General features: G+C 64.3%; 42 protein-coding genes (1 of these 42 running past the window's edge). 28 read left to right on the top strand and 14 right to left on the bottom strand.

The features are described from left to right. The 4 genes from recF to dnaA form a co-directional block, all read right to left on the bottom strand. Positions 1-54 carry the start of a DNA replication/repair protein RecF gene (recF, locus tag J2X98_RS05035; protein WP_307305022.1) on the bottom strand. 1152 nt of this gene lie to the left of the window's left edge, so only the first 54 of its 1206 coding nucleotides appear in the window; its start codon is at positions 52-54; its stop codon lies off the left edge, out of view. 45 nt (positions 55-99) lie between these two features. Further along, positions 100-984: a phosphogluconate dehydrogenase (NAD(+)-dependent, decarboxylating) gene (gnd, locus tag J2X98_RS05030; RefSeq protein ID WP_307305019.1), complete on the bottom strand. Its 885-nt coding sequence runs from the start codon at positions 982-984 to the stop codon at positions 100-102. A 117-nt stretch (positions 985-1101) separates the two neighbouring features. Then, a complete protein-coding gene (dnaN, locus tag J2X98_RS05025; RefSeq protein ID WP_307305015.1) occupies positions 1102-2226 on the bottom strand; it encodes a DNA polymerase III subunit beta in 1125 nt (374 codons plus the stop codon). A gap of 537 nt (positions 2227-2763) precedes the next feature. Then, positions 2764-4185: a chromosomal replication initiator protein DnaA gene (gene dnaA / locus J2X98_RS05020; RefSeq protein WP_307305012.1), complete on the bottom strand. Its 1422-nt coding sequence runs from the start codon at positions 4183-4185 to the stop codon at positions 2764-2766. A 467-nt stretch (positions 4186-4652) separates the two neighbouring features. On the opposite strand from dnaA, the gene rpmH reads away from it, so the two are divergent. From rpmH to J2X98_RS04980, 8 genes are all read left to right on the top strand, one after another. Continuing rightward, a complete protein-coding gene (gene rpmH, locus J2X98_RS05015; RefSeq protein ID WP_003800212.1) occupies positions 4653-4790 on the top strand; it encodes a 50S ribosomal protein L34 in 138 nt (45 codons plus the stop codon). Positions 4791-4830: 40 nt separating this feature from the next. Then, the gene (rnpA, locus tag J2X98_RS05010) at positions 4831-5241 is read left to right on the top strand and encodes a ribonuclease P protein component (protein ID WP_141944813.1); all 411 of its coding nucleotides are present in this window, start codon (positions 4831-4833) and stop codon (positions 5239-5241) included. Beyond that, positions 5234-5626, top strand: a complete 393-nt coding sequence (gene yidD, locus J2X98_RS05005; RefSeq protein WP_174237556.1) for a membrane protein insertion efficiency factor YidD — start codon at positions 5234-5236, stop codon at positions 5624-5626. The genes rnpA and yidD overlap by 8 nt, the downstream gene beginning before the upstream one ends. Positions 5627-5641: 15 nt before the next feature. After that, entirely contained in the window at positions 5642-6607 is a 966-nt protein-coding gene (gene yidC, locus J2X98_RS05000) for a membrane protein insertase YidC (RefSeq protein WP_141944815.1), read from the top strand. Beyond that, entirely contained in the window at positions 6607-7170 is a 564-nt protein-coding gene (locus J2X98_RS04995; RefSeq protein WP_307305002.1) for a Jag family protein, read from the top strand. Before yidC ends, J2X98_RS04995 begins: the two co-directional genes overlap by 1 nt. 16 nt (positions 7171-7186) lie before the next feature. Then, entirely contained in the window at positions 7187-7837 is a 651-nt protein-coding gene (gene rsmG / locus J2X98_RS04990; RefSeq protein ID WP_141944819.1) for a 16S rRNA (guanine(527)-N(7))-methyltransferase RsmG, read from the top strand. 89 nt (positions 7838-7926) lie between these two features. Further along, on the top strand, positions 7927-9009 hold the full coding sequence (locus J2X98_RS04985) for a ParA family protein (RefSeq protein ID WP_307304994.1): 1083 nt from the start codon (positions 7927-7929) through the stop codon (positions 9007-9009). 66 nt (positions 9010-9075) lie between these two features. Then, positions 9076-10377: a ParB/RepB/Spo0J family partition protein gene (locus J2X98_RS04980; protein ID WP_307304987.1), complete on the top strand. Its 1302-nt coding sequence runs from the start codon at positions 9076-9078 to the stop codon at positions 10375-10377. A 4102-nt stretch (positions 10378-14479) separates the two neighbouring features. On the opposite strand, the gene trxA is transcribed toward J2X98_RS04980, so the two are convergent. The 5 genes from trxA to J2X98_RS04955 all read right to left on the bottom strand — a co-directional run bounded on the left by trxA (position 14480) and on the right by J2X98_RS04955 (position 20597). Next, on the bottom strand, positions 14480-14806 hold the full coding sequence (gene trxA / locus J2X98_RS04975; protein WP_141944823.1) for a thioredoxin: 327 nt from the start codon (positions 14804-14806) through the stop codon (positions 14480-14482). Between the two features lie 40 nt (positions 14807-14846). Next, on the bottom strand, positions 14847-15803 hold the full coding sequence (gene trxB / locus J2X98_RS04970) for a thioredoxin-disulfide reductase (RefSeq protein ID WP_307304982.1): 957 nt from the start codon (positions 15801-15803) through the stop codon (positions 14847-14849). A gap of 225 nt (positions 15804-16028) precedes the next feature. Further along, complete coding sequence (locus J2X98_RS04965; protein WP_307304979.1) at positions 16029-17741, bottom strand: discoidin domain-containing protein; 1713 nt, start codon at positions 17739-17741, stop codon at positions 16029-16031. Positions 17742-17894: 153 nt separating this feature from the next. Further along, positions 17895-20036, bottom strand: coding sequence for a murein biosynthesis integral membrane protein MurJ (gene murJ / locus J2X98_RS04960; protein WP_307304976.1), 2142 nt, complete (start codon positions 20034-20036; stop codon positions 17895-17897). Between the two features lie 60 nt (positions 20037-20096). Then, positions 20097-20597 carry an NUDIX hydrolase gene (locus tag J2X98_RS04955; protein ID WP_307305460.1) on the bottom strand — a complete coding sequence of 167 codons (501 nt, stop codon included), beginning with the start codon at positions 20595-20597 and terminating at the stop codon, positions 20097-20099. Positions 20598-20805: 208 nt separating this feature from the next. On the opposite strand from J2X98_RS04955, the gene J2X98_RS04950 reads away from it, so the two are divergent. The 13 genes from J2X98_RS04950 to J2X98_RS04890 all read left to right on the top strand — a co-directional run bounded on the left by J2X98_RS04950 (position 20806) and on the right by J2X98_RS04890 (position 38935). Beyond that, entirely contained in the window at positions 20806-22314 is a 1509-nt protein-coding gene (locus J2X98_RS04950) for a CCA tRNA nucleotidyltransferase (RefSeq protein WP_307304973.1), read from the top strand. Next, positions 22311-22895, top strand: coding sequence for a histidine phosphatase family protein (locus tag J2X98_RS04945; RefSeq protein WP_141944834.1), 585 nt, complete (start codon positions 22311-22313; stop codon positions 22893-22895). Before J2X98_RS04950 ends, J2X98_RS04945 begins: the two co-directional genes overlap by 4 nt. An 832-nt stretch (positions 22896-23727) precedes the next feature. Continuing rightward, a complete protein-coding gene (locus J2X98_RS04940) occupies positions 23728-25191 on the top strand; it encodes a glycosyltransferase family 87 protein (protein ID WP_307304968.1) in 1464 nt (487 codons plus the stop codon). Beyond that, positions 25184-26626, top strand: a complete 1443-nt coding sequence (locus J2X98_RS04935; RefSeq protein ID WP_307304965.1) for a phytoene desaturase family protein — start codon at positions 25184-25186, stop codon at positions 26624-26626. The genes J2X98_RS04940 and J2X98_RS04935 overlap by 8 nt, the downstream gene beginning before the upstream one ends. Positions 26627-26692: 66 nt before the next feature. Further along, a complete protein-coding gene (locus J2X98_RS04930) occupies positions 26693-28681 on the top strand; it encodes a penicillin-binding transpeptidase domain-containing protein (RefSeq protein WP_307304963.1) in 1989 nt (662 codons plus the stop codon). Between the two features lie 25 nt (positions 28682-28706). Next, positions 28707-30389: an ABC-F family ATP-binding cassette domain-containing protein gene (locus J2X98_RS04925; protein ID WP_307304960.1), complete on the top strand. Its 1683-nt coding sequence runs from the start codon at positions 28707-28709 to the stop codon at positions 30387-30389. A 55-nt stretch (positions 30390-30444) separates the two neighbouring features. After that, entirely contained in the window at positions 30445-31218 is a 774-nt protein-coding gene (locus J2X98_RS04920; RefSeq protein WP_307304958.1) for a DeoR/GlpR family DNA-binding transcription regulator, read from the top strand. Next, complete coding sequence (locus J2X98_RS04915; RefSeq protein WP_307304955.1) at positions 31215-32444, top strand: MFS transporter; 1230 nt, start codon at positions 31215-31217, stop codon at positions 32442-32444. Before J2X98_RS04920 ends, J2X98_RS04915 begins: the two co-directional genes overlap by 4 nt. 22 nt (positions 32445-32466) lie before the next feature. Further along, positions 32467-33969: a bifunctional phosphatase PAP2/diacylglycerol kinase family protein gene (locus J2X98_RS04910; protein WP_307304951.1), complete on the top strand. Its 1503-nt coding sequence runs from the start codon at positions 32467-32469 to the stop codon at positions 33967-33969. A 141-nt stretch (positions 33970-34110) separates the two neighbouring features. Then, complete coding sequence (locus tag J2X98_RS04905; RefSeq protein ID WP_307304949.1) at positions 34111-35034, top strand: ABC transporter ATP-binding protein; 924 nt, start codon at positions 34111-34113, stop codon at positions 35032-35034. Next, a complete protein-coding gene (locus J2X98_RS04900) occupies positions 35034-35927 on the top strand; it encodes an ABC transporter permease (RefSeq protein WP_307304945.1) in 894 nt (297 codons plus the stop codon). The genes J2X98_RS04905 and J2X98_RS04900 overlap by 1 nt, the downstream gene beginning before the upstream one ends. A gap of 277 nt (positions 35928-36204) precedes the next feature. Then, positions 36205-37608 carry an amino acid permease gene (locus J2X98_RS04895; protein ID WP_141944856.1) on the top strand — a complete coding sequence of 468 codons (1404 nt, stop codon included), beginning with the start codon at positions 36205-36207 and terminating at the stop codon, positions 37606-37608. A gap of 22 nt (positions 37609-37630) precedes the next feature. Continuing rightward, on the top strand, positions 37631-38935 hold the full coding sequence (locus tag J2X98_RS04890) for a M18 family aminopeptidase (RefSeq protein ID WP_307304940.1): 1305 nt from the start codon (positions 37631-37633) through the stop codon (positions 38933-38935). Positions 38936-38985: 50 nt separating this feature from the next. Here the strand turns inward: J2X98_RS04890 and J2X98_RS04885 are convergent, their stop codons facing one another. From J2X98_RS04885 to J2X98_RS04875, 3 genes are all read right to left on the bottom strand, one after another. Further along, the gene (locus J2X98_RS04885) at positions 38986-39645 is read right to left on the bottom strand and encodes a NeuD/PglB/VioB family sugar acetyltransferase (RefSeq protein ID WP_307304937.1); all 660 of its coding nucleotides are present in this window, start codon (positions 39643-39645) and stop codon (positions 38986-38988) included. 170 nt (positions 39646-39815) lie between these two features. Continuing rightward, positions 39816-42503 (bottom strand): helix-turn-helix transcriptional regulator, encoded by a 2688-nt coding sequence (locus tag J2X98_RS04880; protein ID WP_307304934.1) that lies wholly within the window; start codon positions 42501-42503, stop codon positions 39816-39818. Positions 42504-42796: 293 nt separating this feature from the next. After that, positions 42797-45037, bottom strand: a complete 2241-nt coding sequence (locus J2X98_RS04875; protein WP_307304932.1) for a PKD domain-containing protein — start codon at positions 45035-45037, stop codon at positions 42797-42799. Positions 45038-45554: 517 nt separating this feature from the next. On the opposite strand from J2X98_RS04875, the gene J2X98_RS04870 reads away from it, so the two are divergent. The 7 genes from J2X98_RS04870 (at position 45555) to J2X98_RS04840 (ending at position 54800) form a co-directional block, all read left to right on the top strand. After that, entirely contained in the window at positions 45555-46373 is an 819-nt protein-coding gene (locus J2X98_RS04870) for a glycosyltransferase family 2 protein (RefSeq protein WP_373460831.1), read from the top strand. Then, on the top strand, positions 46366-47370 hold the full coding sequence (locus J2X98_RS04865; RefSeq protein ID WP_307304926.1) for a glycosyltransferase family 2 protein: 1005 nt from the start codon (positions 46366-46368) through the stop codon (positions 47368-47370). The genes J2X98_RS04870 and J2X98_RS04865 overlap by 8 nt, the downstream gene beginning before the upstream one ends. Next, positions 47367-48665, top strand: coding sequence for a glycosyltransferase family 2 protein (locus J2X98_RS04860; protein WP_307304923.1), 1299 nt, complete (start codon positions 47367-47369; stop codon positions 48663-48665). Before J2X98_RS04865 ends, J2X98_RS04860 begins: the two co-directional genes overlap by 4 nt. A gap of 76 nt (positions 48666-48741) precedes the next feature. Then, complete coding sequence (locus J2X98_RS04855) at positions 48742-50955, top strand: hypothetical protein (RefSeq protein ID WP_307304920.1); 2214 nt, start codon at positions 48742-48744, stop codon at positions 50953-50955. Between the two features lie 7 nt (positions 50956-50962). After that, positions 50963-51766 (top strand): glycoside hydrolase family 16 protein, encoded by an 804-nt coding sequence (locus J2X98_RS04850; protein WP_307304917.1) that lies wholly within the window; start codon positions 50963-50965, stop codon positions 51764-51766. Between the two features lie 50 nt (positions 51767-51816). Next, positions 51817-53790, top strand: a complete 1974-nt coding sequence (locus J2X98_RS04845; RefSeq protein ID WP_307304914.1) for a dTMP kinase — start codon at positions 51817-51819, stop codon at positions 53788-53790. Beyond that, positions 53787-54800, top strand: a complete 1014-nt coding sequence (locus J2X98_RS04840; RefSeq protein WP_307304911.1) for an aminoglycoside phosphotransferase family protein — start codon at positions 53787-53789, stop codon at positions 54798-54800. The genes J2X98_RS04845 and J2X98_RS04840 overlap by 4 nt, the downstream gene beginning before the upstream one ends. Before the next feature lie 26 nt (positions 54801-54826). Here the strand turns inward: J2X98_RS04840 and J2X98_RS04835 are convergent, their stop codons facing one another. Further along, complete coding sequence (locus J2X98_RS04835; protein ID WP_307304908.1) at positions 54827-56410, bottom strand: lipopolysaccharide biosynthesis protein; 1584 nt, start codon at positions 56408-56410, stop codon at positions 54827-54829. Next, on the bottom strand, positions 56311-57504 hold the full coding sequence (locus J2X98_RS04830; RefSeq protein ID WP_307304905.1) for a glycosyltransferase: 1194 nt from the start codon (positions 57502-57504) through the stop codon (positions 56311-56313). Before J2X98_RS04830 ends, J2X98_RS04835 begins: the two co-directional genes overlap by 100 nt. Positions 57505-57671: the final 167 nt, after the last annotated feature.

Here is a 57671-nt window from a genome sequence, read left to right as displayed (position 1 = left end):
GTCGACCTGGGCGTAACTGCGGAAGTCGGTCAGTGAAAGGTGTTCCAGATACACGCGGTTTTCGGCAATTCCGGGAACGCTGCCGGTTCCCTGTGGGTGCTACTTGGAAGGGCGGGTTGCGTGGCCACCGAACTGGTGGCGCAGCGCGGAAACCATTTTCATGGCAGGCGACGTGTCTTCCCTCGATGCAAAGCGGGCGAACAGTGCAGCCGTGATGGCCGGTGCGGGCACGGCGTTGGCAATGGCCTCTTCCACGGTCCACCGGCCCTCGCCGGAGTCCTCCACGTAATCATCGATCGAAGCCAGGCCGGGATCCTCGTCGAGCGCCTTGACCATGAGGTCAAGGAGCCAGGAACGGACCACTGTCCCCTTCTGCCAAGCCCGGAACGTACCCGGCAGGTCGGTGACAATGTCCTTGGCGGCGAGTAGTTCGTAACCCTCGGCGTACGCCTGCATCAGGCCGTATTCGATTCCGTTGTGCACCATCTTGGCGTAATGGCCGGCGCCAATGCCGCCAACGTGGACAAAGCTATCCGCCCTTTCGCCTTCCGGCCGCAGCGCATCAAAGACGGGCAGTGCCCGCTCGATATCTGCGGCATCGCCGCCGGCCATCAGTCCGTAACCGTTCTGCAGCCCCCAGACTCCACCGGACACGCCGCAGTCAGCGAAGCGGATGCCCTTGGCGGCGAGCAGTTCGCCATGTTTCTGGTCTTCCGTGAAGCGGGAGTTGCCGCCGTCGATGACAAGGTCTCCTGGCTGCAGCTTTTCGCTCAGGTCAGTGATCACGGCGTCCGTGATGGGTCCGGAGGGAACCATCACCCAGATGATCCTCGGGACGGGGACGGCGGCGATAAGGTCATCCACCGTGGTGACGTCGGTGACATCAGGATTGCGGTCGTACCCGGTAACCTCCAGGCCTCCCTTGCGCAGCCGCTCACGCATGTTGAATCCCATTTTGCCGAGGCCGATCAGTCCAATGTGCATGGTGGAACTCTTTTCTGCGCTAGAGGGAGGAACGGGGTTGGCGGTGGGAGCCGATGGGTGGGCCCACGCCGCCCGGGTTCCCTGGCCGAGCTTGCGAGGCAAGGGAGGCGGCGGGGACTAGTTGGGAAGGCGGACCGGCATGACCAGGTAGCGGTAGTCGTCCTGGTCCTCGCCGTCGGCGTCTGCCTGCGCGGTGATCATGGCGGGCTTGGGTGCCGTGGTGAAGGAAAACCGGACAAATTTGGTCTCGATGACGCTCAGCCCCTCGATGAGGTAATGCGGGTTGAATGCGACCGTGATGTCGTCGCCTGAAAGCTGCGCCTCCAGCTCCTCTGACGCCTGCGCATCCTCACCGGTACCCGCGTCCAGGTTGAGCAGGCCAGCAGTGAAGGCAAGGCGGACGGGTGTGTTGCGCTCGGCCACCAGTGAAACACGCCGCACGGCCTCGACCAGTTCCTGTGTCTGGACTGTGGCGTGGATGGGGGTTGATTCGGGGAACAGCGAGCGGATCTTGGGGTAATCGCCATCCACCAGCAGGGAGGTGGTGGTGCGCCCCCCGCTTTCGAAACCAATGAGCCTGCTGTCGTCGTCCGACAAAGCCAGGTTGATGTCCCCGCTGTTGCCCAGGGTTTTTGCTACCTCGTTGAGGGTTTTGGCCTTGACCAGGGCACTGGTGGAGATGCCCGGGGCGACCGGCTTCCACGGCACTTCGCGCATGGCAAGCCGGTAGCGGTCCGTAGCCAGGAGCGTGATCAGGTCGTCTTCGATCTCCATGCGCACGCCGGTAAGGATGGGCAACGTGTCGTCCTTGCTGGCGGCGATGATGACCTGGGAGACAGCCTGGGCGAAAGCGTCTCCTGGGACAGTTCCACTGATGGCCGGCAACGCCGGCAAGGGAGGATATTCAGCTTCCGGCATGGTGGCCAGGTGGAAGCTGCTTCGGCGGCAGGTGAGGGTGACCTTGTTGCCATCGGTTTCAACGTCAACCGGCGCGGAAGGCAGGCTGCGGCAGATGTCGGCAAGCAAGCGGCCCGAGACCAGGATGGTGCCCTCGTCCCTGATGTCGGCGGTGATCTCAAGTCGCGCCGAGGTCTCGTAGTCAAAGCTGGAGAGGCTCACGGTTCCAGCTTCGGCCTTCAGGAGAAGGCCGGAGAGAACGGGTACCGGCGGCCGCGGAGACAAGGACCGGGCTGTCCAGGTAACGGCTTCTGCCAGGACGTCCCGATCAACTCTGAACTTCACGGAAGGGTGCCGCCTTTCATTGCTGCTGCCATGTAAACCCGGGAATTTCGCGGGGAAACTCCGGAAGAAGTTGGGCGCACCCCGGCTGGTGCATGGTCCATGAAGACGGAAACCACACGAAAACCCAGGGATGGGAGCGCTGCTGACAGCTTAGCCGGAAGAACGGGGATTAACCCATCCCCCAGGAACAGGCCCGTCCCTTCCTGGGGCCGGCAGGCCCCCTCGACGAACGTGCGGATCGATCTTGTTGTTTGAGGGATTTCAATTTTTTGGGATTCGTAGTGTTAATAACTGCTGTGGAAACTGTGGATAACCCGATCCTGCCCCACGGATCCGCGGTTAAGCCCTGTTCACGGTGTGTGCGTTACCTGGGTTTTAAACAGGGTGTGGATGGGGACAACGCAAAACGGCATTTTTAACGATCCACAGACGGCTTAAGGGTTTTAAGCCCATTAACCGCGCTTGTCCCCTTAAGTATCCACAGGCTTATCCACATACCCCTGTTAATAAGGTATAGAGTGCCGGGCCCGCTGTGGATCAGGAGTCCCGCTGCTGCTGTTTGATCCGGTTGGTCAGTTCCGTAACCTGGTTGTAAATCACACGGCGCTCCGCCATGAGTTCCCGGATCTTCCGGTCGGCGTGGATCACGGTGGTGTGGTCACGGCCACCGAGCTCCTGGCCGATCTTGGGAAGCGACATGTCAGTGAGCTCCCGGCAGAGGTACATTGCGATCTGACGCGCCGTGACCAGGGTGCGGGTACGGGACTTGCTGCAAAGCTCTTCCATGCTGAGCTTGAAGTAGTCAGCCGTCTGCTGGAGGATCTGGGCCGACGTGATCTCCTGCGCACCGTCGTCGGTGATCAGGTCCTTCAACACCATCTCGGCCAAGGCCACGTCCACGGGCTGGCGGTTCAGGCTGGCGAAAGCGGTGACCCGGATCAGTGCGCCCTCGAGTTCACGGATGTTGCTGGAGATTTTGGACGCGATGTATTCCAGGGCGTCATCCGGTGCCGAGAGGCCCTCGCTCAGTGCCTTCTTCCGGAGGATGGCGATCCGGGTTTCAAGCTCCGGCGGCTGGATGTCGGTCAGCAGGCCCCACTCGAAGCGGGACTTCATGCGGTCCTCGAACCCTGCCAACAGCTTGGGCGGCTGGTCCGAGGTGATGACCACCTGCTTGTTGTTGTTGTGCAGGGAATTGAACGTGTGGAAGAACTCCTCCAGCGTCCGGTCCTTGCCGGCCAGGAACTGGATGTCATCGATCAGCAGGACATCGACATTGCGGTACGTGGTCTTGAAGCTGGCGCCCTCATCGTCCCGGATGGAGTTGATGAAGTCGTTGGTGAATTCCTCTGAGTTGACGTACCGCACCCGGATGCCGCTATAGAGGCGCCGGGCGTAATGCCCAATGGCGTGCAGGAGGTGGGTCTTGCCCAGCCCGGAGTCTCCGTAAATGAACAGCGGGTTGTATGCCTTGGCCGGAGCTTCAGCAACGGCGACTGCAGCGGCGTGGGCAAACCGGTTGGAGGAACCGATCACGAAAGTATCGAAGACGTACTTGGGGTTCAGCCGGCCGAATTCGTGCGAAGTGCTGGGCAGCATGGGCTGCGGCTTCTGCTCGATCAACTGGTCAGGCGCGTACGCCGGTTCAACGACGGGCTCCGGCTCCTCGTGGACGGGAACCAGATCCGTGTCGACATCGATGGCACAGCGGATGTCCTCGGAGAACACGTTGTGCAGGGCATCATCGAGCGCATCCTTGACCTGGGTCTGCAGCACTTCACGCGTCAGCTCGTTGGGGACAGCCACCAGGAGGGTTGAGCCAATGAGCCCCTGCGCTTGGGCAAGAATGACAAAGCCCCGCTGACGTGGGGAAACGCGGTGGTCCTGTTCCAGCAGGCTGACAACCCGACGCCAGGAACTTCCGACAGTATTGGCGTGGTTGGCTTCGTCTACTGTCATCAATCGGTTCCCTCAAAACTTGCCGTGCCTGCGTTGTTTGCAGCCCAAGTCCGGAACCAGGTCCTGGCCCAACTTCATCCACAGGGTTATGCACAGCCCGTGGATAATCGGCTACTGGGACACTCTAGGTGATGAAAAGCCTAGAAGATAGCTGGCTATCCGGCTGTGGATAATTACACGGGTGTGGTTCGTAAGACAGCCTTGTGAGCCACTTCATCCACAGGCTGTTGGGGATACTTAGGCACAGCTGGGGACATCCGGCCGCGGCTTCTCCGGTTTGACTCCGCCTATCGGATTGCCCTAACGTTGTGAAGTCCTTTGTGTCCGCTTTTCGGCCCCATTTGAACTTTCCAAGTGCAGTGCGCCTGGGGAGCCGGGGTAAGCGTGCACATACAAAACTTAGCGTCGGCCAGTTCTTCCCCATACTGATCGGGTGGGCGCACCTTTGATCCACTGGAGTAACTAACGTGAGCAAGCGGACTTTTCAGCCGAATAACCGCCGTCGAGCCAAGAAGCACGGCTTCCGCCTTCGTATGCGTACCCGTGCCGGCCGCGCCATCCTGGCAGCCCGTCGTGGCAAGGGCCGCACCGAACTGTCGGCCTAAATAACTGGCTTGTCGGTAGACATCCCATTGCGAGTTTAAGGTGCTGGCCGCCCGCAACCGCTTGAGGACCTCAACCGATTTTTCAACAACTGTACGTTCCGGTGTCCGCAATGGGCGCCGGAACGTAGTGTTATATGCGGCAGCCATTGCTGCCGACGAACCGAGCCGGATCGGATTCATTGTTTCCAAGAGTGTAGGGAACGCTGTTGTCAGGAACCTCGTTAAGAGGAGACTGAGGGAAGCAGCTGCCGCCTCGCTGAGCGAGCACGGCACGGGACTCGCTGTCGTGGTGCGGGCACTTCCTGCGTCCGCCAATGCCAGCTGGGACCAGCTGCTGTCGGACTACAACGCTGCACTGGGCTCTACGCTGACCCGGCTGGCCGGCCGCCCTTCACGGGCTGCCGCCACAGGTTCGGCCGGTACAACACAGGAGGGGACAACGCGTGCCTAACGCCACCGCCGTCGTCGCCCGTTTCCGAAAGGTGCTGGCCGCCGTCGGAAGATTCCTCTGGAACCTGCCCCGGAATATCCTCATTCTTCTGCTGATGGCCTACCGCAAGGTGGTTTCTCCCTTGTATGGCCCGGTTTGCCGGTTTTTCCCTTCATGCTCGGCGTACGCCCTTGAAGCGGTCACCGTCCATGGTGCCGTCAAGGGAAGCTGGCTGGCAGTCCGGCGCCTTGGCCACTGCCACCCATGGAATCCCGGCGGAGTGGACCACGTCCCCGCCGGGCACCGGGAATGGCCCGAGGGCCGGACCCCCACAATTGTTGTGCTGAACAATCCGGACAGGTACCTGGTTGTTCGGACTGATGAAGAAGGCCGCAGTGCGGCCTGACGAATAGGGATAAGTATGGACATCTTTGGGACAATAATCGCCCCGTTCAAGTGGCTGGTTTCGTTCATCATGGTGGCGTTCCACGACGGGCTTAGCAGCATTGGCATGCCCGCTGCGAACGGCTGGACCTGGACGCTGGCCATCATCGGGCTGGTGTTGGTTATCCGTGCCGCGCTGATTCCGGTATTCGTCAAGCAGATCAAGGCCCAGCGCGGCATGCAACTGCTGCAGCCGGACCTGAAGAAGCTTCAGGAAAAGTACAAGGGCAAGACCGACCAGCTGTCCCGCCAGGCCATGGCCCAGGAACAGATGGCAATGTACAAGAAGCACGGGACCAACCCGTTCTCCGCCTGCCTGCCCATGCTGATCCAGATGCCCTTCTTCTTCGCACTGTTCCAGGTGCTCTCGGGCATCTCGCAGGCCAAGGACCAGGGTGCCGGCATCGGGGCCATGAGCCACGAGCAGGTTGTCGAGTTCGACGCGTCAAGCATCTTCGGGGCCCCGCTGTCCGCAGCCCTGCTGCACGGCGGCGCCGGCAACGTTGCCGTCGTGGTGCTCTCGATCGTGATGATCCTGGCCATGACGGCCTCCCAGTTCATCACCCAGAAGCAGATCATGGCGAAGAACATGTCTGAAGAAGCCATGGCCAGCCCCTTCATGCGGCAGCAGAAGATGATGCTCTACATCCTGCCCCTAGTGTTCGGTGTCGGCGGCATCAACTTCCCTATCGGCGTCCTGATCTACTGGACCACCACCAACCTCTGGACCATGGGCCAGCAGTTCTTCGTCATCCGCCGCATGCCGACGCCTGGTTCCCCGGCAGCCAGGGCCCTCGCCGAACGCCGTGCCGCCAAGGGCCTGCCGGCGCTGTCCGTCCTGAGCGGCAAGCGGGATGAGGCATCCGACGCCGCCGCGGCTGCCGCAGTTGAGATCAAGGGACAGCGCGTCCAGCCCCAGCGCAAGAACAGGAAGAAGAAGTAATGTCTGCCGAGAGCACCGAGCACGCCCTTTCTGAAGAGATCGAAGATCAGGATGCTTCCGTGAACCAGGACGCTTCCGCCGCCAAAGTTTCCGCCGTCAGCCGCCTCGAGGAAGAGGGGGACGTTGCTGCCGACTACCTGGAAGAACTGCTGGACATTGCCGATATCGATGGTGACATCGACATCGAGGTCCGCAACGGCCGCACGTATATTTCCATCGTCGCCGACGAGGAAGCGGAAGGACTGGAAGGTTTGGTTGGAGAGGACGGTGAGGTCCTTGAAGCCCTCCAGGAACTGACGCGGCTTGCAGTCCTGTCTGCTACAGAGAACCGATCCCGCCTGGTCCTGGACATCAACGGCTACCGGCAGGAGCGTACCGGGCATCTGCAAAAGATCGCCGAGGACGCCGCAGCCTCCGTCAAGGAAACCGGCAAGTCCGTCGCGCTGGAACCGATGAGTGCCTACGAACGCAAGATTGTGCATGACGCCATTGCCGATCTCGGACTGGTGAGTGAGTCCGAGGGCGAAGGCGCCGGACGCCATATTGTTGTTTCCGCAGACTAGGGAATGCTTGCCCATAATGGTTGACATCACGGCAGCAGAGCTGCGCGCCGCCGAGAAAATCTTCGGCGACCGCCTGGACCTGGCAAAGCGCTACGTCGAGCATTTGGCCACGTCGGGGACTGAACGGGGCCTGATTGGCCCGCGCGAGGTGCCCAGATTGTGGAGCCGCCACGTGCTCAACTGTGCAGTCATCGAAAGTGAGATCCCGCAGGGAAGCCACGTTGCCGATGTCGGAAGCGGCGCTGGACTGCCGGGCCTTTGCCTGGCCATCGCACGGCCCGATCTTGAACTCACCCTTATCGAGCCGCTGGAGCGCAGGGTGATCTGGCTTCAGGAAGTAGTGGACGATCTTGGCCTGGACAACGTCACGGTGATGCGTACGCGCGCAGAGCTTGCTGTGGGCCACGTGGACGCTGACGTGGTGACGGCCAGGGCCGTCTCGGCCCTGACCAACCTTGCCGGCCTCACCATTCCGCTGCTCGGTGGCCGCGGCGAAGTCGTGGCCATCAAGGGTCGCAGCGCCGGTGAGGAAATCGAAAAGGCAGCCAAAACCATCCGCAAACTGGGTGGCGTGGAGACGTCCGTGCTCACTGTAGGCGACAACCTCCTGGAGGAACCCACCACAGTGGTCCGCATCGTGGTGGACAAGCCGCAAAAGAAGTCCTGATGCGGGCCTGCTGACGGCTGTCAGCAGGCTGGAGCAGTTAGGCTAGATAACGGCAGCAAAATTGGCTGAACGAGAGTGAGTGTGCCCCAGTGACCAGTAGTGAAGCCTCCGCACAACGGATCCCGCCGTTTGTGTCCTTGGGGTCGGCACGTTCTGTCGCTGGGTCCGGCCTCGCAGGGACCGGTATGGCCCCTGGCAGGGGTGGGAATCACCCTAAAGCGGTTTCTTCCTCCTCCCCAAGTAACGCAGTTTCACGTGAAACAACCTCTGCTGGTCGATCCAATGTCATCGACGCGATCGACGATTCCAGCCCGATTGCCAGGGAGCTTGCGCACGAGACCAAGCGCCGTGAGCGGCTGATGGGACGCCAGCTCCCTCGCCCTGAGGAAACCCGCATCTTCACGGTGTCAAACCAAAAGGGCGGGGTTGGGAAAACCACCACCACCGTAAACATCGCGGCCGCCCTGGCAGCCGCGGGCTTGAACGTCATGGTTATTGACATTGATCCCCAGGGCAACGCCTCCACCGCTTTGGGTATCGAACACCATGCGGACGTTGACAGCATCTATGATGTTTTGATCAACGACGTCCCCCTTGCTGATGTGGTGGCTCCATGCCCCGATATCGGCAAGCTGATTTGCGCGCCCGCTACGATCCACCTTGCGGGTGCGGAGATTGAGCTCGTGTCCCTGGTGGCCCGCGAGCAGCGCCTGCGCCGCGCCATTGACGTCTATGCGAAGACGCGGGAGAAGAACGGTGAGGAGCGTCTGGACTACGTCTTCATCGACTGTCCCCCCAGCCTGGGCCTGTTGACGGTCAACGCTTTCTGCGCGGCAAGTGAAGTGCTGATCCCCATTCAGTGCGAGTACTACGCTCTTGAGGGTCTTAGCCAGCTCCTCAAGAACATCGAGATGATCCAGAAGCACCTCAACGCTGACCTTGTCGTTTCGACCATCCTGCTCACCATGTATGACGGGCGCACCAATCTAGCTGCCCAGGTCGCGGCGGAAGTACGCCAGCATTTCCCCGATCAGGTGCTGTCGGCCGTCGTCCCGCGGTCTGTGCGGATTTCCGAAGCTCCGAGCTACCAACAGACGGTCATGACTTACGACCCCTCGTCGAGTGGGGCCCTGTCCTATTTGGAAGCCGCCGCTGAAATAGCGGAACGCTAGAATCTTCAATACCGCAACGCATCGGAGCCGGGCTGTACCCGGCTCTACCACTGGAGGGATTTACCCATGAGCGAAAAGCGACGGGGCCTAGGCCGCGGTCTTGGCGCACTGATTCCAAGTTCCGCCGCGTCCAATGGTTCCGGGAACAGTGGGGCGGTATCGCGGCCTGTGGATTTGTTCTTCCCGGAAGGCCGTCGAAAGACGGACCCGTCAGAGCAGGTGCCGGCAGACACTGAGGATGCAGCAGTAAAGGCGCCGGACAGGGAAGCGGACGTTCCCGCTGCCCGTTCGTCTTCAGCCAAGTCTGCCGACTCAAAGTCAGTCCCAGGAAAGGGCAGTGACGAGAAGAAGCCCGCTTCCACTGCTCCGGTGAAGAAGACAGCTGCGCGAGAGTCCTCGCCGGCCAGCCCGGTCGGCCCCAAATCACCTGTTGAAGCGGACCCGGCCACAGAGGTTTCCGCTGTTGCGCAGCCTTCGGATGTTCCGAGCCCTTCCGAGCCGATCGTTGAGGAAGGGAGGTCCGGTGACTCGGGCGTTGAGCTTGTTGAAGTTCCCGGTGCACGGTTCGCTGAGATCCCCGTGGCCGACATCCACCCGAACCGGAAACAGCCCCGGAATGTCTTCGATGAGGATGACATGGCTGAGTTGGTGCACTCGGTCCGCGAAATTGGGGTGCTGCAGCCAATTGTTGTCCGCACTTCAACCGAATCCGGTAGTGAATCCTATGAACTTGTCATGGGTGAACGCCGGTGGCGCGCTGTCCAGGCTGCAGGGCTCGACACCATCCCGGCGATTATCCGTGACACCACCGATGACGACCTCCTCCGCGACGCGCTGCTGGAGAACCTCCACCGCAGCCAGCTGAATCCCCTGGAAGAGGCTGCAGCGTACCAGCAGCTCCTCGAGGACTTCGGTACAACCCACGAACAACTGGCGGACCGTATCGGCCGTTCACGGCCGCAGGTGTCCAACACACTGCGTCTCTTGAAACTTCCCCCGCTTGTGCAGCGGCGGGTTGCAGCGGGAGTGTTGTCCGCGGGCCACGCCCGTTCACTTCTTTCGCTCCCTGATGCCGCCGCAATGGAGCGACTGGCCCAACGGATTGTGGCGGAAGGCATGTCCGTGCGTGCCACCGAGGAAGCCGTGACGCTTTACCAGGATCCCGCCAAGCCGGCCAAGAACAACATCCCACGTCCGGGTGCGCGGCACGAACGCCTGGACTACCTCGCGTCCTCGCTGTCAGACCGGCTTGATACCAACGTGAAGATCTCGCTCGGAGTCCGTAAGGGCAAGGTCAGCATTGAATTTGCCAGCGTAGAGGACCTTAACCGCATCATGGACGTTCTAGCGCCTGGTTCTACAAACTAGTACCTCTCCTGAGGCCCCGTTCACGACGAGCGGGGCCTCAGGTGTTTCTGCTGCCATTCTCAGAGTTTCCCGTTCATGGGTTCGAGTGGCCACAGACTTGTGGCTGGGTTGTCTGTGGCAGTCACGTCGGCTTTGCTGATGCATGCTTTATGGGCGTCTTCCTGCGAATGCTGTCGAATCGACGTCGCGAGATGGTGCGCATGTTTTTGTCTGCACTTTAGAGCGCCGACACGATTGGCGGGGACTTGCCGCTCCCCTCACTCCTGAGACAGCTTTCGTGGGAAAGCGAGTGTTTTTCTGCTTGAATATCACTAGTAGCGAGTGTCGCACTGCGGTTTTTCGCACGTGGAGGCTCAGTCGGGCTCGGCCGCATTCCGGTGCGGGTGAAATGTGCAACTGACTGTCCCCGTCCCGTCCAGGTACGTTTCACGTGAAACGCTTCGTGAGCCGCGGTACAACAAAGAGGTTTTGCCCTGGGTAGGGCGGCGCAGCCCATCGAGTCACACTTCCTACGCGATTCTCACTCCTTCGGCTGCTGCTGCTGCGTTTTATGGCCCTCCTAGGCAAATTCTGGCTTTCGACGGGGATAGATCCCTTCAGCAGCCAAAGCGGAACTAATTGAGGGCCTGCCTGCGATACCTGGCGATCTGCTGTACCTCCCGGATCGAATACTAGGACGATGGTTTGGCCATATTATGGGCCGCCGCCTCCAACCGGTGGTGAGGTGAGTAGTCGCCAAGGGCTTCCTTATGCCTATTGCCCTTCAACCACATCAGAAGAGATCGATCGTGGAGCTTCCCCGTTTGGGGGCATGTGATTCCGGACGGGACGTTGCGGCTAGCGCCAAGTTGTGGGTCGATTAGTGCGTGTCAACAGTGTTTGAATGGTACCGGTGCCGATGTCTTGCCGCGCGGTGGTCGAGTCTACTCCGGAAATCCGCCACACACCGTGTGCGGCTACCGCGCAGCCGTCCACATAAAGCATGGTGGGTCCTCGCGGTGTAGGGTTTCGTCATCCTGATAACAGTTATCCCCTGCCTATCCCGTGGGCGGGATATTTGCGGTGGGGTTTATCCTCCTGAGGGGCATGCCGGATTCGCAGCCCTGAAAGTGGAGTGTTTCACGTGAAACGTTAGCTCGCGATGGGGGTACCAGGGGAGCTCCTTTCACGGGCAGACTCCTCCGCCGGCTTCTCAGCGGGTCATGCCGCAGACAGCGACGATGCTCCGCGGTTTCGCGTGAAACAGGCTATCCGGCCGATCGCCCCGGGCCAGGTGCGATGAAAGTTGAGGCGACTGTGAGACTCCCCTTAGTCTTGGTTCTGGTAATTCCCGTTGGACCGTGACTTCCGGGCACGTTCGACCCCTAAATTCCGCCGCGACGTAGCCAAGCTCTTTGGTAGTTGGCGGGGACGAATGTCTGAGGTGGGGAAAGACAATACTCGCAGAGGCAAACGGCAGCGCCGCATGTGGTAGCCACGTGTGCACCTGAAGTGAGATGCCCGTGACTCCCCCTGTTTGGGATTGTGCGATGGGAATTCCCAAGCGGCCGTAGTACGGCAGTCTTCGCAATGGAGGCCAGAATTCTCGATGTAGAGTCGAGCACGTACGGCGGCGGGAGTGGGTGATCCGGGCGCAGAGGCTGCTCCCCCGGGCGCTCCTGATCACAAATGAACTTTATGGCCCTGGGCCCGGAACAGCCACTCTGGCGACGGACGTCATCGATTCGTCGAGGAACGATCGCCTGCCTTTCGCGGCACTACTCCCACGTGCAATAAGGCCGACGCGAGCTCGCATACGGAAGGGACGACCGACCACGCGATGGTGGATTACGCTGCAGCGCCCGTGTTGATCCGTGGGCGTGCCTGCAGGAGCCTCAGCGACATGCAAGCCCGGCGCCCCCCATTGGAGGGCTGAACATGAGGTGGATAACCCTGTGGATAACCCTGTGGATATTCAGGTGGAGCGTCTGTGGATTTTCCGCCCGCCGGGCATCAGGGGCCGACGCTGTTCGGCGTTTGCCTTTCGCAGTCGCCCTGTGCTTGCAGCTTCGGCTGCTGGGTTTCACGTGAAACATTCGCCCCTAGTCGGCCGGCGCTGTCAGATACGGCTGGCTCTGGCGCGGTTGTCACCTGTAAATGGATGAACGCCCGCTAATTTGGTGCTCAAACGAGCACGCGGACGACATAGGCGCGCGCAGGAGGAGCGTAGCGAGGTGTAACTTGAACTGGTCAGTATGCTTTCGCGACGCAGGCCGCTCTGCATGTTAGGGGGTTTGGCGGCGCGAAGGCTTGTGGATAACGGTGTGGATATCTCGGTAAGCATCTGTGGATAAAAGTGTGGATAGAAGTCGCCCGGATTGGATGGCCAAATTGAGGTCGGTTGGCGTTATCGCCTGGATTTCAAAGAAACCTCGGGTCCCACTGTGGCTGCGAGTTCCTCCGGCGATTGCGCTCCCTGCCCCGCCTTCCCCGGAGCTGTGTCCTCTTCGGGTGTGCTGCGTTCGCTTGGGCGCGACCGGGTGGCCGGCTTGGCGGCCAACAAAGTGGGAGCCAAGTGCGTCGGTTCGATCGCTGGGTGGCAGCGCCAATGCCCACCATTCCCATGTCTTGCCCCTTGCCGTCGCAGCGCGGTGGCGCACCCCTTCCACGCTGTACCGCGAAAGGTATGGCGATCGTTAATGACGTCGCAGCGCAGCTTGATGCAAGGTCGGACAATGCTTTAGTGGCTGCCACAGCAACTATGGTCCCGCGGTCCCGATTTTGGTCCAAGTTGGATATGACGGGCACTCGCTCCCAGAACCCCAGGAGATGTTGGATAGGGCCGGCTCCCCCGATGCCCCTTTGTCCGGGGTCCAGACACACCGCGAATGTTTCACGTGAAACATGATCTTCTCTCGGGGACAGTGCGCACTCGATAATTTGCCAGTTGGTCATCGCCCGGGATAGACCGGCCCACATGCAAACGGATGGGGTTCGCCGTGGGTACGTAGCAGCAGGCGGTCACTAAATTCAGCAGCCGCCCTTCCCCTAGTGACGGCCGCCCGATAGTAGATCTTCGAGCTATGTCAGGACCAAGTCCTGGTGAGCATCTGCTTGTGTACCTGTTTGGTTTACGGTGCTATCCGGCATTGCCTACATTCGGGGCTGAGAGTGCGTAGGTTTTGATGAGGGCAACGTGGCCGCCCTCATTTGTCGCCGGCTTCCTTACATTCGATGCAACAAACCTGACGGCCGGTGCTACCTACTGGCTTATCCTGGAGCCATGGGCACAGGCGGCGGCACTGCTGCACCCGCGGACACTATGCCATTTTCACCAATGCAGTTGTTGAAGATCGCAGGAGACAGCCCACTTATCTGCAGAGGTCTGGTGTTCCGCGGCCCCCTGATGTGGGCGGGTATTTCAAGGGCAGCTTCCTCGCCGGGATAATCCCAGAGAAAGGACTTTCATCGAGTATGTAGAAGACGGTAAACCGTGCGGTACCGGGAGTTTCGCGGATGACCACAGCGGGGTACAGCTGCATTGTCTAGCGTCTACTTAAGCTCTTTAGGTGATGTTTCACACTGTTCACTTCAAGAAGGGGCCCAATCCATGCAAAATGCCGCCTTGGCAGTTGGGTGTTCTGCTGCTTAGCGCAGGCTGCAGAACTCGGCTCAAATTGTAGCTGTTTCACGTGAAACAGGATCACCCGAGTGAACGTTGGGATTACCAGAGTCCTCGATACTTCGTGCGAAGCGGGGCGAATCCATGGTCTCTCACTTCGCGGTTCTACGCGTTGGAGGTTTGTGCGACCAACGTTTGACTGGGGCTGCGCGGGAGATGTCGTGGATCGGTCCTTTATTGATCCACAGGGGTTGCGCCGGATGATCGTCGTCTCCAGATCTCAGCTGGACAGCAGTTTGGCCAGACGCGCCCAACCTCTGTTTCACGTGAAACAGATCTGAACATCGCGTGACGCGCACGGCACCCCTCCCCATATCGGGCCGGCGCGAGTTGTCCAAGGAAGGGCACGTACAGACATAGCAAAGAGGCGGCCACATCCCTGGGGGAAATGACCGCCTCTTTACTGCTGCAGACCGCTGCTCCCCTGCGGGGGGACGTTGATCAGGACAGGACGTCAGAGAATTCCTTCTCGAAGAACTGCTTCGGCTTGGCGCCAATCACCGTGTTCTTCACTTCTCCACCCTGGAAAAGATAAACGGCAGGGATGGAGGTAATCCCATACTCGGCAGCGATGGCAGGGTTATCGTCTACATTGACCTTGACGACGTCCACTTTTTCGCTGTACTCGACGGAAATTTCGTCCAAGATAGGGCCAAGTTTACGGCAGGGACCGCACCACTCTGCCCAGAAGTCAACAATAACGGGCTTCTCGGAAGAAAGTACATCCGTGTTGAAACTGGCGTCAGTTACATCTTTAGCGTTGCTCATAACCTTATCTTTCTCTTCGGATAATAGCGGCACAGTCTGGTCAGGACTGCAGGTCTGCCAAGTAGTGCTCAACATCAATGGCGGCCACACAACCAGAGCCTGAGGCCGTGATTGCCTGGCGGTAGGTTGGATCGACCACATCGCCGGCAGCGAAAACACCGGGGAGGCTGGTCCTGGAACTTCGGCCCTCCACCGCGATGGTCCCCGCTTCAGTCAGTTCGAGCACGTCTTTGACGAGGTCGGTACGTGGATCGTTGCCGATGGCGACGAAAACACCCGTCACTGCAAGGTCGGACAAGGAGCCGTCCAGGAGGTTCTTCAAACGGAGACCGGTTACCTTGTCGGTCCCCAATACATCGTCCACGGTACTGTTCCAGATGAACTTGATCTTGTCATGCGCCAGTGCCCTGTCCGCCATGATCTTGGAGGCCTTGAGCGAAGCGCGACGGTGGACTACCGTGACAGACTTGGCAAACTTGGTGAGGAAGAGGGCCTCTTCCATGGCGGAGTCACCGCCGCCGATGACTGCAATGTCCTGGTCTTTGAAAAAGAAACCGTCACAGGTTGCGCACCAGCTGACGCCGTGTCCCGAAAGCCGCTTCTCATTGGGCAGGCCCAGCTCCCTGTACGCCGAGCCCGTGGACAGGATGACTGCCTTGGTCCTGAAGCTCTCCCCCGTGGCGATCGTGACAGTCTTGACCGGGCCCTCCAAATCGACGCCGGTTACATCTTCGAACTGGATTTCAGTGCCAAAGCGTGCGGCCTGCTTCTCGAAGTTTTCCATGAGGTCCGGACCCATGATTCCCTCCGGGAACCCCGGATAGTTCTCCACGTCCGTGGTATTCATCAGCTCGCCGCCGGCGGTCACAGACCCAGCCAACAGTAGAGGCTTGAGGTTTGCCCTGGCGGTGTAGACAGCTGCTGTGTAGCCCGCCGGGCCTGAGCCCACAATGATGACGTCTCGAACGTCTGACGCCGTCTTTTCTTCGATGGTCACTGACCGTGAACCTCTTCCTTATCCGACTCGCCCCACCGTGGAGGCCGGGCACATGTGACAACTATGTCCGTATGCTGAATATTCCAACGCCCGGGCACGGTGCACCACTGGGCAAGGCCGAGGACCGGCCGCCGCGGGACGCACTTTCCAGAGTACATACCTGCTGCGTATGAACTCACGGCAACAGTGATCTGCTGCAGTCACATGTGCTGGGGAAAGGAGGGGCTACTGGACCTTGATCTCAGCCAAGCGGATTCCGTAGCCGTAACGGGTTTTCGGAGCCGCCAGCTTGGGGAGGGAGTTGATCGAGATAATTACATACTGTGCCTGCACGGGTTCTGCCAGGGGCATATTGAGGTCCGTGGAGGTGAAGCTGTTGGAGCCCACAACCTTGGCACCGTCGGTGGAAGGCTTGTCATTGGTGTAAACCGTGATGTTGCCGCCGGATCCCCCCAGCTGTGAAAGTGTGATGGACGAAATAGTGGACGGGCTCTTCAGCTTCACCACGAGCGGGACGCCCTGCGGGGCCAAGCCACCCCAGTTCTCCGTGGCAAACTCCATGTCGGACCAGTAGCTGGCCGCATTGCCGTCGTACGCCTTGACCAGGTCGCCATCAAAGGTGGCTGCGAAATCGAAGTTACCTTGCCGGGTCACGCTCTCGATGACGGGCGGAACTACGGGCGGTTTTGACGGAGCTGCCTGCGTTGCCGGTGCAGAAGCCTGCGCACCGTTGGTGGTGGCCGGAGCAGCCGGAGGGTTGGCCTGGGGTTCTGATTTGAAGAGGCTGCCCAGGTTGGTGACGGCGAAGATCAGGCCAGCGATCAGAACTACAGCCAGAAGTCCGCCTACCAGCCACCGCATGGACCGGGGCTGCCCTTCGGGCTCGTCGTGGTCGTCGTCGTAATCATCGCGGTCTGCGAAGGAGACCCCTGCTGCGGCGGGTGCTGCCGCACGGGCGAAGAGAGCGGATTTACCCTGGACCGGGCGTACCTCCTGCGGGGCGTCCTCATTGTCCCCGTAGTGGTCCTGGTCCACGGTCTGCGCGTAGTCGTCCTCGGACCACAGGGAAACCTTCGGCTTCTGTTCGTGCGCGGACGGTTGCGCGGACGGCTGGGCCTGGGTGGACGGGTCCGACTGAACGGCCGGCTGGGCCTGGGTGGCAGCAGCAGCCGTGTCGTTGGGCCCCGTGTCCACGTCTGCGGAGCCTCCCCGCGGGGAGGGCGATGCAGCGCCCTCCGCTATGGGCTGGGCGGCGGTTGCGTCGGGATCAACCCGGGACGCACCGGATCCTGCCTTGGCACCAGCAGAAAGGCCGGTAGCCGAACCAACTGAGGCCGCAGCACCGCCAACGGCGGCAGCACCGGCAGCCGCCGCAGCCGCGGAACCGGTACGGCCCTGCGTGGAAACCTGCGGAGCCGGCTGCCGGGCAGCGGGACGATGGGCGGCCCCGGGCGGCAGGGGCGGAGCGGAAGGGTAAGGATCAACCTGGCTGGGGTGTGAATCGGCGTAGTTGATGTAACCAGCCTCGACGTGGTCTTCCTCGTCGTAGGGCTCAGGCTCGTGCGACCGCGGCTGCCCAAAAATTTCACTGCCCAGGGTGTCCGTGAAGAAGGGCTCCACGTAAGGCGGATTGGGTGCGACCACCAGGTCCAGCAGATCCGCTGCGGATGTGTGGTTGGTGATGAGGTAGGTGGCATCCTCAGTAACGCCGAGGTCCAGGACCTGCACAGTCCCGCGGCGTTCGCCGGTGGCAACCTCGCGGGCGCTCTGGGCAACCTGTTCAGTGTTCTCCGGTCCGGCAACCAGGATGCTGACCGGGCGGTTGAGGACCTGGTCCACACCGTCCAGCACCAGATCGTGGTCATGCGAGGTCAACACTGTGGCGGTGACCTTGTAGCGGCCGCCCAGTACTGATCCGACATCGATCGGGTTGGACACGTGTTCCTCCTAGACTGTCCGGGATTGCCGGCCTCGATGATGCAACCGCCGTTCAGGCGCCGCGGACGGCCCACCCTGAATGCAACTACCCCTGTACCTGTTCGATCCTAGCCGATCCGCCCCGCGCGGCTGTGGAGAAGACGGGCACCGGAGTCACTTTTTGCGCTGGCTCCGGGACTTGAAATACGGGTTTTCCCCGGCCTTCCCCTGGTACGTGCGGCGCCCAGGAAGCGGAATTTGTTCGCTGAGCAAGCCCCCACGTGCAGTGCTGGGCTGGTCCTCACCCGGCAGGTAGGCGCCATCGTCACCGTGCTGCGCGCCGGCGTCGTACGCTTCCGGACGGCGGGCACCACGCTCCGGATCCGGCCCCGCACGGAAGGAAACGGCATCAAATTCCCCGGAGATCCGGGGAATCAGGCCAGTGTCCACGGACGTTGTGGCACGTTCAGGACGCTGCCCGCGGTCCCCGTCCGCTCCGTTGGCAGGAGCGGACGACAGCGCGTCCCCGGCTTCCGGTGCAGGCGCCCCTCCGCCGCGGCCAAGCCTGCCCAGCAGGGGCCGGAGCATGTCGCTGAGCTCGGAGACGCGGAAAAGCCTGAGGAGGACAAAGTAGACGGCCAGCATGACGGGCCCGACCACGACGAGCGTCACGAGCGCAGTAATGCGGTTCTGCCACGCGAAGCCGTTCGGGTTGTAGCTGCCCATCAGCCAGAGCGCGCCCGCCCCGGCAATCGCAGATCCCAGTGCCGCGTAGCCCATCCGGATGTATGAGTTGGCAATCCGCGCGCCGTCCAGGTGGCCCAGCATTCGCCGCAGGAAGAACGCGCTGATGACCACGGAGAGGATGTTGCCCACCATATAGAGGATGGCGATGGCGTAGATGATCTGGCCTACAGGCAGGAACTGGATGGCGAAGGCACCGACTACGTAGACCACCGCGAGCAGCAGCTGCACATAGAAGGGGGTGCGGGCGTCCTCGTTGGCATAGAACACCCGGGACATCATGAAGTTGGCGCTCATGAAGGGCGTGCTGAGGGCCAGGATGGTGAGCGTCTGGGCGAGCATGACCCCGTCCTGCCTGCTGCCGCCAGAGAAGAACATGCCCAGCGGACCGGCCAGGGCAAACAGGGCCAGGGCGCCGAACACGGTGGCTACGGCCATGGTCCGCAGTCCGTGCGACAGGGCGTCGCGCAGTTCGGCACGGTTGCCTTCCTGCGAGGCACGGGTCATCCGGTTGAACAGCACGGTGGCCAGGGACAGGGCAATAATAGAGTGCGGCAGCAGGTACAGCTGGCTGGCCACCTCAAGGACCGCGTTGCCCGGAAGGGCGTAGGCGGAGGGGTCCCCCGCCTCCTGCAGCCGGATGCGTTCGGCGCCTGGAATGGTGGCGATGCGCATGACGTACAGGAAGGCCAGTTGCCCGACGGCGGCCGTCAGGAGCGTCCACACGCTCAGCCGGGCAGCGTGGCCCAGTCCCACGCCGCGCCAGCCGAACCTGGGCCGTAGTCCGAGCTTCAGCCGGAAGACCGGGACCAGCAGGATGGCGGTCTGGGACAGTACGCCGATGGTGGAGAACCCGGCCACCAGCAGTGTCTGGCTCGATCCCCAGTTATCGATTGTGTGGGCGTTGGCCTCGTTTGTGCCGAAGATCCAGATGAACATGCCCAGCCCTGCGATGGCGACCACGTTGTTCAGGATGGGCGCCCACATGGCGGGGCCGAAGGCACCGTTGGCGTTCAGCACCTGCGTCAGCAACGCGTAGAGGCCGTAGAAGAAGATCTGTGGCAGGCACCAGAACGCGAAGGTGACGGCCAGGGCCTTCTGTTGCGGTGAGTAGCCCTGGGTTGTCAGTTCGATGACCCCTGGTGCCGCCAGGGTGACCAGCGCCGTCAGGCCGAACAGGAGCAGGACAGCCAGCGTCAGCAGCCGGCTGATGTAGTCCGCTCCCCTGTCTGGAGCCTTGCTCGCCTTGATGATCTGCGGGACCAGCACGGCGTTGAACACGCCGCCCGCCACCAGGAGGAAGATCAGGTTTGGCAGGTTGTTGGCGTTGATGAACGTGTCATTGACCGTGGAGCCAAGGCCCAGGGCGGTGCCGAGCATCCATGTCTTGCCGAAGCCCAGGAAGCGCGAAACCAGCGTGCCGGCAGCCATGATGGCGCTGGACCGCGTCTCGCTCACGCCTGTGGCGGCGGGCTGGGAAACGTCCGGAGCCGCCGGCTCCGGGGGCACGCCGTCGGGCGCCGCGTCATCGGGTCGGCTGGACCGGTCGGAAGGAAAGTTGGTAGCTGACATCGACTTCATCGTCTCACCCGTGCGCACATAACACCGCAATGACGACGGCGGCGTCCGGGCTTAAAGGTGCCCGGGCAGGACTTCGCGGGCCAGGTCCGCGATGCGGCGTTCGTTGGGGAAGGACAGCTTCCGCGCCAGCTCCTGGATGGGCACCCAGGCCACATCCACGGCTTCCTGGTCGGGGTCGTTCTCAATGGTGAGTTCGCCGCCCGTGGCCCGCAGGAGGTAATGGTGCACTGTCTTGTGGACCCGGTGGCCGCTTACCGTGAACCAGTAGTCGATGCTGCCCAGTGGCGCCAGGATGACGCCCTCGATGCCCGTTTCCTCGGCAACTTCCCGGACCGCGGCCTGTTCGTTGTTTTCCTCGCCCTCCGGGTGGCCCTTGGGAAGGCACCACTCGAGGCGTCCGCCCCTGTTAAGGCGGGCGATGATCGCCACCCTCAGTTCGGCGTCGGATGTGTCCACCACAACGCCGCCGGCGGAGACTTCCTCCACTGTGGGCAGCGACGCCGGCGCCGATTGCTGGGCAGGGGCAACGTGCGCCCCGATTGCCGACGGCAATGGTGCGTTTGTCCTCCTGCCTGGAGCGCTCGGTACTGGATGGGCCATGAGGTCCACTCTAACGACTGTTGCCCTCCCGTGATGACCGGAACATGACACCAACATGGACGGGATATGACGTACTTTCCGGAAGGGAAGGCCAATCAGCGCGGATCGTGACGCCTTTTTGGACTGCCAGGGCGCAGGTTTCTGCCAAGCTTAAGGAACTATGTCGCACGCACAACGCAAGATTGATACCCACACTGTCGATTTCACCGTGGATCCCGTGGTCCTCGAGCTCGGACAGCGCTTCGTGGACGCCGGCCACGAGCTGTCTTTGGTGGGCGGTCCCGTGCGCGACCTGTTCCTGGGCCGGACGTCCCCGGACCTGGACTTCACCACCGACGCCACCCCTGACCAGACCGTTGCACTGATCAAGAAGTGGGCGGACAACTTCTGGGAGATCGGCCGGGCGTTCGGCACCATCGGCATGCGCAAGGCCGGCTTCCAGATCGAGATCACCACCTACCGGGCCGAAGCCTACGATCCCGATTCCCGCAAACCGGTGGTGGCATTCGGTTCCTCCCTGACGGATGACCTGCAGCGCCGCGACTTCACCATCAATGCCATGGCGCTGAGGCTGCCCTCCATGGAGTTGGTGGACCCTTTCGGGGGCGTGCGGGATCTCCACGCGTCAGTGCTGGCCACGCCCGGCGCGCCGGAGGCATCCTTCTCCGATGACCCGCTGCGCATGATGCGGGCCGCCCGCTTCGCTGCACAGTTGGGGGTTTCAGTCCGCGACGACGTCCGGGATGCCATGACGGGCATGGCGGACCGCATCAGGATCATTTCCGCGGAGCGGGTGCGGGACGAACTGGTCAAGCTGGTGTGCGGCGCCCGGCCGCGGACAGGAATCGACCTGCTGGTCGAGACGGGGCTGGCAGAGCACGTGCTGCCGGAAGTATCAGCCCTCCGCCTTGAATCCGACGAGCACCACCGGCACAAGGACGTCTACCAGCATTCCCTCCAGGTCCTGGAACAGGCGGCTGAACTGGAAACGGACGCCGAAGGCCCCGTGCCCGGGCCAGACTTCGTTCTCCGTTTTGCGGCGTTAATGCACGACGTCGGGAAACCGGCGACGCGCCGATTCGAACCGGGCGGCGCCGTGAGCTTCCGCCACCACGACATGGTGGGCGCCAAGCTCACCACGAAGAGGATGAAGGCGCTGCGGTTCGACAATGACACCACTAAGGCCGTGGCGCGGCTGGTGGAACTCCACATGCGCTTCTATGGCTACGGCGACGCCGGCTGGAGCGACTCCGCCGTGCGTCGCTACGTCACCGACGCCGGTCCCCTGCTGGAACGCCTGCATCGGCTCACCCGCTCAGATGTCACCACCCGCAACCAGCGCAAGGCGGAACGCCTGGCTTTTGCTTACGACGACCTGGAATCGCGAATCGCGGCACTGCGCGAACAGGAATCTCTGGACGCGGTGCGCCCGGACCTGGACGGCGCCAGGATCATGGCCCTGCTGGATCTGAAGCCCGGGCCGGTCGTGGGGCGCGCCTACAAGTTCCTCCTCAACGAGCGGATGGAACACGGACCGTTGCCCACGGAGGAAGCAGAGGCGCGCCTGCTCCGCTGGTGGGCAGAACAGCCTGAATCGGCACCTGCCGGACCCGCCGCCGAAGCTTCTCCCGCCGTCGTCGAACCTTCACCTGTTGAGGAGTCCAAGTGACCAATTCCGCCTTTGCCCCGCGCCCCCAGCTCTGGATCCTCCGCCACGGGGAAACCGAATGGTCCAAGAGCGGGCAGTACACCGGCCTGACGGACCTGCCCCTGACCGTGGAAGGCGAACAGCAGGCCGTGGAGGCCCGCAAGGTGCTGGACGGCGTGGACTTCGACCTGGTGCTCACGTCCCCCCTTCGGCGGGCACGGCGGACGGCGGAACTCGCCGGCTTCCCCGATGCCCGGCACGAGCCGCTCGCCGTCGAATGGAACTATGGCGATTATGAGGGGATCAGTTCGGACCTGATCCGCAAGGACAATCCCGACTACCTGATCTGGACACACGGCGTGCCCAACGGCGAGACGCTGGATGAGGTGGCTGCGAGGGCAGACAAGATCATCGGCCGGGTCCTGGAATCCGGCATGGACAATGTGCTGATCGTGGCGCATGGACATTTCTCCCGCATCCTCACGGCACGCTGGCTGGAATTGCCGCCCACGGAAGGCCGGCACTTTGTCCTGGGGACGGCCAAGGTCTGCACTTTGGGATGGGACAAAAAGACCCCGGCCATTGTGCGGTGGGGGCTCTAAACCTTCTTTTTAAACTCCTTTAATTGTTTTCCGGGAATTGCTGGCTTTCCCTGCATTCCTGGGGTACCTTTATTCCTGACCCCAAGGTGATCTGCCTGGGTCCCGAACCGCTTGGCAACGAACGCGGCGGACAGCAGAAAAGGAGGTTGGGATAATGATGACTTTGACTGGCGAATGGAATGCCGTCATCAATGCGTTCCCGGCCTTTGCTGATTCCGCACGCGCAGCCAGGATGGATTCCGTGTCCTGCCGTACAGCCGTCCATCCGGACGTACTCTGGCGCCGCTGACCGGACCAGCTTCCCGGCCAGGACACGCCAAGGGGCTGCCCCTTCGGCTGCCCTGATGGCAGTAAATTGCGGTTTCATCGCCGGCTCCACGGCACAGCTGTTGGCATAGCCCGCGCCCCGTCTCCGGATAGTCCTTTCTTTCGAAGGGCCCGGTGTGGCGTCCCTGTAATGCCGCCCATGGCTTACCGCGACGGTCGGACGCTTCGTGATTGTGCTTATATGCAATTTCCGCCAATTCCCTCGCTGAAATTCGCATGCCCGTATTGTCGCGCTTTTTTCGCAGCAAAAATGGGCTTATTTGCCGCGCCCTTTTTCGCGCCTGCTATTTAGGAGAGGAGGTGCCTCCTTTGATACGAAAACTCCTGGGACTCCTGTCCCGTCCCCTGCAGCGCCGAAGTTCATTTAACAGCGCCCAGCTGGAGCAGCATCGGAACGACGTGTTCGTTCTCATGCACCAGCAGTTAGGTGGCCTGCGTTGACAGCCGGCCCTGATCCTGCGGGACACCGATCCCGGGGGACGGGGCCGGCGGTAAGCTCGAACCCATGCACGAGACCCTGCCGCCGGAGGATGGACCACGGTCCCGCATCGTGGTGCCCAGCCGCAGTGATGCATTCCTGCGGAACTTCACTGAGTTAATCGGTGGGCCCCTTGGGACCAGGGCGGCCCCCGGGCTGGTCTCCCCCGGCATCTACACGGTGGAGCGGGTACTCATTGTCCTCACCGCGCTGGCGGCCTTGGTCGGGCTCCTACTGAAGGGCTACTGCCGGGTTAACGGCTGGGAGACGCCCACGCAGTTCTATGCCACCTGCTACTCGGATTTCCCGGAGCTGTTCCGGAACCGCGGAATGGCGTCGGGAGTCTTTCCCATCCTGGGCAGCGGCAGCCAGTTCGAATATCCGGTGCTGATCGCATTGATTGCCGGAGTCACTGCCTGGCTGGTCCCCGGCGGAGACGCCAATGCCCGGTCCCTGGCCTACTTCGACATCAACGCCGTGCTGCTGGGGGCGGTGTTCATGGCCATGGTCCTGGTGATTGCGCGGATGCCCGGCCGACGGCCCTGGGACGCGGCCATGGTGGCCCTGGCTCCGGGGATTGTCCTGGCAGGAACCATCAACTGGGACCTCTGGGCTGCGTGCCTGCTGGCTGTGGGGATGTATTTTTTCGCGCGGGGGCGCCTGGTGGCTGCCGGCATTTTGATCGGCCTGGCCACTGCTGTGAAGTTGTACCCGGTGCTGGTGCTGGGACCCATACTCCTGCTTGCGCTGCGAACGGGACGGTGGCGGCCGCTGCTGGTCACAGGCGGTGCTGCTGCTGCAGCGTGGCTGGTGGTCAACGTGCCGTTCGTGGCAGTCAATCCTTCAGGCTGGGCCTACTTCTTCCAATACAGCGCGGAGCGGGGTGCGGGATACAGCTCAGCCTGGTTTGCCTACAACCTGGTGGCGGGCCGGGTGGGCTGGGCCGGGCTTTCTGCCGACGGCGTCAGCGTCCTGTCCGTGGGGCTGTTTGTCCTGGCGTGTGCGGGCATTGCCGGCGTTGCCCTGACGGCGCCCCGCCGACCCCGCCTGGCGCAGCTTGCGTTCCTGGTCGTGGCCGCGTTCATCCTTACCGGCAAGGTCTATTCGCCCCAGTACGTGGTGTGGCTGGTTCCGCTGCTGGCCCTTGCCAGGCCGCGGTGGCGCGACTTCCTCGTGTGGCAGGGCGTCGAAGCCCTGCATTGGGCTGCGATCTGGTTGTACCTTGGACAGGTGACCAGCGCCGGCCCCTCCCAGCACAACCTGGACATGCCCTACTACGTGCTGGCCGTCGCCGCCCACATGGTCGCGGTGGCCTATTTGATGGCACGCGTCGTCTGGGACATCTTCGACCCCGCGCACGATCCCATCCGGCGCCACCACGTGGACGATCCCCACGGAGGCTTCTTCGCGGGCGCACCTGACCGGGTCCGCCTGCGTTTACGGCGGCGCGCCGTTCCCGCCCTTCCCTTGAAAGCAGGGTCCCATGCCTGATGTGACGGTAGTAGGTGCCGGCCCCAACGGACTCTCTGCGGCAGCGGTGATGGCGCGGGCCGGGCTGTCAGTGGAGGTTTTCGAGGCCGCAACAAAAATCGGCGGCGGAACGCGGACCACCGAGTTAATGCAGCCGGGGCACTTCCACGACGTCTGTTCCGCCGTGCATCCCATGGCCGTGGCCTCCCCTTTCTTCCGCGCCTTCGAACTGCCGCGCAGGGTGGAACTGATCACCCCCGAGGTGTCGTTTGGCTCGCCGCTGGAGGGCGGCAAGGCAGCCCTGGCCTACAAGTCCCTGGACGCCACCGCAGAGGGACTTGGCCAGGACGGACCTGCCTACCGGCGGCTCATGGAACCGCTGGTCCACAACATCGACGACGTCATGGACTTCACCCAGAACCAGCTCCTCCGGATTCCGCGGAATCCGCTGGTGGCCGGCATTTACGGCCTGCGGACGCTGGAACAGGGAACGGGGCTGTGGAACCTCAGGTTCCGGGAAGAGCTTGCGCCGGCCCTCCTCAGCGGGGTGGCAGCCCATGCCATCTCCCATCTGCCCTCCCTGGCCGCAGCCGGAGCCGGACTCATGCTCGGTGCCCTGGGGCACGCAGGTGGCTGGCCCATCCCCCGCGGCGGCTCCGCGGCCATTTCGACAGCACTGGCGGATGACATCCGTGCCCACGGCGGCATCATCCATACTGAAGCCCCGATAGACCGGCTTGAACAGCTTCCTGCCGCGCGGGCCACCCTGCTGGACGTTGCGCCCAAGGGGCTCCTGGACATGGCGCGGGATTCGCTTCCCGTTCACTACCGTAGGGCGCTGGAGCGCTTCCGGTACGGTAACGGGTCCTGCAAGGTGGACTTCATCCTCTCCGGGCCGGTGCCTTGGCAGGCTCCCGGACTTTCCGACGCAGGCACGGTCCATGTGGGCGGCACGCGGGCCGAACTGGCGCGATCGGAGAACGAAGTCAGTGCCGGACGCCACCCCGACCGGCCCTATGTGCTCGTGGCCCAGCCGTCCAGCTTCGACCCCAGCCGTGCCCCGGCGGGCAGGCACACACTCTGGACGTACTGCCATGTCCCCTCCGGCTCCACGCGGGACATGACCAGCCAGGTGGTGGCCCAGCTGGAGCGCTTCGCACCCGGTTTCCGCGACCTGGTGGTTGAATCACACGTCATCACCGCGGCGGAACTGGCCGAGTACAACCGCAACTACATCGGCGGTGACTTCAGCGCCGGCATCATGGATGTGCGGGGGCTTATCCAGAAGCCGGTGGTCTCTCCTGTCCCCTGGCGGACACCGCTGCTGGGGGTATACCTGTGCTCGTCTTCAACGCCGCCCGGCCCAGGGGTCACGGGCATGCCGGGAATGCATGCTGCACGGCACGCCCTGCGTGATGTGTTCAAACTGCCCGTTCCGGACCTGGGTCCCTCCTAGGCCTCGAGGGCCAGGGCTTATGACCGGCTGTCCTGTCATGTCGGCGGTCCGGGGGATAATGGCGCGATGGGGAACTCAACAAAACTTTCGCTTGCCATAGCTGCGCTCATTCTTGGAACCACACTGGTGGCCTGCGATGACGGAAAATCCGGTGCCGAAGCCGCCGCACAGCAATTGGCCGGTGCGGTCTCAGCGCTGGATGTAGGATCCGTTGCTTTCGACGGCAAGGACGCCGCCGCCGCCAACGACCAGCTCCACCAGGTTTTCGCAGCCCTGGACCCGCAAAAGCCGACCGTCCGGGCAGGCGGACTCACGCTGGACGGGGACAAAGCATCCGCTCCCCTGGACTACACCTGGAAGTTCGGCGACGCCGAGTGGAAGTACACCATCGCGGCGAACTTCAGGAAGTCCGGCGACAAGTGGCTCACCGCCTGGACCCCGGCCATGCTGGCCCCCGGCCTCGCGGACGGCGAGATCGTGACCAAGGGCTCCCAGTCCCCCAAACGCGCCGACATCCTGGGCGCCGGCGATGTGCCGCTGGTGACCTATCGCCCCGTGGTGAACGTGGGCATCGACAAACCGCTGCTGGGCGGGGCGGATCCAGCCGATTCCGCCGGCAAGCTCGCCGCGCTGGTGGGGGTGGATCCGGCCGCGTACGCGCAGCAGGTCAAGGCAGCCGGGGCACAGGCCTTCGTTTCCGCCATTACTTTGCGGGAAGAAGGCCGCACCATTAGCGACCAGCAGATCCAGGCCATCCCGGGTGCCCGAGGCATACCCGACTCCATCCCGCTGGCCCCCAGCCGGACGTTCGCCCGCGCTGTCCTTGGCTCCGTGGGCGAAGCCTCCGCGGAGCAGATCCAGGCATCAAACGGCGCCCTGACCCCGGGCGACGTCACCGGTACCGGCGGTCTCCAGCAGCAGTACGATGAGCAGCTCCGCGGATCAGACGCCGTGGTGATCCGCGCCCAGCGCGCCGACCTGACCCGCGAACAGATCCAGTCCGCAGGCACGGATCCCCGGCGCGTGCTTTTCCAGGTGGAGCCCAAACCCGGCACCCCCTTGAAGACCACGCTGGATCCGCGGCTGCAGACGCTGGCGGAAAGCACCCTGGAAGGGGTGGGGCCTGCGTCAGCCATCGTGGCCCTTCGTCCCTCCACCGGCGCTCTGCTCGCGGCAGCATCCGGCCCGGGCAGCAACGGCTACAACACCGCCATGCTGGGACAGTATGCGCCGGGTTCCATCTTCAAGATGGTGGATTCGCTGGCCATGTTCCGCAACGGCATGACGCCCGACTCCACGGTCCAATGCACGCCCACGCTCACCGTGGACGGGCGGACCTTCAAAAACTCCGAGGGCTACCCCGCGAGCTCGTTGGGTGCCGTGACGCTGCGCGATGCCTTTGCGCACTCCTGCAACACGGCCTTCATTTCCCAGCGGGACAGCGTGTCCCAGGGTCAGCTTGAGGCTGCCGCCACGTCCATGGGCGTGGCAGTGGAGGCGCCTAAGCTCGGCGCGGAAGCCTTCCTGGGATCCGTCCCGGGCGAGGCGCAGGGGACCGAACACGCCGCGTCGATGATCGGCCAGGGCAAGGTGCTGCTCTCCCCGCTGGCTGCAGCGATCATGGCCGGGTCCGTGGCCAAGGGTGCCCCGGTGTCGGTGCAGCTGGTCCTGAACCCCGACGCCGGTGCTCCCGCCGCCGGGACAACGGCCGGGTCCACCGCTCCGGCTGCCGAAGCGTCAGCGACCGCCACCGCGGAAGCACCCTCCACGGCGTCGGACAAGCCCATCACGGCAGCAGAGGCGGCATCGCTGGCTGACATGATGCGTGCCGTGGTCACCTCCGGCCACGCGGGCTTCCTCGCCAGCGTTCCCGGCGCACCTGTGGGTGCCAAGACCGGAACGGCGGAGTTCGGCACCGACAATCCCCCCAAGACCCACGCCTGGATCGTTGCCACCCACGGGGACCTGGCGGTTGCCGTATTCGTGGAGGACGGCGGCCTGGGTGCCACCACCTCCGGTCCGCTGCTGAAGCAGTTCCTCACCGGCGCCGGTTAGGAACAGGCATGGGAGGATGGACGGCGTGGCCCATATTGACGTTTCCGGCATTGACTACTTCCTCTCCGATGGCACCCAACTCCTGAACGGGGTCACCTTCAAGGTGCCGGACGGCACCAAGACCGCGCTGATCGGGCCTAATGGGACGGGCAAGACCACACTGTTCAGGATCATCGCGGGGGACCTGGTGCCGGACGAGGGCGTCATTGGACGGTCCGGAAACATGGGCATCATGCGGCAGTTCGTGGGCCAGGTCCGCGACGGCTCCACCGTCAGGGACCTCCTGGTGACCGCCGCTCCCCCGGCCCTCGCCGCCGCTGCCCGCGAGGTTGACGATGCGGAGCTGGCCATGATGGAGCACGACGACGAACCCACCCAGATGCGGTACGCCCAGGCGATCGCGGACTGGGGGGATGCCGGCGGCTACGACGTGGAAACTGTCTGGGACGAGGTCTGCATGGCCGCGCTGGGACTGCCGTTCGACCGCGCACAGCACCGCCCGGCGTCGAGCCTTTCCGGCGGTGAGCAGAAACGCCTGGTACTTGAGGCACTGTTCGCCGGGCCGGACGATCTGCTGCTGCTGGACGAACCGGACAACTACCTGGACGTGCCGGGCAAGCGCTGGCTCGAGGAAATGCTCAACGAGTCAAAGAAGACCGTTTTCTTCATCAGCCACGACCGCGAGCTGCTGAACAATGCCGCGGGACGGATCGTCACGCTGGAGCCCGGGATCAACGGCGCATCCGCCTGGATCCACGGCGGCGGATTCGAATCCTATGTGGAGGCCCGCGCGGACCGGAACGCCCGCTTCGAAGAGCTGCGCAAGCGCTGGGACGAGGAGCACGTCAAGCTCAAGGAACTCGTCAACATGTACAAGAACAAGGCTGCCTTCCGCTCGGATATGGCCAACCGGTACCACGCGGCCCAGACCAGGCTGGCCAAGTTCCTCGAGGCCGGTCCGCCCGAGGCGCTGCCCATCGAGCAGAACGTCCAGATGCGGCTCAAGGGCGGGCGGACCGCTAAACGGGCCATCGTGGCGGAGCGGCTGGAGCTGACTGGCCTGATGAAACCGTTCTCCACGGAGGTGTGGTTCGGTGACCGCGTGGGCGTGCTGGGCTCTAACGGCTCCGGCAAGTCCCACTTCCTGCGCCTGCTTGCCACCGGCGGCACAGACCCTGAACGCGAGCACCTGCCGGTCTCGGATGTGGTGATCGCAGAAGTACCGCACGACGGCACCGTGAAGCTCGGTGCACGGATCCGGCCCGGGTTCTTTGCCCAGACCCACGTCCGACCCGATCTCCTGGGCAAGACCCTGCTGGACATTCTGCACCGGGGCGACGAACACCGGTCCGGCCTGGGTCGTGAGGCGGCCGCGGGTGCCCTGGATGGATACGGCCTGGCGGGGCAGTCCGAGCAGAAGTACGAGTCCCTCTCCGGCGGCCAGCAGGCCCGCTTCCAGATCCTGCTCCTGCAGCTCAGCGGGGCCACGCTGCTGCTCCTGGATGAGCCCACCGACAACCTGGACCTGCACTCGGCGGAAGCCCTGGAGCGGGCCATCGACCACTTCGAAGGAACTGTCCTCGCGGTGACCCACGACCGCTGGTTCGCGCGGACATTCGACCGGTTTCTCGTATTCGGCTCCGACGGGAAGGTGTACGAATCCGCGGAGCCGGTGTGGGACGAGCAGAGGGTTGAACGCGCCCGCTGAACAAATGTGCCCTTCTTGCTCTGAGCGAATGATCACAAATTGCTAGCATTTGATCATGAAGACGGATGAGCGGCATCGGACCATCGCCGACATCCTCCGGCGGCAGCCCGAGGCAAGCGTGGAAGAGCTCATGCAGGCCTGTGCTGCTTCAGGAGCAACCATCCGCCGCGACCTGGAGGTGCTCGCAGGCCACGGCGTCCTCCGGAGGGTCCACGGCGGCGCCAGAAGCCTCATTGGCCACGGGGTGAATCCCGGCTACGGGCAGCGTGAACTGGAAGACCGTGAAGCGAAGGGCCGCATAGCTGTGGCGGTCGCCCGCCTGCTGGCTGACCGCGAACACGTCTGGCTGGACAGCGGAAGCACAGCTACCGCTGTGGCGCGGGCCCTGGCGGGACGCGATGTGACGCTGATGCCCATGTCCCTGCAGGCGCTCAATGCGGCAGCAGAGGGCGACGGCGGTGCAGGCCCGCGGCCTGCCTTGCTGCTGCCGGGCGGCAGTGTGGTGCCCGGGGAACTCTGTTTCCGCGGGCCGCTGGCCGAATCCAATATCAGGTCACTCCGTTTCGATACTGCCGTGGTCACCCCCTGTGCGGTGGATTTCAGGGACGGGCTGCTGGCACATGACCTGGAGGACGCGGCCATCAAGAGAGCCGGCCTTGAATCCGCGGCACGGGTGGTGCTGGCCGCCTCAGCATCGAAGTGGGAGGCCAGCGCCCGGGTCCTCGTGGCAGGCCTGGATCGGGTGGACGTCATCGTCACGGACCGGAAGTTCAGCACGCAGGACAAAGCCGAATTCGATAAGTACTCCGTGGAAGTAGTGAGCGTATGAGCACCAATACCGGTATGGAGCAGCACGCAGGATTGAAAGCCGCCGGCGCAGCCACTTTCGTGGTCTTCGGTATCAATGGGCTGGTGTTCGCCAGTTGGGCGGCCAGGATCCCTGCCGTCACCCAGACGCTGCACATCACCTCCGGCCAAATGGGCACGCTCCTGCTCTGCACGGCCATCGGCTCCCTGCTTGCGCTTCCCACCGCCGGGCTGGTGGTTGGCAGGATCGGTACCGCCAACACCGTGCGCTTCGCCGGCCTCCTGGCTGCGGCCGCAGGCGTGGGCATCGCACTGTCGCTTTCGGCCACGTCCATTGCCGGGACGGCGGTGTCACTGTTCTTCTTCGGCATCGGCATCGGACTGTGGGACGTGGCGCAGAACATCGAAGGCGCGGATGTGGAGCACAAGCTCCGGCGGACCATCATGCCCCAGTTCCATGCTGCCTTCAGCGGTGGTGCCTTCGTAGGGGCCCTTGTCGGGGCAGGGCTGTCCACGCTGGGAGTCGACCTGCCGCTGCACCTCCTGGTGATCGCAGCCGTTGTGGTGCTGGTGGCCTTGACCGTGCCCCGCTACTTCCTTCCCCACGTATCGTCGGCTCCCGTTGCCGGGGAGCTGAAACCAGCCAAGGGACCGTCCGCGTGGCGGGACGGCCGGACGCTGCTCATCGGAGTGGTGGTCCTGGGTGCCACCTTGACCGAAGGCGCCGGCAATGACTGGATCGCCAAGGCGTCCGTTGACGGCCTTGCCACCTCGGAATCCACCGGCGCCCTGATGTTCGCCCTGTTCGTCCTTGCCATGACGGCAATGCGGTTCCTCGGCGGCCGCGTCATCGACAAGTACGGGCGCGTTGCGGTACTCCGCGCCAGCATGGCGGCCGTAGCCGCCGGACTGGGCCTCTTTGTGCTGGCATCCAGTATCTGGCTGGCCGGGGTTGGGGCAGCCCTGTGGGGTGTGGGTGCCGCCCTCGCCTTTCCGATGGGGATGTCCGCTGCTTCCGACGATCCGCGGCAGTCAGCCGCTCGGGTGTCCGTAGTATCCACTTTGGGGTATATATCTTTCCTTGCCGGGCCGCCGGTGCTTGGCTACCTCGGTGACCTCACCGGGATCCATACCGCGCTCCTGGCCATCATGCTGCCAATCCTGGTGGCACTGCTGCTTGCAGGGGCGGCGAAGCCGCTCCAGGCCGGTCAGGAGTCCTCCGTTCAAGAGTCCACTCAACGGGAGTAACGGTTGGGGTTAGGGTGATCACATGCACAGCAGCAGGCCACGGGGCCGGACCTGGATCAGCCGCATCGATAGATACCTCTTGGCGCATGTTTCAAGACTGCCCGGTGGAGACCATGATGTCTTCTTCCGGCGCCTGTCCGCCTCGGCCAACCAGGGAAAGCTGTGGATAGGAACAGCGGCAGTGCTGGCCCTGTTTCCGGGCAAGACGCGCAGGGCGGCGCTGCACGGGCTGCTGGCCCAGGGGGTGGCCTCCACCGTCACCAACGTGGTGTTCAAGACCCTGCTTCCCCGCGCCCGGCCCTTGCCGGAGCACCTGCCCGTCTTCCGCTTCGTGCATCCGCAGCCCACCAGCTCTTCGATGCCGTCCGGGCATTCAGCGTCGGCGGTTGCGTTCGCAGTCGGAGCAGGGCTTGTCCGTCCCGCTCTGGGAGTTGCGTTGGCACCTGCTGCCTTGGGCGTCGCCTACTCGAGGGTCCACACCGGCGCCCACTGGCCATCCGATGTCCTTTTCGGATCAGCCCTGGGTGCAGGTGCCGCCCTGGTGACCCGCCATTGGTGGCCGGTCCGGCCGCCCATCCCGCAAACCACCCGCTCCTGGACCAGCGCTCCGCAACTGCCGGACGGTGCGGGCCTGAGCATCGTGGTCAACACGCTGGGCGGTTCCTTCAAGGAAGAAACCGCGGCCGCGCTCCAGGAAGTATTTCCCAAAGCGCATATAAATACCGTTCAACCGGATGAAGACCTGGTCCAGCGGATCAATGCTACGGCGGACTTCCCGGGGACCCTCGCCCTGGGTGTGTGGGGCGGGGACGGAACTGTCGGCGCTGCGGCGGCTGCCGCCGTCGAACGCTCTTTGCCCCTGCTGGTCCTGCCCGGCGGGACCCTCAACCACTTTGCCCGCGACGCGGGCACAGGCAGCCTGAAAGACGCGGAGGAAGCAGCCAGCAAGGGTGAGGCCGCACTGGCAGACATTGGCGTGGTCACCGCCGAACGCGGACTGCCCGGGAACCCCGAAGTTTCCGAGCTGGTTATGCTCAACACGTCCAGCGTCGGCCTCTACCCCAACTTCGTGCGCCGCCGGGAGCACCTGCAGCCGGCGCTTGGTAAGCCATTGGCGGGCGTCGTGGCAATGTTCAGGACCTTCACGGCCGGGACACCGACGACGCTGACCGTGGACGGAGTGGAGCACAAAGTGTGGATCGCCTACCTGGGGCGTGGGCGCTACTACCCCCGTGACCACGCTCCCCTGATCCGGCCGGTGATGGATGACGGGGTTTTGGATGTCCGGATGATTACCGCCGACGAAACCTTCGCCAGGCTCCGGCTGCTGTGGTCCGTCCTGACGGGGACCGTGGCAAGTTCCAGGATTACGCACCTGAGGGAGGCAACAGAGGCCAGGATCGATGCCGGCGGCGCACCGATGGCGCTGGCAGTTGACGGCGAGGCATTGGCAGGGGTCCGCAGCGTGACCTACCGCGTCCGTCCCCGGGCACTTACGTACTACTCCCCGCATCCGAATCGTTAACCTTTGTCCGGCAAATGACCCTGATTCACCCCTGAATCATCCCTGGGAAGGGTCAAAAGCAGGACTGGCGTCGGTAGCGTGGGGAATGCACACCACCCACCGCCGTCCAGCAGCCCGGTGCTGCCGTTCAAAGGACTTTTGATGATCGAGGCAAACGGACTGACCAAGATCTACGGCGCCAAGACCGCCGTAGCCGGCGTGAGCTTCACCGTCAGGGCAGGACAGGTTACGGGCTTCCTGGGACCCAATGGGGCAGGGAAGTCCACCACCATGCGGATGATTATGGGATTGGACCGCCCCACATCGGGATCCGTCACTGTGAACGGCCTGCGGTACGCGCAGCACAAGGCACCCCTGCGTGAGGTGGGCGCCCTCCTTGATGCCAAAGCCGTCCACACCAGCCGCAGCGCCTACAACCACCTGCTGGCCATGGCGGCCACGCACGGCATTCCCAAAGCGAGGGTGCACGAGGTGATCGGCATGACGGGGCTGGACGCGGTGGCGCGCAAGAAGGCCGGCGGATTTTCGCTTGGCATGGGGCAACGGCTGGGTATCGCTGCCGCCCTGTTGGGCGACCCGCAAACCCTCATTCTGGACGAGCCGGTCAACGGCCTCGATCCGGAGGGGGTGGTCTGGGTCCGGAACCTGGTGCGGTACCTGGCAGGCCAGGGGCGGACAGTATTCCTTTCCAGCCACCTGATGAGTGAGATGGCCCAGACAGCCGACCACCTCATCGTGATCGGGCGCGGAAGGGTGATAGCCGATGCCCCTATCCGCGACATCATTACCGGCAGCGGACAGTCCCGGGTGCGGGTCCGGACCGACCAGCCGGACACGCTCCGCCAGCTGCTCGCCGCACGCGGTGCGTCCATTGAAGTTCCCGAACCTGAGATGCTGGAAGTAACCGGCCTGCAGGCCAAGACGATCGCCGCTTTGGCCTTGGAAAACCAGGTCCTGATCTACGAACTCACACCCCTGGTTGCCAGCCTTGAGGAGGCCTACATGGAGCTGACCAAGGACGACGTCGAATACCACTCCCTGTCCGCTGCGGAGGCAGGTAACTGATGAGCTCCCCGACCGCTGAATCCACTTCCCCTCACGAACCCGCACCCTCCTTCTCCGCGCCAGTCCACTTTGGTGGGAGGCGGTCGCAGCCCGGCCCCACCTTCTTCCGGGTCCTTAATTCGGAAATCATCAAATTCCGCAGCCTCCTCTCAACGCTGATCCTGCTCGCCTCCACGGCCGTGGTCATGGTCGGCTTCGGGGCACTGTCCGCCTGGGGGACGGGCCAGTTCACGGACGCGGCCACGCGCGACCCCCAGGCCGGGGGGCGGATGGCAGCCCAGGGCGGTGACCTCGCCGTGAGCGCCCCCACCTCGGGTATCGCCTTTGCCCAGCTGATCCTGGGGTCCCTCGGGGTACTCCTCATGAGTTCGGAATTCACCACCGGCATGGCCCGTTCCACCTTCGCGGCAGTGCCCAAACGGCTTCCCGCCTTCGCGGCCAAACTGGTGGTGGTAATGGTGACGTCGTTCGCCGTTACCGCAGTATCCATCTGGGTTGCGGGAATGGTGGCGGTGCCAATCCTGGACAACTACGGCCTGAAGCTGGACCTGGGCAGTTCACAGTCAGCGAAGCTCCTCCTGGTCAACAGCATCTACGTGGCAGCCGTCGCCGCCATCGGCATGGCCCTGGGCACGCTGCTGCGGAACTCCGCAGGAGGCATCATGAGCCTGGTGGGCATCTTCTTTGTGGCACCCATCGCCTTCCAGCTCATCCCGGGCGACTTTTTCAAGGAGGCCCGGAAGTACCTCCCCGGAAACACGGTGGATCCCGTGGCTGCCGCCCAGCACGTCCCGGACACCCTCGAGGCCTGGCAGGCGGGGCTGGTCCTCGGCGCATGGGTGGTCATTCCTGTCCTGCTCGCTGCGGTCCTGCTCAAAAGACGGGACGTCTAGGAGGTTGCGCCCGGCTTCCCGGGCCCAACGAGCAGCCCGGCGCGTGGTTTCGGGCACATTACAAATTTTCCTGTGGGAAAACGTCCGTTGCCCGTGGTGGTTCCAGCTTGGAGGCACGTCCTGTTGGCGCCAACCAGATCTGTTGGACTGCACAAAGCACGGCGCATAATGGCGGACCTAGGGTGAAACGACGATGTGGTGCAACACACGGTCTCCCCGTGGCCGCCACGGCACGTCGCTCAACCAATGCTATTTCCCCAACAAGGACGGCGCTTCCATGCATGCTGACCAGCAACTCTCAAAGTCCCTGAAACCCAGGCACCTGTCCATGATCGCCATCGCCGGCGTCATTGGCGCAGGACTCTTCGTCGGCTCGGGGGCGGCGATCCAGCAGGCCGGACCCGGCATCCTCGTCGCCTATGCGGCCGCCGGACTGGTGGTCATCCTGGTGATGCGCATGCTGGGCGAGATGGCCGCAGCAAACCCCGAAACGGGATCCTTCTCCACCTACGCGGACAAGGCACTGGGCCGCTGGGCAGGGTTCAGCATCGGCTGGCTCTACGCCTGGTTCTGGATCATCGTCCTCGGCATCGAAGCCACAGCCGGTGCTGCCATCATGCACCGCTGGGTGCCGGGCATCGACCAGTGGGTGTGGGCCCTTGCCCTCATGGTGCTGCTGACCCTCACCAACCTCGGTTCCGTAAAGTCCTACGGCGAGTTCGAGTTCTGGTTCGCCTCCATCAAGGTAGCGGCCATCGTCCTCTTCCTCATCTTTGGCGTTGCCGCCATCCTCGGCCTCATCCCCGGCGTCCCCGCACCCGGCCTGAGCAACCTGGTCAACAACGGCGGCTTCATGCCCAACGGTCCGGGAGCGGTCCTGGCCGGCATCCTGGTGGTGGTCTTCTCCTTCTTCGGGGCAGAAATCGCCACCATCGCGGCCGGCGAATCGGAAAACCCCGTGGACGCCGTCAAGAAGGCCGTCAAGTCCACCGTCTGGCGCATCCTGGTCTTCTACATCGGCTCCATTGCCATTGTGGTCACCCTGCTCCCCTGGAACTCCGCCTCCGTGGCCAAGAGCCCCTACGTGGCCGTCATCGAACTGTTCGGCATCCCCGGCGCCGGCACCATCATGGACGTCGTTGTCCTCACCTCGGTGCTCTCCTGCCTCAACTCCGGCCTCTACACGGCCAGCCGCATGCTGTTCTCCCTCTCCACCCGCGGTGACGCGCCGCGCTCCTGGACCCGCATCTCCCGCCGCGGCGTTCCCGCCGCCGCCGTCCTCGCCTCCACCGTGGTGGGCTTCGTGACGGTCGGGCTGAACTACATTGCCCCGGACACCGTGTTCCTCTTCCTGGTCAACACCTCAGGCGCCATTGCACTGTTCGTGTGGCTGGTCATCTCCGCATCCCAGCTGGTCCTCCGCCGCCGGATGGGTGCCGCAGCCCAGGACCTGCAGCTGAAGATGTGGCTCTTCCCGTACCTCACCTGGGCAGCGATCATCAGCATCGTGGCCCTGCTCATCGGCATGGTGATCGAGGAATCCACCCGCGAATCGCTGCTGCTCTCCCTGGCGCTGGCCGCCGTGGTGGTGGCCGTGGGCGTGCTCCGCTACCGGGGCAAGGGTGCAGCCGCCGGAAGCCCGGTGGTGGCCACTGAACCTGCGCCGGCACCCGCCGAGTAGGTGCGGCGCTAGACTCGGGAGCATGCCTTTGCCCCCCTCTGCTGCAGACCACATCCAGGACCTTGGCGCCTACGTCAGCGCGTCGCCGTCGAGCTTCCACGCTGCGCATGAGGGGGGCAGGCGGCTGGAGGAAGCCGGGTTCACCCGCCTGGACGAACTGCAGCCGTGGGAGGGGGGCCCGGGCTCCTTCTTCATCATCCGCGACGGCGCCCTGATCGCATGGGTCGTCCCCGAGGGTGCCGGCGCTGCCACCGGGTTCAACATCCTCGGCGCGCACACGGATTCGCCGTCCTTCAAGCTCAAGCCCAGGCCCACCACCGGTGCGCACGGCTGGCTCCAGGCGGGGGTGGAAATCTACGGCGGCCCCCTGCTGAACTCCTGGCTGGACCGCGAACTGCGGCTCGCGGGCCGGCTGGTCCTGCTTGACGGCACGGAGCACCTGGCTGCCACCGGACCCCTGCTCCGCTTCCCGCAGCTGGCCATCCACTTGGACCGCGCGGTGAACGAGGGCCTCACCCTGGACAAGCAGCGCCACATGAACCCGGTGTGGGGGCTGGGGAATCCTTCCGATTCAGACCTGCTGGGCGTCCTGGCGGCCTCGGTTGCCGGAGCCTCCGTCGATCCGGGCCAGATTGGCGGATACGACGTCGTCATCGCGGACACGCAGGCGCCCACGGTTTTCGGGGGCAAGGGGGAGTTCTTCGCATCAGGGCGGTTGGACAACCTTTCGGCCACGCACGCCGGGCTGGCCGCGTTGATTGCCCATGCCGCCTCCGGCGCCGCCGGTGGGCCGGTTGCTGTCCTGGCCGCCTTCGACCACGAGGAAATCGGCTCCAACTCCCGCTCCGGCGCGTGCGGACCAATCCTTGAAGATGTGCTGGTGCGCATCTCCGATGGGCTGGGCGCCACGGTGAGCCAGCGGCGGCAGGCCCTGGCGGCGTCGTTCTGCCTCTCTGCCGACGCCGGGCACGCCGTCCACCCGAACTACCCCGAACGGCACGACCCCGCCAACCACCCAGTGCTGAACGGGGGTCCGCTCCTGAAAATCAACGCCAACCAGCGCTACGCCACTGACGCGTTCGGAGCGGCGTTCTGGGCCCGTCTCTGCGGCGAAGCGGAGGTTCCCTACCAGGAGTTCGTGTCCAACAACGTGGTGCCCTGCGGCTCCACCATCGGCCCGCTCACCGCTACGCGGCTGGGGATCCAGACCGTGGACGTAGGTGTGCCGCTGCTGTCCATGCACTCTGCCCGTGAGCTCTGTGGGGTGGAGGATCCCCTCCGCCTGGCCGCCGTGACCGAGCTGTTCTTCCGGACCCCGGCCAGGTAGACGACCGCGCGGTGATAGCGGGGCTGGTGGACCGTGCCTGCTTCAGGACCTCATCGCAAGCCTCCCCATCCGTATCCGTCGTGGTCGATCTCGTGCGCCGGGACACCAATCCAGGTTTCTCCCTCCGGCACGTTGCTCAACACCGCGGCCCCCATTCCCACGGTCGCGTAGGCCCCCACCGAGGTTCGCTCACGGACACTCGAATTCATCCCAAGGTAGGCGGCCCGGCCGATCCGGACTCCGCCGCCAAGCGACACTCCCGCAGCGAAAGTGGCGAAGTCCGCCACATCGTCGTCGTGCAGGAATGTCACCGACGGCATCGCAACCACGTGGCACCCCAAGGTGACGGAGGCAGTGAGCGTGACGTTCCGGAGCAGGATGCTGCCCCTCCCCACCGAGCAGCCCTCCGGATATTGCACGGTTGGGTCGACTGCAGTGGCATAGCGCGTCTCCCGGATGCCCAGCAGTTCCAGGCGGTCCACCACCGATTCCCTTTGCCGCCCGAATTCCATGCACACCAGCATGAAGGCGTGGGTGTACCTGCCGGCGTCCTCTACCGTGCCCAGCACGGGAGCACCGTCCACGGAAACCCCGGCCATTTCCCTGTCGTCGTCGAGCATGCCGACAACGTCGTATTGCCCGCTGCTTCGGACCATCGCCAGTACCTCCCGGGCAAGGCCGCTGGCGCCCACCAGAATCAGTTCGCTCATACACCGGCCTTGCCTGCTGGCAGCGCTCTCATGGTCGTTCCTTCCCGTCCCGGTTTCACCGGTGAGTGCCAAGGTAGCCACACCGGGAGCCCCGACGGCGAAGCTTTGGGTTTTTGTGTGGTTGGGAGGGCCACAGTGCGGAAACTGCGGGTTTTGTCCTTGTGGCTTCCCTACAGAACGGGCAGGACATAGGGCTGCGCGGCGGTGGTCCCCTTATCCGCGGCGAGGGCAGTCAGTTGCGCCCGGGACTCGACTCCGAGTTTCCGGTAGATGGTGGTGAGGCGTACCTCCACAGTGCGCACGGATACGTACAACGTGGCGGCAATTTCCTTGTTGCGCATCCCTCTCGCCACCATCTTGGCCAAGGCGCGCTCGTCGTCGCTGAGCATCAGCATGGCCGGATTGCCCTGTGGGCGGACAGGCTCCATGCGTTCGTCCAGGAGCAGGGCATCCAGGTGCCGGGTCCACGCATCCGCCCCTGCCTCGTCCAGCATGACTTTTGCCCTCAGCAGCGCATCCCGGGAGTCGCGCAGTCTGCCAAAAGCGTGCAGGCGTTCCGCGTAGCACATCAACGTCCTGGCGCGTTCGAGCCTGTTCGCGGTCCTGGTTTCGGCGGCCTGGCTGAAGAGCTGGAGCGACTGCTCACCGTCCGCCAGCATCGCGCGGCTGCGCGCCACCGCCATCATCAGCCACGGCGACTTCAGCCCCACGGAGCGGCTTTCCAGGCGCAACAATGCCTGGGTTGCCTCGTTGTGCCGTCCCAGGCGGACCAGTGCCTCCACCAGGTCCGCCTCACAGCGCAGGAGGGTTGGGTTGCCAAACTCCATACCGATCTCGGCAGCCCGTGACAACTGGGCCACGGATTCGGCCAGGTCACCCCTCAGCAGTGCGAAGTGGCCCTGGCAGGCCGCAATCTGCGCCAAGAGGCCGGGGTGGCTGTCAGCCGCAGCCCACCGGAGCGCCTCCGCAGCGCAGACGCGGGCCTGTGCGTCGTCACCCAGGGAGTACGCACGCCAAACCCTGAAGAGGTGAAGCAGTCCACGGTAGTAGGCGGCCCCAGGTTCCGACCTTTCGAGTTCGTTGATCAGCCTGACCGCCGCACGAACATTGCCTGCGCGGACTTCGTTGTCCACAGCCATGAAGGCCGCCGTTTCCCGACAGTTACGGTGGTCCGGTTCTGTCGAACTGCGCAGCAGGGCAAAGGCTTCGTTGGCGCTTTCGTAGTGCTCTGCATAAGTGAGGGCCCGCGCACGCACCAGGAGGCCGGCAACCCCGGCCGTCCTGGTCTGTTCGTGCTTCCGCCCAAGGGCGGTCGTGTCACCGCTCAGGGTGTCGATCAGCAGCCTGGCATGCTCTGCCATGGCGAGGGAGTGCGTGGAAGCCGAACCTTGGAACGTGCTGCCCTGCTGCAGGAGGTCCGATGCTTCCTGAAGTTCCCACCGTTCGGCGAAGTAGAGGGCGCAGGTGGCCAGAAGGCCGGCGGAATAGGAGGGGTCCTGATGTCCGAAGTCCTTGACAAGCCGAAGCACGGTGCTGGACCGGACCGAGGCCCCCTGGACAAATTGGATCTTAAGGGACAGTCCGCTGAGCCGGAGGATCAGTGCGTGGTCACGGGTAACCCGCTTCGCCCATTCCAAATAGCGCTGCGCATAGACGAATTCGCCGTGGTTGAACAGCAGCTCGGCGATGCTGGTAAGGGGCGCGGCGGTTTCCGGTTCCCCGGGATTAATGGCGAGGGCGCGCTCGATGTGTTCGACTGCGAAACGCACGTCCCCATCCCGGATCAAGTCCTCAGCATGGCCGAGCAACTCAAACGGGGTGTTCCGGTCCAGGGCGATGTAACTCAGGTGCCACCTGGCCGCGTACGGGTCGGTGGCTTTGGCTGCTTCCGCCAGGGCCTGGTGGTTGGCCGTCCGGACTGCCGGCGCCATGGCCGAGAATACGTATCCCCGCAGGAGTTGGTCCACGACCATCAGATGCGGTCCGGACCGGTTCACCATTCCGGCGGCCAGTAACTCGTCGACGCTCGTCCACACTTGCGGAGCAATGTCCCTGACCGTCGAAATGTCGCTGCGGAATGACAGCGCAAGCAGGTCCAGGACGCTGCGCGCGCCGGCGGATAACGTGCCGACAGCTGTGGCGAACTCTGCGTCAAAGCTGCCCGTGGAGGGCAGCGGGACGGGCAGGGCGTACTGGCCTTCGGTGTGCCGGTCCAGCAGCAGCCCGTAAAGGTCGACGGCGGCACGGGGGTTCCCACCGGCGGCTGCGGCAACTGCGTGGGCTGCCGCCGTCGTGGTCCTTTTGGCCGGGATGCCCTCCAGCATCCGAACGGTGTCGCTGTCGCTGAGGGGGCCAAGGCGGAGGACCGGAAGGCCGCTGAACTGGCTCTCCGGAGACTCATCCCGTAAGCCGGCAACCAGGACGATGTCCGTTCCGGTCAGGCGCCGGGCCATGAACCCAATGACTGCCTGGCTGCACGCGTCCAATCGGTCGGCATCGTCTATGACAATCACGGTTCGGGATGTGGAGCGCTCGTGCAGTCCGTTGATCAGCATGCTGGAGACTGCGGGTACGCTCATTGCCCCGGTGGTGTCCTGCAGGAGCCTTTCGGCAATCCGGTTCAGGACCGGATCATCCATGTCGTAGAGGAGCGCCGTTATTCCGGACAATGCCCAATCCGATTCAGCAGCAGTGGCTGCCAAGAATAAGGTCCGGTAATCGGAAAGGGTGGGAATCTCTGAAAGAAGAGCGGATTTACCGATGCCCCTGCGGCCAACCACGGCCAGGGCGCTTTCCTTGGGGCCGCGGATGACCGAAAGGATTCGGTCCAGATCTTTGCTTCGGCCGATAAGCGCCATGGCGTCCCCAATTCGTCAAAGAAGGAGACCGCATTCTTGCACTGCCGGTTAGGTCCCGGCTCCCGCTCCCCAGAGCGCTTCTGCCGGTACATGCGAATATAGCCCGGCAACCAGCGGACGCACCACACCCCGTGCCGCTGGATTGCATCAAGATTGACCCCCGTGATTGATCAAGACCTGTCAGGGGCAGCCGGCTCGGGCCGGCTCTCCGTCCTTAAAGGAAGGAATTCCGGCCTGCCGTGTAACGGCTGGCCGGAACCCCTCCCTGTTCCATATTCAGTTATGCGTTCCCGTTAGGCGGCCGGCTTGAGCGCTGTACGCCAGGCCGCCACAGCCCGCGCGGCACTAAGGGTCCAGGTGGCTGTTCCGCTGGCGCCCGCGGTCGGCTGCGGTTTGTCCGCCAACTCCGCAATTTGGCCTGCCGCAGCCTCCCAGCGCTCGGTCCAGCCGGAAGGCGGGGTCCCCACCGGTGAACTGCAGTCACATGCCACTCCGCCGATCAGCATGGCACCGTTGGTTGCCGTCGTAACGCTGCCCACCGTGATGCTGGTGGCCGAGTAGCTGGTGTCGGCGGCAGTAACCACTGAACTGTCCAGTGGTGTGGTGTTGTTGACGCCGCGGTAGGCTGTGATGCCGCCGCCCCACTTGGCCGCGGAGCTGAGGGTCCAGTTGTACGTTGACGGATCCGAGGCACCCACCACCTTGTAGTACGCGAACGACCGTGCCCCTGATGTGGACGAACTGTTGATCGACTGGCCGTTGACGATTGCCGTCCAGCCGGCCGGGGCGGTCAAGGACGGGTTGAGGTCCGTGGTGATGGCCGCGACCAGGACGTCCCCTGCAGCGGTGCCGGTGGGAACCGGTAAAGCGGCGGTCGTCACGGCGGTTCCCGAGTTTGCCGTGCTGGAGTTCACCACGGTGATCCCCCCGGTTGCCGGGGGAGGGGTGGTCCCTACGCTAATCGTGGTGCTTGCCGAGGACGAGCCGCTGCTGTTGGTCGCCGTCAGCTTGGCCGTGTAGGTGCCCGCCGCCGTGTACGAATGGGTGGCATTCTGCGCGGTGGATGTTCCGCCGTCGCCGAAATCCCATGCCCAGGAGGTGGGCGCATTCGTGGAGGTGTCAGTGAAGGTGACGTTCAGTGGCGCGGTGCCCGAAGTGGGATTGGCGGTGAACGAAGCAACGGGTGCCTGACCCGCGGGGGGCGCGGTGCCCAGCGGCCGGTCCGAGAACCAGTAGCGCTTGGCCACATTGTCGCTGGCCATGGCTACCAGACCGGTGGTGTTGTTCACGCTCTGTTTGCTGGTGGTCACGTCATTGATGTTCGACGACGACGCAGCCTGCATGATCGGTGTTCCGCGTCCGGACCCAAAGACAGGGTTGTCCATGGACGCGGTCTTCTCGTAGATGCTGCCCGCTACGCCGGAATAGGCACAGCCCGAAACAGACGTGGGCGGTGCGGTGTGAAACTCCCGCACCAGGTTGTTCTGGGTGTCCAGCACGATCTGCGGACGAGATACGCAGTCGCCGGTCGCGGCAATGGTGGACTGCGTGAACGCCCCCGTGCCTGGCTTGAAGACCAGGAGGATCAGCTGCGGCAGGGTCTTGTCACTGGAGATGTCGTTCAGGCTCGTCTTGACCGCCGCAAAGACCCGGCCGCTGGTGTCGGCCTGCAGGGTCTTGAGGTTCAGGTGGTCATCGGACTGGCCGTTCCCGCGCAGGGCGGGCTGGACTTTCCAGGACGACGCCGCGGCATCCGAATCCTTGTGCGTTGCCCACCAGACCGTATTTGCCAGATGGTCGCTCCACATGACGCCCACCTGGCCGTTGCCGAAGGCCACCACGGCCGAGATGTCGTCCGGAGCAGGGTGCGGGTTGCTGACGGGAAGGACAAACGGTGTACCCCAGGAGGCCCCGCTGTTGGTGGCGGCGTTCATGTACACCGTGTTGGTAAATCCGGACGTTGAGTTCCCCGCCACTTGTGTCCAAGTGGCCCAGACCCTGCCGGTGGTGTCCTTGTCAATGGTCATGGACTCACTGGAATTGTTGGTGATGGTGGTGGGGAAGCCGCTGTCCAGCGTGTACTTGCCGCCCGCATAGCTGTACCGGTAGAGCTTCGCCGGCGAGCCGGAGAGGGATGGATTGGGAGTCCCGTCACCGGTGATGGTCACGACGTGCGAAGCGATGTAGAGGTGGGATCCGTCCCACAGCGTGTCCGCCAGGGTGGTGCCCCTGGTGTCGTTGACCACTCCGGTGTCCACCCAGGTCTTGGTTGCCCGGTCCAGCCGGAAAATGCTCCAGCCCGTTCCGGACTTCCACATATCCGCCCACCAGGAGCCGTCATTGAACCACAGCTTGCTCTGTGGCTTGTCCGAGGTTGGCGGATTGGACACTCCTGAGTAGGCAATGCTCTGGGTGCCGTAAACGGTGTCGGCCACGGCCGCGCCCGGCAGGCCGAGGACGGAGGCTGCAAGGACCAGGGCAACGCCGAGGGCCTGGCCTGTTCTTCTGAGAAGATGGGTGCGTCTGAGCTTCATAACGGAACTCCTGGGGCATAGGAAACAAAGTGGGGGAACGTCCGCCCGTTGGCCCAGTCCACAACAGCCCTTCAGCCCCCAAGTACCGAGAAGCGTATGCCCGGTCCCCCGTCGGGGCAATGTAGGTGACTTACCTAAAAAGGGGTTTTCCGCATCCCCTACCCAACGCTTTTTGGGTCTTCCGCAATCCCCTATACCTAATGAATTCCACCGTCCCCGAGCCCTTTACTTGCCCAACAGGGGTAAACCCTAGGTAAAAAGCGAGTACCTACTACTCGTGATACCCGCATTAGGTAGGGGGTAGTCTTCCGGAACGGCCAGAGGATTGGCGGTGGGTTGCTGGGGGACAGCGACCAGACCCATGACCGGATTAAGCGTTGATGCCGCGGCCAAATGGCCGGCGGGCATTGTCAAGAATCCGAACTGTCATGAAGTGGTGAGGCAATTGTCGATTTCGCCCCAACTTCCAGCTCTGTTTTCGGAGCCGGGACTCTTATCTCCACAAGCCTCAATCAGCGTGGTCATCCCCACCTTGAACGAGGAAAAGAACCTTCCCTGGGTTCTTCGCCGGATGCCCTCCTATGTCGATGAAGTGATCATCGTGGACGGGCGTTCTCAAGACAACACCGTAGAAGTGGCCAAAGCACTGCGTGCCGACGTGGTGGTGGTTAACGAAACCCGTAAAGGGAAAGGTGTGGCACTCCGCGCCGGCTTTGCGGCCGCAACCGGGGACATCATCGTGATGCTGGACGCGGACGGAAGCATGGACCCGCAGGAGATCGGCTGGTTCGTTGCCCCGCTCCAGCACGATTTCGATTTCGTCAAAGGTTCCCGGCACGTAACCGGTGGCGGGTCCGAGGACCTGACCCGGCTGCGGAAAGCCGGCAACAGGGCGTTGACCGGACTTGCGAACGCTGTTCTGCACAGCAACTACTCCGACCTCTGCTACGGGTACATCGCCTTCCGGCGTGAATGCCTGGAGGTCCTTGAACTGCAGTCCGACGGCTTTGAGATCGAAACCGAGCTCATTGTTCGCGCCGCAAGGGGGGGCCTGCGGATCGCCGAAGTGCCCAGCCTTGAGCTGGACCGCATCTCAGGGGCATCCAACCTCCAGACGTTCCGCGACGGGTGGCGGGTGCTGCATACGCTGGCCCGGGAATGCACGCTCTGGGAGGCGCCCACGGCCGGTGCCCGGCCCGAAGCGCTTCGCCGCGTGAAGTACACCTACTCCAACGTCCGGTTCCCGAGGCTCCCCGTGGATCCGCACAGCGTCCTCGCGCCGGCAGTGAAACCGCAGGACACCCGGATTGCGACGGCGGTGACGCAGCATGCTTGACCGCGCCAAGCCGCTGTCCGTGACAGTGGTGATCTGTGCCTACACCTCAGGGCGGTGGGGCATGCTGCTGGACGTCATCGAATCCGTCCGCAACCAGACGTTGTCCCCGGACCAGGTCCTGGTTGTCATCGACCACAACGAAGATTTGTACGAGCGGCTCGTCGAGATCGTCGACGACGTTGCCGTAGTCGAGAGCACAGGCCTTCCGGGCTTGTCCGGGGCCCGGAACACCGGCGTCGGGCTCGCTGAATCGGACATCGTCGCCTTCCTTGACGACGACGCCGAGGCCGCGCCGGACTGGCTGGAACGGCTGGTTGCGCTGTACGACGACCCCGACGTCCTGGCCGTGGGCGGGAAAGTTGTCCCCCTGTGGGAATCCGGCCGTCCGGGCTACTTCGCCGAGGAACTGGACTGGATCGTCGGCTGCAGCCACCGCGGCCTGCCCCGGGTGGCGTCGGAGGTCCGCAACGTCATCGGCGCCAACATGTCCTTCCGGCTTGAGGTGCTGCGGCAGGTGGGTGGCTTCAACCAGTCCCTTGGCCGCAAAGGCACCTTGCCGCTGGGATGCGAGGAGACCGAAATCTGCATCCGCTCGCGGATGGGAATGCCGGGATCCCGCATCGTCTATGAACCCGCGGCACTGGTCCACCACCACGTGCCCGCCTCCCGCGGAACGTGGCGCTACATGCTGTCCAGGTCGTGGTCGGAGGGACTGTCCAAAGCACAGGTCAGCCAGCTCGTAGGCCACAAACGGGCGCTGGGACCGGAACGCCGCTATGTCCGCAGCGTGCTTCCCCGCGCGGTGTTCACCGGCCTCAAATCCTGGGGGCGCGAGGGCAGCGCCGATGGGCTGGGCCGCGCCGGCGCGGTAATCGCGGTCCTGGCCTGCACAGCCGCCGGATACTTCCAGGGACGCCGCCTCCAGCATTGGACAGGCCCCGAAGAAGAGGGCCAGGTCCTGGCCCCAGCCGGCGGCCAGTGGAGGGAAGTCCAATGAGCGAAGGCGCCAGCCAGGTGCTCGAGGAGCTCCAGGGCGAGGCACTGATCCTGGTGCCCGCCATGGAGTCCCGGCTGCCCCCGGCGTGGCCGGGGGCAAGGTGGATCGGGTCGGTGGACCTGGAGGACCTTGCGGACTGCTCCCGCTTTGAACTGGAGAACCATGCTGGATACGAACGGGCACGGCTGCTGGTGCGCGCGTCGGGGGCTGTGCGGGGATTTGTCGATGTGCCGTCGCCGGCGGGAATCGTGGACCGGGCTGTCTTCGAGGACGCCCTGGCGGCACTGCCTTCAGTTCCGTCATTTCCCGCGGCGGTAGCCGCTCCGCACATCACGGTGGTGGTCTGCACGAGGGATCGCACCGAGCAGCTGCGCGGTGCGCTGATGACAATCCTCGCACTGGATTACCCGCATTTTGACGTCGTCGTGGTGGACAACGCGCCGGCAACGCACGCCACGGAAGAACTGGTGTGCCAGGAGTTCCGGGACCTGCGGGTACGGCTGGTGACGGAACCCGTTCCGGGCCTCTCCCACGCCAGGAATACCGGCCTCCGCCACGCACGGGGAGATCTCGTGGCCTTTACGGACGATGACGTGGTGGTGGACAGGTCCTGGTTGCGGGAAATCGCGGCGGCGTTCGATGCTGTCCCGGGGGCGGCATGCGTGACGGGCCTGGTTCCGGCGGGGGAACTCCGTACACCTGCCCAAGGCTACTTCGACTCCAAGGTCAGCTGGTCACGGAGCCTGGTTCCGCAGGTCTACTCGCTGGCAGACCCGCCCGCCGGACTTCCGAAATTTCCCTTCAGTCCCGGAGCCTTCGGGACGGGGGCCAACTTCGCGCTGAGGCGCCAGGCAGCCCTCCGACTTGGCGGCTTCGATCCCGCCCTGGGGGTCGGAACCCCAACCGGAGGCGGCGAGGACATTGACATGTTCACCAGGGTGATCCTCGAAGGACACGCCCTGGTGGTCCAGCCGGCGGCCATTGTCTGGCACCGCCACAGGGACGGGCTTGAAGACCTCCGGGTGCAGGCCCGCGGCTACGGAAACGGGCTGGGGGCCTGGATGACCAAGGTCATGATGGACCCGCGGACGGCAAGGCTGGCGCTGGCCAGGAGCTGGGGGGTGGGCCTTGAGTTCTTCAACCACCGCCCGCGTGCCGTCCAGCCCGCGCTCCAGGGCCCCCCGGTCCATGGGTCCCCTGAGGCGCAGGCCGCCAGGCTCGTCTGGCTGCAGCTGCTGGCTGTGGCGTTCGGACCCTACAAATATCTGCAGGCGCGCAGGGCCGCGGGCAGCTAAGGCAACAGTCAGCATGTGTGCTGGTCGCGGAGGCCCGCTCCGTCAGCGGCAAGAACTATCCAGGAGTTGAAACAGTATGGCGCTTCTCATCAGGGGTGACGTGTCCGGCCCGATGAACTCCCGCACTTCACGGTGGCACGGGCCAGGCTATGCCGAATACGTCCTGGCCCTGCTCGCTGCCGTGACGGCGTTTCTGATCCTGTTCGACGTCGGCGGTGAGTCCATCGCGGGCGCCAAAATCCTGGTGTGCCTCGCCATCCCGGGCTGGGCCCTGGTGCGCTGGGTCCGCCACGTGGATCCTGTTGCACGCCTGGTCTTCACGATCGTTGCCGGTGCAACTGCCTTCGCCCTGACCGCTGCCGTTATGGGGTGGCTCCAGCTCTGGAATCCCCGGCCCGCCGCCGTCGGCATCCTGATTGCAGCTGTGGCTGCCCTGCTGGTACCAGGCCCACGCACCCCGTTGCCCTCCGTTGTCCGGCTGCAACGCCCGCAGCCCGGCACCTATGTGCCCTGGCTGGTTTTCGTGGGTGCCATGGTCATGTGGGCGGCGACGCTGGGATTGACGAACCCGCACTTGGGTGATCTCGGGCTCCTGGCCGCGTTCCCGGTCACCTGGTACGTTTCGCTGGCGCTGGTTGTCGCGTTGTGCATCTGGAGCACCGCCCGTCCCGGCCGGCATTCCGGATGGCTTCCGGGAGCCTCGCTCACCGGGCTGGTGGTCATCCTCTATTCATCTGCCGGCCTGCTGACCAGCGTCCCGCGGCTGCCCTGGACGTACAAGCACATCGCCGTGACAGACCTGATCCAGAGCACCGGCCAGTTCGACCCGAATATTGACATCTACAACCGCTGGCCCGGGTTCTTCCTGTTCAGTGCGTTCGTTGGCGAATCCGGCGGCTACAAGGATGCCCTGTCCTACGCGGGATGGGCGGAGCCGGTGTTTGCGCTGATGAACGTGGCACTGGTCCTCGCAATTGCCAGGACCCTGACGAAGAACCGCCGCATCTCCTGGACCAGTGCGCTGGTCTTTGCACTTTCAAACTGGCTGAACCAGAACTACTTTTCGCCGCAGGCCTTTGCCTACACCCTGCACCTGACCATGTGCCTGGTGATTCTCACCTTCCTTCGCGGAAGCCCGGCCGCCTGGGTGGTGTCGCTCGAGCAGAGGCTGGCAACCCGGTTCTCCAAATCCGCGCCGGAACCTGAAGAGACCAGGTCCTTCAGCGGCCGCCAGCAGGCACTGGCAGTGGCTGCCGTCCTGGTCCTGCAGGCGATGATCGTCATGAGCCACCAGTTGACGCCCTACCTGGCCATCCTGGGGTTGTTCCCGCTCTTCATCGCCCGCTACTTTAAGCCCGCGTGGCTCGCCCCGGCGCTCCTGTTGATGGCCTTGCTCTACCTCCTTCCCAACGCGGAGTTCGTGAAGGAAAAGTACGGCCTGCTGAGCGGCTTCGATTTCCTGGCGAACGCCGGCTACAAGAGCGTGGCCGGCGGACCCGGACCGTCCCTCCTGTCCGGCCGGTGGCTGGCCAGGGAGGCGCTGGCCCTGTCCCTGTTTACTGCCCTGCTTGCCGGGTTGGGCTTCCTCCGCAACTTCCTTCGCGGCCACGTCCGCACCACCCTCCTCGTGGGGACGCTCGCGGCAACACCCATCATTGGGCTGTTCGGAACGTCCTACGGCGGGGAAGGCAGGCTTCGGGTCTTCATGTTTGCCCTTCCGTGGCTCTCCATCGGCGCAGCCTGGCTCTTCTGGTCCGGCAAGCGCCCCGGCAGGAAGGCGGTTGTGGGGGCAGCGTCCGCGATCTCGGTAATGGCGGTGCTCTTTACCACCGTGTATTTCCAGAACGAGGCCAACGTACGGGTACCGGCGGCAGACGTGGCTGCCAGCCGCTGGCTGGATTCGAACGTCCAGCGCGGTGACGCCGTGGTGGAGACCAACTACCACCTGCCGCTGCTCATCGGCTCGCACTACTCCTTCTTCCTCCGCAGCGGCCAAATGGTTTCCGTTGCACCGAAGCTGCACAGCGCGGGCCCGCCGTTTACGGGTGACGACATGCTTGCCTACGTTGACAAGACCCGGGCCGCCGCCAAGCTGAGGCCCTCGGACCGCATCTTCGTGGTGGTCTCCGACCTGCAGCAGCGCACGTCCACCGGCGTTCTCCGGAAGTTCCCCACGGATGTCCTCGTCCCGCTTGAGCATGACCTGAACGTCGCACGGGGCACCGAGCTGGTTTTTGAAAACAAGTCCGTGAGGATTTACGAGGTTACCCGTGCTGACTGGGGAAAATAGGGGACGGGTGTACCAGCTGTCGCTGATCACCGTGACGTCGTTGTCCATCGTCGGGGCTGTCCTGCTGGCGCTTCAGGGGGACTCCTCCAGGGTGACCGAAGCGCCCAGGGGGAACCTGCCCTCGTGGCGCCAGACGATGGTCCAGGACTTCGATGTACCTGCTCCTTTGGGAGCCGTGGGCCAGGTGTACGGCCCCGACATGAGAGGTTATGCCGGGTTTTCCGATTCCTCGGGCTATGGCACGTATACCCCCGACGATGTCCTTTCGGTACACGACGGCTACCTGGACTTCTACCTCCACTATTCGAACAACAGGCCCCGGGTGGCCAGCGCCATACCGTTCGGTTACACCGGCCAGACCTATGGAAGATACTCTGTGCGGTTCCGCTATGACTCCATCCCGGGCTACAAGATCGCGTTCCTCCTGTGGCCTGCCAGCGACAACTGGAACGAGGGGGAAATCGATTGGCCGGAAGGGGGCCTGGACGGATCCCTCTACGGGAACTCCGCGATCAGGGGGACCCGGACGTCCAACGGCATGCAGTTTGATCCCGGGGACCGGAAATACTCTTCGTCCAGCCCGGGCCAGTGGCATGTAGCCACCATCGAATGGAAGCCCGGCCTGGTGCAGTGGTTCCTGGATGACCAACTGGTGGACCAGACAACCAAACCCAAAGGCGTACCCCATACGCCAATGCGCTGGACTCTCCAGGTGGAAACGGCCGACGACGCCACCAGTACTTTTCCCGCGACGGACGTTGCCGGGCACATACAGGTCGATTGGGTGGTGCAGTATGCGTACACACGGTAAACAAGGCTGTGGCCGCCGCTGCGGCTGGAACCGGTTCGGGGGATTGCACCATGGATACGGCAAGTGACCTGCCCGTTCCCCGGGAGCCGGGGAACGCCTCCCGTACAGTCGGGGACGCGGCGCCGGGAAGCGACCAGATCCATCCCGTGGTGGCTAAAGCGTTCCGGGTCCTCGACGCGGCAGGGCTGCCATGGCTCCTGGTCCGGGGCTGGGACGATCTGGCCCTGCCCCGGGGAGACGTGGACATCCTCGTGGACAGCCGGCTCCTTCCCCGGCTGGACGCCTTGATGGCGGACGCGGGGTTCTGCCGCGTCGTGGCCTGGGGCCATGGCAGCCACAGATTCTACTTCTGCTACTCCGCGGACGCAGGCGCGTGGATCAAGCTCGACATTGTCTCGGCCCTGGCGTTCGGCCCCCGCCAGCAGTGGCGTACGTCCTGGGCACCCCGGTGCCTTCGGCGCCGGGTCCGCCATGGCTCCTGCTGGGTGCCGGACCCGTCAGACCAGGCGTGGCTGCTGCTGCTGCACCTTTTCATGGACAAGGGCGGCGTCGCGCAGGAGCGTCAGGAGGGCGCCCGGGCGGCTGCCAGGGTGGCGGCCGACGGCGGCCGGATGGCGGAGTCGGTCAGGCGCAGGGTGGGTGCGGGGCTGGCGACCGACATGTTGAACCTGGTCCTGGCAGGACGGTTCGAGGAAGCGCCGGCCATTGCGGCCCGGATGAGGGCTTCCTGGAGTGGCAGTTTCAGCTCCAGGTTCATATCAGCAGTCAACGGAACGTTGAGGCACGCCGGTGCCCGGGTGCAGGGGCACACTCCCTTGTTGGGCGTCATGGCTCCGGACGGGGCCGGTAAAACCACACTGTTGAACGGCCTGCATGCCGACGTTCCCCTGCCCACCAAGTACGTGTACATGGGCCTGTGGGGGGCGGGGCCGTGGGATGCCGTGCTCAACCGGATACCGGGCGGACGAACGGCCAAGAAGGTTTACCGGCTGGTGCGGGGCGGCCTCCTGGCCAGGTTCTACCGGGCCATGGGCAAGGTGGTGCTGATGGATCGCGTGGCGTATGACGCCTTGCTCGGCGGCTCCTCCCGCGGTCCGCTTGCGGCGATCAGCAATGCGCTCGCCCTGGCCGTGATCCCCGCCCCTGATGTCCTTCTGGTGCTCGATGTCCCCGGCGACGTCATGTTTGAGCGGAAGGGCGAACACAGCCCGGAGGTCCTGGAATCGTGGCGGAACGACTACCTCGAGTTGGCCGGCCGGCTCCCCGCCAGCAGGGTGGTCGATGCAGCCCAGCCGGCGGACGTGGTGCAGCGCGTCGCAACCGGCATCGTGTGGGAAATCTTCGCAGGCGGCGCCCAAAAGGCAACAGGTGGCACCCCTCCACCGCCGGCCTCGGCTGCCAGCCGGCTGCCCCAGGCCGGTCCCGCCCCGGAAGCCGTCGCAGGGGAGGCCCTCGCCCTGCATCTTTGGCGGTTCCTGGACTGGCGGTTCCTCCTTCCCGTCCTGCAGCCGCGCGCGCTTGGTTTCGGCGGGAGCCTCAGCCCCGAGGCGCAGGCGGCCCTGCGGCTGCTGGACCCGGAAGCCGTGCGCCTGGCGGACCCGGAAACCGTAGCCGGCGGCAGGACGTGCGACGTGGTGCTGCTCGCCTCGCCCGGCCGTGGCCAGCTTGACAGTGCAGGACTGGCATTGGAGCCCGGAGGCTGGATCTGCGTCGAAGCCAGCCGGTCCCTTCTCCAGCGCTCGGGTCCGCGCACGCTGAGGGGCTGGAAGAGGACGCTGGAACGCCGGGGGTACCGGGACATCGCCCTTTACTGGAACGCACCCAACCGCCAGCGCACTGCACGGCTGGTACCGGTGCAGTCCCGCGTGTCCATCCGCGACACCCTCGGTTTGCGGAAAGATGTGCGTTTCGGGGCGCTGAAAGCTGCGGCGGTCCATACTGCACTGGCCCTGCGCGTCTTCGACCTCCTGGTGCCGGAGGGCACCATCACCGGGCGCCGGCCCGAAGGGAAGGAGCAGCCGTGAATTTCGTGGACCAGTTCCTGCAAGACCACTATGACGAGTTGGCCCTTGACGGGTACGGCCTGGGGAAGCGCTGGGAGACGCTGCTCCTGACGCCGCGCTTTGCGACCTCACGGCATGTAGTGGCCCTGATCTTCCCTGCCCGGCACACCGAGCCGGCCCTGGTGGTAAAGGTGCCCCGCCAGCCCGGCGACAACACCGGAGTCCGCCGTGAGGCTGCCATGCTGGCCCAACTCTCTGCCGTCGTCGACAGCCCGGGCGCCGGTGTTCCCCGGCTGGTGGGGATCCGGGACATGGGTGCCTACACGGTCCTCGTCGAAACCGCCCTGACCGGGACGCCCCTCGACCCCAGGGCAGTGGCGGCGGACCTTTCCTCCGCCGTAGCCACCGGAACCGAGTTCGTCGGGGCACTTCCCTGCACCCGTCCCGCCGCGGACAACGTGGACTGGTACCAGCGCACGGTCAGGGATCCGCTGGCGGCGCTCGAGGCCTTGTCCGGGCAGGATGCGCAGACCTGTGAACTGGTTGAGCGCACGCACGCCGTCCTCGGGCCCCTTCAGCGCGCGCAACTGCCCGCGGTGATCGAACACGGCGACCTGAGCCACCCCAACCTGCTGGTTAAGCCTGGCGCTCCCCTACAGGTCATGGATTGGGAACGTTCCCTTACCGGCGGTGTCCCCGGGCACGACCTGGTGTTCTATCTGCAGTACTTAAGCGAGTCCAGTGAACAGGCGTTCGTGAGGGAGGCCCAGCTTGCTGCCTTCGACAAGGCGTTTGGCCACGGCGGTTGGGCACATGGGCCGCTGTCACTCCACCTGGGAATGAGGGGAGTGGACGAATCACTGTTTCCCCTGCTGGTCATCGCAACCTGGGCCCGGTCCACGGCAACGCTCGCTGACCGCCTGGCGCAGGAAGCCGCACCTGGGCTTTCACAGGGCAACGAGAAAGTGCGCGCCACCCTCCTGGCGGACAGGGACTTCTGGCTGTGGCGGCATGCCCTGGACGCCCCCTAGGGCAAAACCGCAGGACGTGGGAAGCCTCAGGATGACCGGCCCTCTGCGTCGTCCGGCGTTTTCGGGTGGTGCCTGAAAAGGCCGAGTATCTCATCGTGCAGGTCCCGGTAGCCGAAGCGCAGCACAGCGTACGCCACCGCTATGCCGGCAACCACCATGGCAATCAGGGTGGGGACAGGGCCCAGCGCATGCCGGGCCAGGTTCAGAAGCCCCACCAGGGCGACTCCGGCGCCGCACAGCAGGCCGGGGGCGGCGGCCCGCATCAAGCGCCGCACCCTGGTTCCCATCACCTTGGCCGCCACAGCCTGCATGCCGAACGCAAAGACCACGGCGACCACCATCTGGGCGCACGCGACCCCCACTATGCCCCAGCGGGTGGCGAAGACCAGCGCCGGGAGGAGGACGGCAAGCCGGACCACGGAGATCCAGATGGAGAGCCCGGGCCTGCCAAGGGCTTTGTAGACATCATTGGCACCCGCGCCCAGGGACCGGGCCGCCGCGTACAGCGCGAGGAAGACCAGCGGGGTAACCGAGTCATCCCACCGCTGCCCGAACAGGACCGGCACCAGGACCGGTGCCACCACGGCGAGTCCCACTCCTGCCGTAATGCCGTACAGCGCCTGGACAGTGACGCTCTTCAAGTACCCGTCGCGCAGCCGCTGCCGGTCGCCGCGGACCTGCGTATACAGGGGAAACAGGACGGTGGAAAGTACAAAGAACACATTGAGGATCAGCGCTTCGGGCAGGCGGAAGGCAAGGGTGTAAAGGCCCAGCGCGTTGGCGCCAAGCATGATGCCGATGACCAGGTAGTCGACGTCGAAGATCGCCCTGGCCAGCATGGTGCTGCCTGCGACGGGAGCGCCGAAGCGGACATTCTCGGCAATGGCGCTCCTGCTCACGCGCCAGATCTGCCAGGGGGCCTCGTGACGGACCAGGAACCAGCAGGTGGCGGCGTAGGCCACCGATCCTGCGGCTGTTCCCACCGCGAGTGACCAGGCCCCGTGGCCGGTGAAGGCCAGGTAAAGGGTCACCGCTCCCATGGTCGCGGCGCGCAGCACCGGAGCGGCCGTCAGCTGCCGGAACTTGAGGTCGCGGCGCATGATCGCCTCGGGGACGGCTCCGCAAGCGGTGGCCAGCACGGAAACTCCAAGGACCTGTACCAGCGGAGCCACACCGTCCAGCCCGACGAGATCCTCCACGGTGTCCGCCGCAAGCACCGCCGCAACGGCCAGGACCGCCCCCAGGGTGACGGACAGCAGGAGGGCCGAGCGCGCTATGACCTGCGTCCTGGGCAGGTAGACCAGGGCCTGGCCCACGCCGGCGTCGGCAATGGTCTCCGCGTATGCCATAAGTACCAGCGCAAGGGCGACGAGGCCATATTCCGCGGGCGACAGCAGCCGAGCGAGCACCACCGTGGTCACCAGGACGATCACCCTGCCCGAGGCGAAGGCCAGCCCCTGCCACAGGGCTCCCCGGACCCCTTTGCGTTCCAGTTCCCCCGGCGCGTACGTCACGGTTGCCCGTTCGTCGGCGAAAGCCGGCCGGCCGGGGATGGGGAGGCCGCGGCCTCCCGTACTTCCGCCAGGTATTCGCCGGCCACGGTGTCCCATGACCGGACCTCTCCTGCCGGACCTCTCGCCGGAACGGCTGCAGGAGTCCCCTGCGGCAGTTCCGGCGCGGTGAGAAGTTCCACTATCCTGCGGACAAGCCGGTCCCGGCTGCCTTCCACGGTCATCAGCGGGTGCGCGGGCAGTTCCCTGGCCGCCACCGGGGTGGCCACCACGGGCAGCCCTGCAGCGAGGGCTTCCAGCACGGAGTTGCGGATGCCCACGCCATGTTCGTCGGGGAAGACTGCCACGTCCGACCCGTGGAAGACGTCCAGGATGGAGGGAACGTTTGCCAGGACGTCCACCCGCGGGCCGGCCAGTGCCTGGACCGCCGGTGTGGGCCGGCGCCCCGCGATGACAAACCGGGTGTTCGGAACTTCCTGCCACACCCGCGGCGCGATCGTCTTTACCAGAACGGTGGCGCTGTCCACGTTCGGGGCGTAATTCAGGCTGCCGGCAAAGCACACGACGGGTGTGCCACGCTCACGGCGGGTGCGGCTCCCCACCGCAGTTCCGTTGGGGATGCTCCTCACCGGGCAGCCCAGTTTTGCCGCCCACACGGCGGCATCCTGTGCCCCGACGGTCAGGAGGCGTGCCCGCACCGGCAGTTGCCGTTCAGCCCGTGCCGCCAGTTGTTCACGCAGCCGGTAGGCGGGCCGGAGCGTGTGCGCAATGGCGGTGTCCATGCCGGCGCGGATGGACCAGGGATCCACTGTTTGCAGCACCACGGGCCCGGACACCTGGTGGGACAGGAAAAGGGCGTGGGGGCCGTGGATGAGGGTGGCGTCCCTGCCTTGCGACAAACGTGCGGCTGCCGCGCGGGCGGAAGGGGTGTCACGGCGGTGCTTCCCCAGCCCCGCCAGGCCCCCCAGGGAGCGGACAAAGGCTGAAAGTTCTTCCCGGGGGGCCAGTTCGTAGACGGAGTCGCAGCGATCCCTGATTTCTGCAGGTACGGGGACCGGGCCGGAAAAAGTCAGCAGGGTGACGGCAACTTCTGCCGGAAGGTGCAGGATGACCTCGTACGGAATCATCGAGCTTCCGTCCCCAAGTTCCGGATCCCGGTTGGGCACGCTTTCCGTCACGTACAGGAGCCTCATTGCAAGAGTGTAATGGATCACACTTCCCATGGAGCGGTTGCTTTAGGCAACCTTGAGGAAAGCCGCGGGAAAGGGGGGTGCCTCTATGGTTTTCGTCAAGCCGCTGCGGGGTGGTTTCGTGGTTCCGGCTCCTGGTAGAGGGTTCCGTCTCGGAGCATGGCGAAGAG

It is taken from the genome of Pseudarthrobacter enclensis, assembly GCF_030811655.1.
GTDB classification, from domain to species: Bacteria; Actinomycetota; Actinomycetes; order Actinomycetales; family Micrococcaceae; genus Arthrobacter; species Arthrobacter enclensis_A.
The sequence above is the reverse complement of the archived record's forward strand: the minus strand, read 5'-3'. Positions and strand labels throughout refer to the sequence as shown.

What these genes read in the sequence shown, in the direction of transcription:
- rsmG (WP_141944819.1), top strand. Translation starts at nt 7,187, where the DNA reads ATGGTTGACATCACGGCAGCAGAGCTGCGCGCCGCCGAGAAAATCTTC.
- J2X98_RS04830 (WP_307304905.1), bottom strand. Translation starts at nt 57,504, where the DNA reads ATGAGGCTCCTGTACGTGACGGAAAGCGTGCCCAACCGGGATCCGGAA.
- J2X98_RS04875 (WP_307304932.1), bottom strand. Translation starts at nt 45,037, where the DNA reads ATGAAGCTCAGACGCACCCATCTTCTCAGAAGAACAGGCCAGGCCCTC.
- murJ (WP_307304976.1), bottom strand. Translation starts at nt 20,036, where the DNA reads ATGTCAGCTACCAACTTTCCTTCCGACCGGTCCAGCCGACCCGATGAC.
- J2X98_RS04950 (WP_307304973.1), top strand. Translation starts at nt 20,806, where the DNA reads ATGTCGCACGCACAACGCAAGATTGATACCCACACTGTCGATTTCACC.
- J2X98_RS04900 (WP_307304945.1), top strand. Translation starts at nt 35,034, where the DNA reads ATGAGCTCCCCGACCGCTGAATCCACTTCCCCTCACGAACCCGCACCC.
- J2X98_RS04905 (WP_307304949.1), top strand. Translation starts at nt 34,111, where the DNA reads ATGATCGAGGCAAACGGACTGACCAAGATCTACGGCGCCAAGACCGCC.
- J2X98_RS04915 (WP_307304955.1), top strand. Translation starts at nt 31,215, where the DNA reads ATGAGCACCAATACCGGTATGGAGCAGCACGCAGGATTGAAAGCCGCC.
- J2X98_RS04935 (WP_307304965.1), top strand. Translation starts at nt 25,184, where the DNA reads ATGCCTGATGTGACGGTAGTAGGTGCCGGCCCCAACGGACTCTCTGCG.
- trxA (WP_141944823.1), bottom strand. Translation starts at nt 14,806, where the DNA reads ATGAGCAACGCTAAAGATGTAACTGACGCCAGTTTCAACACGGATGTA.
- J2X98_RS04940 (WP_307304968.1), top strand. Translation starts at nt 23,728, where the DNA reads ATGCACGAGACCCTGCCGCCGGAGGATGGACCACGGTCCCGCATCGTG.
- J2X98_RS04980 (WP_307304987.1), top strand. Translation starts at nt 9,076, where the DNA reads ATGAGCGAAAAGCGACGGGGCCTAGGCCGCGGTCTTGGCGCACTGATT.
- dnaA (WP_307305012.1), bottom strand. Translation starts at nt 4,185, where the DNA reads ATGACAGTAGACGAAGCCAACCACGCCAATACTGTCGGAAGTTCCTGG.
- J2X98_RS04910 (WP_307304951.1), top strand. Translation starts at nt 32,467, where the DNA reads ATGCACAGCAGCAGGCCACGGGGCCGGACCTGGATCAGCCGCATCGAT.
- J2X98_RS04865 (WP_307304926.1), top strand. Translation starts at nt 46,366, where the DNA reads ATGCTTGACCGCGCCAAGCCGCTGTCCGTGACAGTGGTGATCTGTGCC.
- J2X98_RS04920 (WP_307304958.1), top strand. Translation starts at nt 30,445, where the DNA reads ATGAAGACGGATGAGCGGCATCGGACCATCGCCGACATCCTCCGGCGG.
- J2X98_RS04885 (WP_307304937.1), bottom strand. Translation starts at nt 39,645, where the DNA reads ATGAGCGAACTGATTCTGGTGGGCGCCAGCGGCCTTGCCCGGGAGGTA.
- J2X98_RS04930 (WP_307304963.1), top strand. Translation starts at nt 26,693, where the DNA reads ATGGGGAACTCAACAAAACTTTCGCTTGCCATAGCTGCGCTCATTCTT.
- J2X98_RS04835 (WP_307304908.1), bottom strand. Translation starts at nt 56,410, where the DNA reads ATGGGACACCGTGGCCGGCGAATACCTGGCGGAAGTACGGGAGGCCGC.
- J2X98_RS04995 (WP_307305002.1), top strand. Translation starts at nt 6,607, where the DNA reads ATGTCTGCCGAGAGCACCGAGCACGCCCTTTCTGAAGAGATCGAAGAT.
- J2X98_RS04890 (WP_307304940.1), top strand. Translation starts at nt 37,631, where the DNA reads ATGCCTTTGCCCCCCTCTGCTGCAGACCACATCCAGGACCTTGGCGCC.
- gnd (WP_307305019.1), bottom strand. Translation starts at nt 984, where the DNA reads ATGCACATTGGACTGATCGGCCTCGGCAAAATGGGATTCAACATGCGT.
- J2X98_RS04845 (WP_307304914.1), top strand. Translation starts at nt 51,817, where the DNA reads ATGGATACGGCAAGTGACCTGCCCGTTCCCCGGGAGCCGGGGAACGCC.
- J2X98_RS04880 (WP_307304934.1), bottom strand. Translation starts at nt 42,503, where the DNA reads ATGGCGCTTATCGGCCGAAGCAAAGATCTGGACCGAATCCTTTCGGTC.
- yidC (WP_141944815.1), top strand. Translation starts at nt 5,642, where the DNA reads ATGGACATCTTTGGGACAATAATCGCCCCGTTCAAGTGGCTGGTTTCG.
- J2X98_RS04855 (WP_307304920.1), top strand. Translation starts at nt 48,742, where the DNA reads ATGGCGCTTCTCATCAGGGGTGACGTGTCCGGCCCGATGAACTCCCGC.
- J2X98_RS04860 (WP_307304923.1), top strand. Translation starts at nt 47,367, where the DNA reads ATGAGCGAAGGCGCCAGCCAGGTGCTCGAGGAGCTCCAGGGCGAGGCA.
- J2X98_RS04895 (WP_141944856.1), top strand. Translation starts at nt 36,205, where the DNA reads ATGCATGCTGACCAGCAACTCTCAAAGTCCCTGAAACCCAGGCACCTG.